General features: G+C 67.8%; 49 protein-coding genes, 4 tRNA genes and 1 riboswitch (2 of these 54 running past the window's edge). Of the genes, 19 read left to right on the top strand and 34 right to left on the bottom strand.

The window, feature by feature from the left end:
* On the bottom strand, positions 1 to 3195 hold the 5' portion of the coding sequence (locus ACUWEX_RS06920; RefSeq protein WP_445997531.1) for an Rne/Rng family ribonuclease. The gene continues 162 nt to the left of window position 1, outside the view; 3195 of the gene's 3357 nt are visible here — the first part of the coding sequence; its start codon is at positions 3193 to 3195; the stop codon falls past the left edge of the window.
* Between the two features lie 472 nt (positions 3196 to 3667).
* Here ACUWEX_RS06920 and ACUWEX_RS06915 point away from each other — a divergent pair, with 472 nt between their 5' ends.
* The gene (locus ACUWEX_RS06915) at positions 3668 to 4246 is read left to right on the top strand and encodes a vitamin K epoxide reductase family protein (RefSeq protein ID WP_268794191.1); all 579 of its coding nucleotides are present in this window, start codon (positions 3668 to 3670) and stop codon (positions 4244 to 4246) included.
* A 64-nt stretch (positions 4247 to 4310) separates the two neighbouring features.
* On the opposite strand, the gene ndk is transcribed toward ACUWEX_RS06915, so the two are convergent.
* The 5 genes from ndk to ACUWEX_RS06890 form a co-directional block, all read right to left on the bottom strand.
* Positions 4311 to 4727, bottom strand: a complete 417-nt coding sequence (gene ndk / locus ACUWEX_RS06910) for a nucleoside-diphosphate kinase (protein WP_079727424.1) — start codon at positions 4725 to 4727, stop codon at positions 4311 to 4313.
* On the bottom strand, positions 4727 to 5131 hold the full coding sequence (locus ACUWEX_RS06905) for a DUF4233 domain-containing protein (protein ID WP_445997530.1): 405 nt from the start codon (positions 5129 to 5131) through the stop codon (positions 4727 to 4729). The genes ndk and ACUWEX_RS06905 overlap by 1 nt, the downstream gene beginning before the upstream one ends.
* Complete coding sequence (locus ACUWEX_RS06900; RefSeq protein ID WP_445997529.1) at positions 5128 to 6510, bottom strand: bifunctional folylpolyglutamate synthase/dihydrofolate synthase; 1383 nt, start codon at positions 6508 to 6510, stop codon at positions 5128 to 5130. Before ACUWEX_RS06900 ends, ACUWEX_RS06905 begins: the two co-directional genes overlap by 4 nt.
* Entirely contained in the window at positions 6503 to 10063 is a 3561-nt protein-coding gene (gene ileS / locus ACUWEX_RS06895) for an isoleucine--tRNA ligase (RefSeq protein WP_445997528.1), read from the bottom strand. The genes ACUWEX_RS06900 and ileS overlap by 8 nt, the downstream gene beginning before the upstream one ends.
* A 216-nt stretch (positions 10064 to 10279) precedes the next feature.
* Complete coding sequence (locus tag ACUWEX_RS06890) at positions 10280 to 10888, bottom strand: TetR/AcrR family transcriptional regulator (protein WP_445997527.1); 609 nt, start codon at positions 10886 to 10888, stop codon at positions 10280 to 10282.
* Positions 10889 to 11039: 151 nt separating this feature from the next.
* On the opposite strand from ACUWEX_RS06890, the gene ACUWEX_RS06885 reads away from it, so the two are divergent.
* The 4 genes from ACUWEX_RS06885 (at position 11040) to ACUWEX_RS06870 (ending at position 15773) form a co-directional block, all read left to right on the top strand.
* The gene (locus ACUWEX_RS06885) at positions 11040 to 12329 is read left to right on the top strand and encodes an MFS transporter (protein ID WP_445997526.1); all 1290 of its coding nucleotides are present in this window, start codon (positions 11040 to 11042) and stop codon (positions 12327 to 12329) included.
* 102 nt (positions 12330 to 12431) lie between these two features.
* On the top strand, positions 12432 to 15008 hold the full coding sequence (gene valS / locus ACUWEX_RS06880) for a valine--tRNA ligase (protein ID WP_445997525.1): 2577 nt from the start codon (positions 12432 to 12434) through the stop codon (positions 15006 to 15008).
* 11 nt (positions 15009 to 15019) lie between these two features.
* Positions 15020 to 15496: an N-acetyltransferase family protein gene (locus tag ACUWEX_RS06875; RefSeq protein WP_445997524.1), complete on the top strand. Its 477-nt coding sequence runs from the start codon at positions 15020 to 15022 to the stop codon at positions 15494 to 15496.
* A 4-nt stretch (positions 15497 to 15500) separates the two neighbouring features.
* The gene (locus tag ACUWEX_RS06870) at positions 15501 to 15773 is read left to right on the top strand and encodes a hypothetical protein (RefSeq protein ID WP_445997523.1); all 273 of its coding nucleotides are present in this window, start codon (positions 15501 to 15503) and stop codon (positions 15771 to 15773) included.
* Between the two features lie 25 nt (positions 15774 to 15798).
* On the opposite strand, the gene ACUWEX_RS06865 is transcribed toward ACUWEX_RS06870, so the two are convergent.
* Positions 15799 to 16605 carry a methyltransferase domain-containing protein gene (locus ACUWEX_RS06865; RefSeq protein ID WP_445997522.1) on the bottom strand — a complete coding sequence of 269 codons (807 nt, stop codon included), beginning with the start codon at positions 16603 to 16605 and terminating at the stop codon, positions 15799 to 15801.
* Positions 16606 to 16668: 63 nt separating this feature from the next.
* On the opposite strand from ACUWEX_RS06865, the gene ACUWEX_RS06860 reads away from it, so the two are divergent.
* Entirely contained in the window at positions 16669 to 18714 is a 2046-nt protein-coding gene (locus ACUWEX_RS06860) for a M3 family metallopeptidase (protein WP_445997521.1), read from the top strand.
* 93 nt (positions 18715 to 18807) lie between these two features.
* Here ACUWEX_RS06860 and clpX read toward each other — a convergent pair whose 3' ends face one another.
* From clpX to ACUWEX_RS06835, 5 genes are all read right to left on the bottom strand, one after another.
* A complete protein-coding gene (clpX, locus tag ACUWEX_RS06855) occupies positions 18808 to 20088 on the bottom strand; it encodes an ATP-dependent Clp protease ATP-binding subunit ClpX (RefSeq protein WP_079727415.1) in 1281 nt (426 codons plus the stop codon).
* A 318-nt stretch (positions 20089 to 20406) separates the two neighbouring features.
* Positions 20407 to 21096, bottom strand: coding sequence for an ATP-dependent Clp protease proteolytic subunit (locus ACUWEX_RS06850; protein ID WP_079727414.1), 690 nt, complete (start codon positions 21094 to 21096; stop codon positions 20407 to 20409).
* A gap of 26 nt (positions 21097 to 21122) precedes the next feature.
* On the bottom strand, positions 21123 to 21710 hold the full coding sequence (locus tag ACUWEX_RS06845; protein ID WP_077053953.1) for an ATP-dependent Clp protease proteolytic subunit: 588 nt from the start codon (positions 21708 to 21710) through the stop codon (positions 21123 to 21125).
* A gap of 265 nt (positions 21711 to 21975) precedes the next feature.
* Entirely contained in the window at positions 21976 to 23448 is a 1473-nt protein-coding gene (gene tig / locus ACUWEX_RS06840) for a trigger factor (RefSeq protein WP_445997520.1), read from the bottom strand.
* Positions 23449 to 23542: 94 nt separating this feature from the next.
* Positions 23543 to 23619 (bottom strand) — tRNA-Pro (locus tag ACUWEX_RS06835).
* Positions 23620 to 23767: 148 nt separating this feature from the next.
* Between ACUWEX_RS06835 and ACUWEX_RS06830 the strand changes: the two genes are divergently transcribed.
* Positions 23768 to 23838, top strand: a tRNA-Gly gene (locus tag ACUWEX_RS06830).
* 149 nt (positions 23839 to 23987) lie between these two features.
* On the opposite strand, the gene ACUWEX_RS06825 is transcribed toward ACUWEX_RS06830, so the two are convergent.
* The gene (locus tag ACUWEX_RS06825) at positions 23988 to 24743 is read right to left on the bottom strand and encodes an SOS response-associated peptidase (protein ID WP_079727412.1); all 756 of its coding nucleotides are present in this window, start codon (positions 24741 to 24743) and stop codon (positions 23988 to 23990) included.
* Positions 24744 to 24836: 93 nt separating this feature from the next.
* Between ACUWEX_RS06825 and ACUWEX_RS06820 the strand changes: the two genes are divergently transcribed.
* Positions 24837 to 25040: a hypothetical protein gene (locus ACUWEX_RS06820; RefSeq protein WP_079727411.1), complete on the top strand. Its 204-nt coding sequence runs from the start codon at positions 24837 to 24839 to the stop codon at positions 25038 to 25040.
* A 156-nt stretch (positions 25041 to 25196) separates the two neighbouring features.
* On the opposite strand, the gene ACUWEX_RS06815 is transcribed toward ACUWEX_RS06820, so the two are convergent.
* Complete coding sequence (locus ACUWEX_RS06815) at positions 25197 to 25847, bottom strand: gamma carbonic anhydrase family protein (RefSeq protein ID WP_445997519.1); 651 nt, start codon at positions 25845 to 25847, stop codon at positions 25197 to 25199.
* A gap of 763 nt (positions 25848 to 26610) precedes the next feature.
* Between ACUWEX_RS06815 and ACUWEX_RS06810 the strand changes: the two genes are divergently transcribed.
* Together ACUWEX_RS06810 and ACUWEX_RS06805 are read left to right on the top strand one after the other, a co-directional pair.
* A complete protein-coding gene (locus ACUWEX_RS06810) occupies positions 26611 to 30459 on the top strand; it encodes an SCO7613 C-terminal domain-containing membrane protein (RefSeq protein ID WP_445997518.1) in 3849 nt (1282 codons plus the stop codon).
* 173 nt (positions 30460 to 30632) lie between these two features.
* Positions 30633 to 31124 (top strand): Dps family protein, encoded by a 492-nt coding sequence (locus tag ACUWEX_RS06805; protein ID WP_445997517.1) that lies wholly within the window; start codon positions 30633 to 30635, stop codon positions 31122 to 31124.
* A gap of 95 nt (positions 31125 to 31219) precedes the next feature.
* On the opposite strand, the gene ACUWEX_RS06800 is transcribed toward ACUWEX_RS06805, so the two are convergent.
* Genes ACUWEX_RS06800 through ACUWEX_RS06780 form a run of 5 tightly spaced genes read right to left on the bottom strand, consistent with a single transcriptional unit; the run spans position 31220 to position 35952 of the window.
* Complete coding sequence (locus ACUWEX_RS06800; RefSeq protein ID WP_445997516.1) at positions 31220 to 32908, bottom strand: amidohydrolase; 1689 nt, start codon at positions 32906 to 32908, stop codon at positions 31220 to 31222.
* Positions 32905 to 33600, bottom strand: a complete 696-nt coding sequence (locus ACUWEX_RS06795; protein ID WP_445997515.1) for an FMN-binding negative transcriptional regulator — start codon at positions 33598 to 33600, stop codon at positions 32905 to 32907. The genes ACUWEX_RS06800 and ACUWEX_RS06795 overlap by 4 nt, the downstream gene beginning before the upstream one ends.
* Before the next feature lie 10 nt (positions 33601 to 33610).
* The gene (locus ACUWEX_RS06790; RefSeq protein WP_445997514.1) at positions 33611 to 34801 is read right to left on the bottom strand and encodes an Fpg/Nei family DNA glycosylase; all 1191 of its coding nucleotides are present in this window, start codon (positions 34799 to 34801) and stop codon (positions 33611 to 33613) included.
* Positions 34801 to 35289, bottom strand: coding sequence for a ribose-5-phosphate isomerase (locus ACUWEX_RS06785; protein WP_445997513.1), 489 nt, complete (start codon positions 35287 to 35289; stop codon positions 34801 to 34803). The genes ACUWEX_RS06790 and ACUWEX_RS06785 overlap by 1 nt, the downstream gene beginning before the upstream one ends.
* 45 nt (positions 35290 to 35334) lie before the next feature.
* Positions 35335 to 35952 (bottom strand): mycothiol-dependent nitroreductase Rv2466c family protein, encoded by a 618-nt coding sequence (locus ACUWEX_RS06780; protein WP_445997512.1) that lies wholly within the window; start codon positions 35950 to 35952, stop codon positions 35335 to 35337.
* 74 nt (positions 35953 to 36026) lie between these two features.
* On the opposite strand from ACUWEX_RS06780, the gene pepN reads away from it, so the two are divergent.
* The 3 genes from pepN to ACUWEX_RS06765 all read left to right on the top strand — a co-directional run bounded on the left by pepN (position 36027) and on the right by ACUWEX_RS06765 (position 40223).
* Entirely contained in the window at positions 36027 to 38570 is a 2544-nt protein-coding gene (gene pepN, locus ACUWEX_RS06775; protein WP_445997511.1) for an aminopeptidase N, read from the top strand.
* 229 nt (positions 38571 to 38799) lie between these two features.
* Complete coding sequence (locus tag ACUWEX_RS06770) at positions 38800 to 39834, top strand: mechanosensitive ion channel family protein (RefSeq protein ID WP_079727401.1); 1035 nt, start codon at positions 38800 to 38802, stop codon at positions 39832 to 39834.
* On the top strand, positions 39831 to 40223 hold the full coding sequence (locus ACUWEX_RS06765) for a globin (RefSeq protein ID WP_407668733.1): 393 nt from the start codon (positions 39831 to 39833) through the stop codon (positions 40221 to 40223). The genes ACUWEX_RS06770 and ACUWEX_RS06765 overlap by 4 nt, the downstream gene beginning before the upstream one ends.
* A gap of 59 nt (positions 40224 to 40282) precedes the next feature.
* Here the strand turns inward: ACUWEX_RS06765 and ACUWEX_RS06760 are convergent, their stop codons facing one another.
* Positions 40283 to 40921, bottom strand: coding sequence for a hypothetical protein (locus ACUWEX_RS06760; RefSeq protein ID WP_445997510.1), 639 nt, complete (start codon positions 40919 to 40921; stop codon positions 40283 to 40285).
* Positions 40922 to 40999: 78 nt separating this feature from the next.
* On the opposite strand from ACUWEX_RS06760, the gene ACUWEX_RS06755 reads away from it, so the two are divergent.
* Positions 41000 to 41887, top strand: coding sequence for an acyl-CoA thioesterase (locus ACUWEX_RS06755; protein WP_445997509.1), 888 nt, complete (start codon positions 41000 to 41002; stop codon positions 41885 to 41887).
* Here ACUWEX_RS06755 and ACUWEX_RS06750 read toward each other — a convergent pair.
* The 5 genes from ACUWEX_RS06750 to msrA all read right to left on the bottom strand — a co-directional run bounded on the left by ACUWEX_RS06750 (position 41874) and on the right by msrA (position 45910).
* On the bottom strand, positions 41874 to 42341 hold the full coding sequence (locus ACUWEX_RS06750) for an acyl-CoA thioesterase (protein ID WP_445997508.1): 468 nt from the start codon (positions 42339 to 42341) through the stop codon (positions 41874 to 41876). The two genes, ACUWEX_RS06755 and ACUWEX_RS06750, sit on opposite strands and share 14 nt — an antisense overlap.
* Complete coding sequence (gene ettA / locus ACUWEX_RS06745; RefSeq protein ID WP_077053377.1) at positions 42341 to 44023, bottom strand: energy-dependent translational throttle protein EttA; 1683 nt, start codon at positions 44021 to 44023, stop codon at positions 42341 to 42343. Before ettA ends, ACUWEX_RS06750 begins: the two co-directional genes overlap by 1 nt.
* Before the next feature lie 5 nt (positions 44024 to 44028).
* The gene (locus tag ACUWEX_RS06740; protein WP_445997507.1) at positions 44029 to 44526 is read right to left on the bottom strand and encodes a DUF6993 domain-containing protein; all 498 of its coding nucleotides are present in this window, start codon (positions 44524 to 44526) and stop codon (positions 44029 to 44031) included.
* Positions 44527 to 44714: 188 nt separating this feature from the next.
* Positions 44715 to 45188 carry a single-stranded DNA-binding protein gene (gene ssb, locus ACUWEX_RS06735; protein ID WP_445997506.1) on the bottom strand — a complete coding sequence of 158 codons (474 nt, stop codon included), beginning with the start codon at positions 45186 to 45188 and terminating at the stop codon, positions 44715 to 44717.
* Between the two features lie 200 nt (positions 45189 to 45388).
* Positions 45389 to 45910: a peptide-methionine (S)-S-oxide reductase MsrA gene (gene msrA, locus ACUWEX_RS06730; protein WP_079727395.1), complete on the bottom strand. Its 522-nt coding sequence runs from the start codon at positions 45908 to 45910 to the stop codon at positions 45389 to 45391.
* Positions 45911 to 46036: 126 nt separating this feature from the next.
* Between msrA and ACUWEX_RS06725 the strand changes: the two genes are divergently transcribed.
* The 3 genes from ACUWEX_RS06725 to ACUWEX_RS06715 all read left to right on the top strand — a co-directional run bounded on the left by ACUWEX_RS06725 (position 46037) and on the right by ACUWEX_RS06715 (position 48751).
* Positions 46037 to 47041, top strand: coding sequence for an aldo/keto reductase (locus ACUWEX_RS06725; RefSeq protein ID WP_079727394.1), 1005 nt, complete (start codon positions 46037 to 46039; stop codon positions 47039 to 47041).
* Positions 47042 to 47257: 216 nt separating this feature from the next.
* Complete coding sequence (locus ACUWEX_RS06720) at positions 47258 to 47629, top strand: hypothetical protein (RefSeq protein WP_445997505.1); 372 nt, start codon at positions 47258 to 47260, stop codon at positions 47627 to 47629.
* Positions 47630 to 47749: 120 nt separating this feature from the next.
* Positions 47750 to 48751: a hypothetical protein gene (locus tag ACUWEX_RS06715; protein WP_445997504.1), complete on the top strand. Its 1002-nt coding sequence runs from the start codon at positions 47750 to 47752 to the stop codon at positions 48749 to 48751.
* Positions 48752 to 48857: 106 nt separating this feature from the next.
* On the opposite strand, the gene nadE is transcribed toward ACUWEX_RS06715, so the two are convergent.
* The 5 genes from nadE to orn form a co-directional block, all read right to left on the bottom strand.
* The gene (nadE, locus tag ACUWEX_RS06710; protein WP_445997503.1) at positions 48858 to 49679 is read right to left on the bottom strand and encodes an ammonia-dependent NAD(+) synthetase; all 822 of its coding nucleotides are present in this window, start codon (positions 49677 to 49679) and stop codon (positions 48858 to 48860) included.
* Between the two features lie 57 nt (positions 49680 to 49736).
* Positions 49737 to 50990 carry a D-alanyl-D-alanine carboxypeptidase family protein gene (locus tag ACUWEX_RS06705; RefSeq protein ID WP_445997502.1) on the bottom strand — a complete coding sequence of 418 codons (1254 nt, stop codon included), beginning with the start codon at positions 50988 to 50990 and terminating at the stop codon, positions 49737 to 49739.
* Positions 50991 to 51025: 35 nt separating this feature from the next.
* Positions 51026 to 51400 carry a metallopeptidase family protein gene (locus ACUWEX_RS06700; protein ID WP_079727389.1) on the bottom strand — a complete coding sequence of 125 codons (375 nt, stop codon included), beginning with the start codon at positions 51398 to 51400 and terminating at the stop codon, positions 51026 to 51028.
* A gap of 101 nt (positions 51401 to 51501) precedes the next feature.
* Positions 51502 to 51577: transfer RNA gene (locus ACUWEX_RS06695), tRNA-His, on the bottom strand.
* A 49-nt stretch (positions 51578 to 51626) separates the two neighbouring features.
* The gene (gene orn, locus ACUWEX_RS06690; protein WP_079727388.1) at positions 51627 to 52247 is read right to left on the bottom strand and encodes an oligoribonuclease; all 621 of its coding nucleotides are present in this window, start codon (positions 52245 to 52247) and stop codon (positions 51627 to 51629) included.
* A gap of 41 nt (positions 52248 to 52288) precedes the next feature.
* On the opposite strand from orn, the gene ACUWEX_RS06685 reads away from it, so the two are divergent.
* Together ACUWEX_RS06685 and ACUWEX_RS06680 are read left to right on the top strand one after the other, a co-directional pair.
* A complete protein-coding gene (locus ACUWEX_RS06685; RefSeq protein ID WP_445997501.1) occupies positions 52289 to 52507 on the top strand; it encodes an SCO4848 family membrane protein in 219 nt (72 codons plus the stop codon).
* Between the two features lie 41 nt (positions 52508 to 52548).
* Positions 52549 to 52624 (top strand) — tRNA-Arg (locus ACUWEX_RS06680).
* 106 nt (positions 52625 to 52730) lie between these two features.
* Here the strand turns inward: ACUWEX_RS06680 and ACUWEX_RS06675 are convergent.
* From ACUWEX_RS06675 to ACUWEX_RS06660, 4 genes are read right to left on the bottom strand one after another with little or no spacing between them, the layout of a single operon-like run.
* Positions 52731 to 53276: an AAA family ATPase gene (locus ACUWEX_RS06675; protein WP_445997500.1), complete on the bottom strand. Its 546-nt coding sequence runs from the start codon at positions 53274 to 53276 to the stop codon at positions 52731 to 52733.
* Positions 53273 to 54076, bottom strand: a complete 804-nt coding sequence (locus ACUWEX_RS06670; RefSeq protein WP_079727385.1) for an energy-coupling factor transporter transmembrane component T family protein — start codon at positions 54074 to 54076, stop codon at positions 53273 to 53275. Before ACUWEX_RS06670 ends, ACUWEX_RS06675 begins: the two co-directional genes overlap by 4 nt.
* Positions 54073 to 55665, bottom strand: a complete 1593-nt coding sequence (locus ACUWEX_RS06665) for an ABC transporter ATP-binding protein (RefSeq protein WP_445997615.1) — start codon at positions 55663 to 55665, stop codon at positions 54073 to 54075. The genes ACUWEX_RS06670 and ACUWEX_RS06665 overlap by 4 nt, the downstream gene beginning before the upstream one ends.
* A gap of 10 nt (positions 55666 to 55675) precedes the next feature.
* The gene (locus tag ACUWEX_RS06660) at positions 55676 to 56308 is read right to left on the bottom strand and encodes an ECF transporter S component (protein WP_445997499.1); all 633 of its coding nucleotides are present in this window, start codon (positions 56306 to 56308) and stop codon (positions 55676 to 55678) included.
* A gap of 37 nt (positions 56309 to 56345) precedes the next feature.
* Positions 56346 to 56450: riboswitch (TPP riboswitch) on the bottom strand (it continues 5 nt past the right edge of the window).

Genomic DNA, 56450 nt, shown 5'->3' with positions numbered 1-56450 from the left:
GGCGTTGCGACGCGCCGGACGCTCGACCTTGTTCGCCACGATCGGCAGGTCGAGGATGCGGGCGGGCTCGGCCTGGCGCTCGGGAGCGGCTTCGCGGGGAGGGTTCGAGGCCTCGGTCGCGGGAGCCTCGACGGGAGCGGCGGAGCGCTCGACAGGGGCGGCGGCAGACTCGGTTTGAGCTGAGGCATCCGGGGTGGATGTCTCGGCCCCGCGCTCGTCACGCGGCGCACGGTCGTTCTGCTGCTTGTCGCGCTTGTTGCGGCTGCGCTTCTTGCGCGGCGACTCGGAGGCCGATTCGCCGGAACCGTTCTGCTGCTGACCGTTCTGCTGACCGTTGCCGGCCTGCTGGCCACCCTGCCGCGCGTCCCGGCGAGACGCGTCGCCATTCGACTCGGTGGATGCCTCGGCCGCGCCGTTCGCGGACGCCTGAGCGTCGTGCTCCGCCTGTGCTGCCTCGTCACCCGAGGGGTGCGCCGCGAGCGTGCTGGCGGCGATCTGGGCGAGAGCGTTCTTGGCGTCGTCGGTGATGGCGTGCGCGGCCTTGGCGGCCTGGCTCAGAGCGTTCTGCCCGTTGCCGTTGCCACCGTTACCGCCGTTGTTGCCGCCGCCGTTGTTGCTGCCGTTGCCGCCGTTGTTGTTGTTCGACGAACCGTTGTTGCCGTTGTTGCCGTTGCCGTTCTGGCCCTTGCCGCCGCGGCGACGCTCCGGCTGGGGCGTCTGCTGCTGCTGGCGGTGCTTGAACACGGGCTCGTGGTGCACGATGACGCCACGGCCGGCGCAGGTCTCGCACGGCTCGGAGAACGACTCGAGCAGGCCGAGGCCCAGCTTCTTGCGCGTCATCTGCACGAGGCCGAGCGAGGTGACCTCGGCGACCTGGTGCTTGGTGCGGTCACGCGAGAGGCACTCGACCATGCGTCGCAGGACGAGATCGCGGTTGTTCTCGAGCACCATGTCGATGAAGTCGACGACGATGATGCCGCCGATGTCGCGCAGACGCAGCTGGCGCACGATCTCTTCGGCCGCTTCGAGGTTGTTCTTGGTGACGGTCTCTTCGAGGTTTCCGCCGGAACCGACGAACTTGCCCGTGTTGACGTCGATGACCGTCATGGCCTCGGTGCGGTCGATGACGAGCGATCCACCGGAGGGCAGCCAGACCTTGCGGTCGAGCGCCTTCTCGATCTGTTCGCTGATGCGATACTCGTCGAAGGAGTCCTTCTGGCCCTCGTAGCGTTCGACACGCTCGAGCAGGTCGGGGGCGACTCCGCGCAGGTAGCTCTCGATGACCTCGCGAGCGTCGTCGCCGTCGATGACCATCTTCTGGAAGTCCTCGTTGAAGACATCCCGGACGATCTTGATCAGCAGGTCGGGCTCGGAGTGCAGCAGGGCGGGTGCCTGCACGGACTCGACCTGACGCGAGATCTCGGCCCACTGGTTGATGAGGCGGTTGACGTCGAGCGTGAGCTGCTCTTCGGTGGCACCCTCGGCGGCGGTGCGCACGATGACACCGTTGTTGTCGGGCAGGACCTCTTTGAGGATCTTCTTGAGGCGCGCGCGCTCGGTGTCGGGCAGCTTGCGGCTGATGCCGTTCATCGAACCGTTGGGCACGTAGACGAGGTAGCGGCCGGGCAGCGAGACCTGGCTCGTGAGACGGGCACCCTTGTGGCCGACGGGGTCCTTGGTGACCTGCACGAGGACGCGGTCGCCGGGCTTGAGGGCCAGCTCGATGCGGCGGGGCTGGTTGCCGGTCTCGGCAGCATCCCAGTCGACCTCGCCGGAGTAGAGGACGGCGTTGCGGCCGCGCCCGATGTCGACGAAGGCGGCTTCCATACTGGGGAGCACGTTCTGCACGCGGCCGAGGTAGACGTTGCCGATGAGCGAGGCGTCCTGGTTGCGGGCCACGTAGTGCTCGACGAGCACGCCATCTTCGAGCACACCGATCTGGATGCGGCTGTGCTTCGAGCGCACGACCATCTTGCGGTCGACCGACTCGCGGCGCGCGAGGAACTCGGCCTCGGTCACGACCGTGCGGCGGCGCCCGGCATCGCGACCGTCGCGGCGGCGCTGCTTCTTGGCCTCGAGGCGGGTCGAGCCCTTGATGCGCTGCGGCTCGGTGATGAGCTCGGGTTCGCGCGGCTGGCGCACCTTGACGACCGTGTTGGCCGGCTCGGCGCCCGATGAACGGTCTTCTTCGCCGGAGCGGCGGCGATTGCGGCGGCGGGCCGAGGATGACTCGGTGTCGTCGTCGCGGTCGCGATCGTCACGGGCACGGTCTTCGCGGGCGCGGTCGTCACGAGAACGATCGTCGCGATCATCGCGGTCACGGTCGCGGTCGTCCCGCGAGTAGCGGTCGGTGCGATCGGAAGCGTTGCGGTCGGAGGCGTTGCGGCCACCCTGGTCGCGTGAGCGGCGGTCGTCACGGTTCGAACCCGAGCGGTCGCGCCATCCGCGGTCGTCGTCACGGTCGTCGGCCACCTGCGGCAGAACCGGGGGTGCCTGGAAGATCAGCACGGTCGAGGGGGCCGACACGAACGGCACGGGGGCCGCCTCGGGCTCTGCAGCCGGTGTGGATGCCGCGGCCGGCGTCTCTGCGCCTGCGACCACTCCTCGCTCCGAGCCGGAAACCGCGGGCTCAGCAGCAGCAGCCGCAGCAGCGGACGACGAAGCGGATGCGGTCGCGTCATCACCGCTGACAGTGTCGGATACAGAAGACCGGGTGTCAGCGGCTTCAGCAACCTCGGAGGTGTCGGCAGGGTTAGCAGCGTCAGCAAGGTCCGCAGCGTCAGCAACCTCGGCAGTATCGGTAGAGGGAGCAGCGTTGGTTGCGTCGACAGCGCTGGTTGCGTCGACAGCGGCGGTTGCGTCGGCAGCGTCAGTGGCCGTGGCAGCGTCAGCGACCTGAGCGGAGCTCGACTGGCTCGCGTCAGACGGCGCCTGGGGGTCGTTAGTCTCGACGCCGGGAGTCTCGGCGGAGGGAGTCTCGGCCGCCGGCGCCTCGTCCGTGGATGGCGCGTCATGCGCGGTTTCAGCCGAACCCGCACGCTCGAAGGTCGCCTCGGCGTCGGCCGTCTCGGTGCCGGGCGCTTCGGTATCAGGCGCTTCGGTGTTGGGCGTCTCGATGCTCGCGTCGCTCAGAGCGTCGTTCGCGGTGGTCTCGCCAGATTCGGACGAGTTGGAATCAATATTCTTTTTCACCATTACTGGTGCACTCCTCATCCGGCGAAGTGGCCGCGCCACCCTGCCGGGAAATCTCTGGTGGAGCAGCGCTGGTGCGCCGGTTCCACTCGTTAACACTCACAGCAACCGGCCACGTGGCTCTGGTCACCCTTCGGCCGATCACCGTGATCGGCACACAACTGCACTCTTCCCCGTATCACCTCGCTCGCGAAACACTCGCGGTGCGATTCGGACGACTCAGGGTCGGTGCAGCAAAGACATCATGCGTTGTCGGAGCGCGGCCCCGACGGTGCGCGTCCATTATCGCACGCACACGCCTCGGGGTGCGCGACATTCGAAGGGTTGGCTCGAACGCGCGTGCCATAATCCGACTGTGTCCCGAGAAACAGCCGCCCGCTCCCCCGAAAACGCCCGCCGCACGCCCGACGTCGGTGACGACATCGACACGGACGACGACACGCGAGACGGTGGCGCCGAGAAGGACGCGGCGCGCATTCATCCCCGTGGCCTCGCGATCTTCTTGATCATCGCGGGTGTCATCGGCTGGATCGCCGCCTTCCAGCTGACGATCGAGAAGTTCCACCTGCTGCAGAACCCGGGCTCGACGGCATCCTGCGACTTCAACATCGTCGTGCAGTGCGGCGCCAACCTGGGGTCGGCTCAGGGCGCCCTCTTCGGTTTTCCCAACCCGTTGATCGGCCTGGGGGCGTGGGTTGCGCCCATCGCGGTCGGCGTGGCGATTCTGGCCGGGGCGCGATTTGCGCGCTGGTTCTGGGTGGCCTTCAACGTGGGGCTGCTCGGCGCCCTCGTCTTCGTCATCTGGCTCATCAGCCAGAGCATCTTCGTGCTGGGCACGCTCTGCCCGTGGTGCATGGTGACGTGGTCGGTCACGATTCCAGCGTTCCTCGCGGTGACGCTCTACAACCTCGGCTCGGGCAACATCCCCGTCGGCGCATCGGTGCGGCGCGTCTCGCGCTCCCTGGCCGGATGGGTGCCGCTCATCACCGTGCTCTGCTACGTGGTGATCGCCATCCTCGCCCAGGTGCGCCTCGACTTCCTGTCGTTCCTGTAGACGCCCCCGCACGCGAAAACGGCCGGCTCCCCCTCAGGGAGACCGGCCGTTTTCGGCGAGAAGGCTACTTGAACCAGAGCGCCAGTTCGCGCGCCGCCGACTCGGGGCTGTCGGAGCCGTGCACCAAGTTCTGCTGCACCTTGAGGCCCCAGTCGCGGCCCAGGTCGCCGCGGATTGTGCCGGGCAGGGCGGTCGTGGGGTCGGTCGTGCCGGCGAGGGCGCGGAAGCCCTCGATCACACGGTCGCCGGCCACGCGGATGGCGACGATCGGGCCCGAGAGCATGAACTCGACGAGCGGCTCGAAGAAGGGCTTGCCCTCGTGCTCGGCGTAGTGCTCAGCGAGCAGCTCGCGCTCGGCCTCGACGAGCTTGATGTCGACGAGCGAGTAGCCCTTGGCCTCGATGCGGCGCAGGACCTCACCGGTCAGGCTGCGGGCGACGCCGTCGGGCTTCACCAGGACGAGTGTTTCTTGAACGGCCATTATTCGGTCTCCAGAGTGTTGTGCGAGTTGTTTCTGCGGTCTATGCGTCCTCCGGCATACATGGCGTACACCCAGATCGCGACGAACAGGATGCCGACCACGAACATGGCGGGCACGAAGATGCCGGTAGCCACGATAGCGGCTTGCAGCACCCAGCCGAGGATGATTCCGGCGCGCGTGTGCAGCAACCCGATCGCCGCGAACAGCGCCAGACAGAACACGGCCCCGCCGATCAGCGCGGGAGCGGGCGGCAGCGCCTTCAGGCCGAAGATCACGAGCGCGGCCAGGAACACCACGACGGTTTCGAAGCCGAGGACGATCGAGGCGACGAGTTCCGTGACGCTGCGCTGACGGCGGGGGCGACCGGCGCGACCACCGCCACGGCCCGAGAAGACTCCGCTCACGGCTTCCACTCCTCGTCGCGCGCCAGATCGATGACCTCGCCGACGACCGTGATCGAACCGGTCACGACGACGAGCCGCTTGGGCGACTCGGCGGCCCATTGGCGGGCGTTCTGCACGGCATCCTCGAGGCGGTCGAGCACGAAGATGTCCTCGAGACCCGTTGCGACGTGGGCGATCTCGGCCAGGGCATCGGCCGGGATGGCGCGCTCCGATTCGGATTCGGTGACGTAGAGGCGCGTGGCGACGGGACCCAGCGCGGTGAGAATGCCCGCGGCATCCTTGTCGTCGAGCACGCCGACGACGATCGCGACCTCGTCGAAGTCGAAATACTCGTCGATGGCGACGCGCAACGAGAGCGCACCGTGCGGGTTGTGCGCGGCATCCACGAGGACCGTCGGTTCGGTGCCGACGAGCTGGAGGCGACCGGGCGACGTGACCTCGGCGAGACCCTCGGTGAGGATCTCGGCCGACAGCGCGTGGCCGCCCGAGCCGATGAAGGTCTCGACGGCCGCGATGGCCACGGCCGCGTTCTGGCCCTGGTGCGAGCCGTAGAGGGGCAGGTAGAGCTCCTCGTAGGTGGACGCGATGCCGCGGACGGCCAGCATCTGGCCACCGACCGCGACGGTGTCACCGGTCAGCTCGAAGTCGCGTCCCTCGACCGCCAGGCTCGCCTCGCTGAGTTCGGCGGCGCGCTGCAGCTCGGCCAGCGCCTCGGGCTTCTGCTCGGCCGTCACGACCTCGGAGGCCGGCTTGATGATCCCCGCTTTGGTGCGCGCGATCTCGGCGATGGTCGAGCCAAGGCGCTGCACGTGGTCGATGTCGATGGGCGTGAAGACCGCCACGCGGGCGTCGGCGACGTTGGTGGAATCCCACTCGCCGCCCATGCCGACCTCGACGACGGCGACATCGATGGGGGCGTCGGCGAAGGCCGCGAACATGAGCACCGTCAGCGCCTCGAAGAACGTGAGCGGGCCCTCGCCACGTTCGGCGAGCCACGCGTCGGTCATGTCGAGGTAGGGCGAGATATCGTCCCAGTTGTCGGCCAGCGCGGCATCCGAGATCGGCTCGCCGTCGATGACGATGCGTTCGTTGAACGACACCAGGTGCGGGCTCGTGAAGAGGCCCGTGCGCAACCCGTAGGCGCGCAGGATGCTCTCGATGATGCGCGACGTGCTCGTCTTGCCGTTGGTGCCCGTGAGATGGATCATCGGGTAGGCGTGGTGCGGGTCACCGAGCAGTTCGACCGCGTGGCGCGTGGCGTCGAGGCGCGGGCGGGGCGAACCCTCACCCGAGCGGGCCATGAGCGCCTGGTAGACGCCGGCGGCGCGATCGGCGTCATCCGAGAACAGGCCGTCACCGGCGGATGAGCGATCAGACATCGATGCTCCTTTCGGTCTTGCGCACGGCCACCACGAAGCGGCCCGCGTTGGCGAACTGAGCCGCCTTCACATCTTGGAAGAAGTCGGGAGCGAAGGGAACCGCGACGGGCAGCCATTCGGCGGGCGAGACGGCGCTCGACGCGTCGAGGTCGAAACCGGTCGACGGCGAGGCGACGTCGAACGAGGTGGCGAGGGTTTCGCCCGGCACGTCGACACTCGCGCGGGCTAGGGCGATGGCCTCGGCATCCCGCTCGTCGAAGAAGACGACGCCCAGCTCGATGCGGTCGCTGACCTCGAAGCCGGCGGCCTTGCGCGTGTCTTGCACGGCCCGGATGAGGTCGCGAGACAGGCCCTCGGCCTCGAGCTCGGGGGTGAGCTGCGTGTCGAGGATGACGAAACCGCCGCCCGGCAGCAACGCCAGCACGTTCTCGGCACCGTCGACCGACTGCGTCTCGAGCACGAGGTCGTATTCGCCCTCGACCAGCTCGATACCGCCGGCCGTGACGACGCCGTCGGTCTCGGACCAGTCGCCCGAGCGAGCGGCCTTGATGACCTGCTGCACGTTTTTGCCGAGACGGGGCCCGGCGGCGCGCGCGTTGACCGTGAGGCGCGACGTGATGCCGTGCTCGGCCGCGCTCTCGCCGGTCTGCTCGGCCACGCTCACGCGCTTGACGTTGAGCTCGTCGCGCAGGATGCCCTCGAACGGCGCCAGCGCCTCGGCGTTTGCCGTGACGATCGTGAGCTCGGCCAGGGGCAGTCGCACGCGGAGGCCCGCCTGCTTGCGCAGGGCCTGGGCGGTGGAGCTGATCTGGCGGATGCGGTCCATGGCCTCGACCAGGCGGTGATCCTCGGGCAGGCGCTCGGGGTTCGGCCAGTCTTCGAGGTGCACGCTGCGCCCGCCGGTCAGGTCCTTCCAGACCCGCTCAGACACCAGCGGGATGAGCGGAGCCGCCACCCGCGCGAGGGTCTCGAGCACCGTGTACAACGTGTCGAAGGCCTCGCGGCCCACGCCGTTCTCGTCGACGCCCTGCCAGAAGCGGTCGCGCGAACGACGCACATACCAGTTGGTCAGCACGTCGGCGAAGTCGCGCAGCTTGGCCGCCGCGATCGTCGCGTCGAGGTTCTCGAGGTTGTCGGTGACGTCGACGACGAGTTCACGCGTCTTAGCCAGGATGTAGCGGTCGAGGACATCCGTGGATGTCGCGTCCCAGCGCGCCTCGTAACCGCCCTCACGAGCGGTGTTGGCGTAGAGCGCAAAGAAGTACCACGTGTTCCAGAACGGCAGCAGCAGCTGGCGCACGCCCTCGCGGATGCCCTCCTCGGTGACGATGAGGTTGCCGCCGCGCAGCACCGAGCTCGACACGAGGAACCAGCGCATGGCGTCCGAGCCGTCGCGGTCGAAGACCTCGGAGACGTCGGGGTAGTTGCGCAGCGACTTCGACATCTTCTGGCCGTCGCTCCCCAGCACGATTCCGTGGCTGATGACGTTGGTGAAGGCCGGGCGGTCGAACAACGCGGTCGAGAGCACGTGCAGGAGGTAGAACCATCCGCGGGTCTGGCCGATGTACTCGACGATGAAGTCCGCCGGGTTGTGCGATTCGAACCACTCGCGGTTCTCGAACGGGTAGTGCACCTGGGCGAACGGCATGGAACCCGAGTCGAACCAGACATCCAGCACGTCGGGAATGCGGCGCATGGTCGACTGGCCCGTGGGGTCGTCGGGGTTCGGGCGCGTCAGTTCGTCGATATAGGGGCGGTGCAGATCAGTGGGGCGCACGCCGAAATCGCGCTCGAGCTCGTCGAGCGAGCCGTAGACGTCGATGCGCGGGTAGTCGGGGTTGTCGCTCTTCCACACGGGGATGGGCGAACCCCAGTACCGGTTGCGGCTGATCGACCAGTCGCGGGCGTTGCCGAGCCACTTGCCGAACTGACCGTCTTTCACATTGGCCGGAACCCAGTTGATCTCCTGGTTCAGGTTCTCCATGCGGTCGCGGAAGTCGGGCACGCGCACGAACCAGCTCGAGACGGCCTTGTAGATGAGCGGGTTGCGGCAGCGCCAGCAGTGCGGGTAGGAGTGCTCGTAGCTGGCCTGACGCATCAGGCGGCCCTCGGCCTTCAGCAGCTGCGTGAGCGGCTTGTTGGCGTCGAACCAGTGCAGCCCGGCCACCTCGGTGATCTCCGAGACGAAACGTCCACCCGCATCGAGCGAGAGGATGACGGGGATGCCCGCCGCCTCGCAGATCTTCTGGTCTTCCTCACCGTAGGCGGGCGCCTGGTGCACGATGCCCGTGCCGTCGGAGGTGGTGACGTAGTCGGCGACGAGCACGCGCCAGGCGTTCTCGGTGCCCCACGTCTCGGTGTCGGCGTAGTAGTCGAAGAGGCGGTCGTAGGAGACGTCTTCGAGTTCGCGGCCGACGACCGTGCGGCGGATCGAGGCCTTCGCCTCGTCGGCCGAGTCGTAGCCGAGCTCTTTGGCGTAGTTGCCGACCAGGTCGATGGCGATAAGGTATTCGCCGCCGAGGACCTCGACGTTCAGTGCGGCGTCGGCAGCCCCGTCGGATTCCTCACGCTGCACGGTGGCGTCGGGTGTGCCGTTCGGGCCGGCGGGCACGACGGCGTAGACGATGTCCGGGCCGACCGCGAGGGCCATGTTCGTCGGCAGCGTCCACGGGGTCGTCGTCCACGCCAGGGCGCGCACGCCGGTGAGGCCGAGCGTCTCGGCCTTCGGGCCGACGAGCGGGAACGTGACCGTGACGGTCTGGTCTTGACGCATCTTGTACACGTCGTCGTCCATGCGCAGCTCGTGGTTGCTGAGCGGCGTCTCGTCGCGCCAGCAGTACGGCAGCACGCGGTAGCCCTCGTAGGCGAGGCCCTTGTCGTGCAGGCGCTTGAACGCCCAGATCACCGACTCCATGTAGGTGATGTCGAGCGTCTTGTAGTCGTTGTCGAAGTCCACCCAGCGCGCCTGGCGCGTGACGTACTCCTGCCACTGGTCGGTGTACTTCAGCACCGAGGAGCGTGCGGCGTCGTTGAACGCGGCGAGGCCCATCTCCTCGATCTGGCTCTTGTCGGTGATGCCCAGCTGCCGCTCGGCCTCGAGCTCGGCGGGCAGACCGTGGGTGTCCCAGCCGAAGCGGCGGTGCACCTGCTTGCCGCGCATGGTCTGGAAGCGCGGGAAGACGTCCTTGGCATAGCCGGTGAGCAGGTGGCCGTAGTGCGGCAGGCCGTTGGCGAAGGGCGGGCCGTCGTAGAAGACCCACTCGTCGTCGCCGGCGCGCTGGTCGACCGACGCCTGGAAGGTGCCGTCTTCCTTCCAGAACGAGAGGATGTCGGTCTCGATGTCCGGGAAGCGCGGCGAGGGCGTGACGCCGAAGGCGGCTCCGGGCACGCTGGGCTTGGTGTCGCTCGGCGCGGCGGCGTCGTTTGCAGCGCTTGCACCGTTAGCGGATGCGGCAGCGCTGGCGTCAGCAGCGGCGGCGGATGCGGCGGCGTCCGAGTTCGCGGGAACGGAATTCGTGGGGGCATCGCCCGATTGGGCACGGCGCGGGTACATGTCTCTCCTGGCAGGTCATCTCCTGCGAGGACGTCGCTCACGCAACGCGGTACCACCTCGCTTGCCCCCGCGACGGATGCTGTCGCGAGAACCGCTCATTCGGCTGTGACGGGCCCACCCGTTCGGTTCTACCGGCGCCCCGGCGAACCGGTGCGTTTTCTTCCGAAGGCTTCCCGGTGATGGCCGGATCGACGCCTGTGCCTCAAGTCTACGACGTCAGGCGCCGAAACCCGAGCACACCGGGCGGATGGCTCGCTCGATGTCGTCGGAGAGCTCGCCGCGTGCCACGCCGGCGCTCGCCCAGTGCATGGCTCCCGCGGCGGCCGCGGCGACGACGGCGGCCGCGAAGGAGCGCACGACGAGCGGGTCAGTGCCCGAGGGAACCGTGGGGGTGCCGATCGAGCGCTCGATCAGGGACATGGCTCGCGACATCCGGATGAGGCCCGATGCCTGCAACTCGGCAGACGTGCCCATGATCTCGCGCTGCGTGAAGCCCAGGGGAACGCGGCTGTGCGGGTGCTGGTGAGCGACGGCGGCGAGGGCCGCGCAGACCGTGTCGATGCGAGCGGCGAAGGTGGCGGCGGAGGCGGCAGTTGCGGTGGAGGCCGCCGACGCGAGGGCCGTGTCGAGCGCATCGAGGGCGGTGTCGACATCCACCCAGAGGAGGTCGGATTTCGAGCCGAAGTAGTTGAAGAAGGTGTTGCGGCTGACGCCGGCCCGGCGCGCCACCTGGTCGATCGTGGTGCCCGTGTAGGTCTGCTCGAGGAAGAGCTCGGCGGCGGCGTCTTCGAGGATCTGTTTCGACGACAGTTTGGGTCTTCCCACGGATGCGGAATATTTCGACCCCATCGAATGCTCACCAATCCTGTATATGTATTGAGTACAAATTTTCTAGCTAAGGATGCTCGTGTCGACTACACACTCTTCGCCCACCGCTGTGCGGGCATCGAACCCTCGAACCGCCAGGCGCGTCGCCGTGGCATCCCTCGTGGGGACCGCGCTCGAATCGTACGACTTCTACATCTACGCCTACTTTGCCGCATTCTTCGCGGGACCGCTCTTCTTCGACCCGTTGGGGCCGTTCGGGGCGACTCTCGCCGCCTTCCTGACGATCGCCGTGAGCTTCGTGGTGCGGCCTATCGGCGCCATCATCTTCGGGCACCTGGGCGACCGCATCGGCCGGCGCAAGACCCTGCTCATCACCATCCTGATCATGGGCGTGGCGACGGGTCTCATCGGCCTGCTGCCGACCTACGCCATGGCCGGCTGGACGGGCGCCGTCATCCTCGTGCTGCTGCGTCTGGCGCAGGGCGTGTCGCTGGGCGGCGAGTGGGGTGGCAGCATCCTGTTGGCTTCTGAGCATTCCTCGCGCAAGAGCCGCGCGTTCTGGGCCGCACTCCCCCAGCTGGGTTCACCCATCGGCTCGATCCTGTCGGCCGCATTCTTCCTCGTGCTGACATCGGCCCTGCCCGCCGAAGAGATCGTGGCCTGGGCGTGGCGCATCCCGTTCCTCACCGCCATCCCGCTCGTCGCCATCTCGCTCTACCTGCGCTGGTCGATCGACGAGACGCCCGTGTTCGCCAACCTCGTCAAGAACGACAAGCGTGAGCGGATGCCGGTGCTGCGCGTCTTCCGTGAGCAGCCCGCCGCGCTCGCCCTCGCCATCGGCACGGCGCTCCTCGGCATCGGGTCGTACTCGCTCATGAACACCTACACGATCAACTACGGCGTCGCGGTGCTGGGCTTCACCTACGAGAACCTGCTCGTCGCGACCACCATCGGCGGCCTCCTCCAGCTCGTCACGATCCCGCTCTTCGGATGGTGGGCCACACGCATCGGCTCGGCCCGGGTGGTCGCCTATGGCGCGCTCGGCACGCTGCTGATCGCGTTCCCGATGTATTTCGTCTTGCAGCAGGCCACGTTCGGCATCCTCGTCGGCACCATGATCATCGGCGGCATTCTGCCCACCATGAGCTGGGCGGCGCTCGGTGGCACCATGGCCGACCTGTTCGGCGACCGACACCGCTACTCGGCGCTCTCCATCGCCTACAGCATCGCCGCCGTCGTCTCGGGCTTCGTGCCCGCCCTGACCCTGGCGTTCGGTCAGGCCACGGGCCAGGCGTGGTGGCACCCGGGTGTCGTGCTCGCCGTCATGTCGGCTATCACCCTCGTGTCAGCGTGGGCGGTGCGCCGCTCGAGCGTCACGGCTCGGGATGCCGTAACCGACGACTCCGAGGTCGCGGAGCCCGCGCTGCACGCCTCGTAAAGGGCGGATGTGCTCGGTGGGGCACGAATCGGTACGCTGGTGGGAGAGAACACACTCAGGCACGTACACACGGTGCCGCCCATAGCGATCAGGAGTCACAGCATGCCCGCGAGCGTTCCCGACAAACCGGCCCTCGAGGGCCTCGAAACTTCCTGGGGCACCCGCTGGGAAGAGTCGGGCGTCTACCGCTTCGACCGCACGGGCGTCACGCACGACGACATCTACTCGATCGACACGCCTCCGCCCACGGCATCCGGTTCTCTGCACATCGGTCACGTGTTCAGTTACACGCACACCGACGTCGTGGCGCGCTACCAGCGCATGACGGGCAAGCGCGTCTTCTACCCCATGGGGTGGGACGACAACGGCCTGCCCACCGAGCGCCGTGTGCAGAACTACTACGGCGTGCGCTGCGACCCGTCGCTGCCCTACGACGCCGACTTCGTGCCGCCGTTCGAGGGTGGCGACAACAAGTCCACCAAGGCCGCCGACCAGAAGCCCGTGTCGCGCCGCAACTTCATCGAGCTGTGCGAGCGCCTCACGGTCGAGGACGAGAAGCAGTTCGAGGCCGTCTGGCGGGCCCTCGGCCTGTCGGTCGACTGGACGCAGACCTACCGCACCATCGGTAACGAGGCCCTCTTCACCTCGCAGCTCGCGTTCCTGCGCAACGTCGAGCGCGGCGAGGCCTACCAGGCGATGGCCCCGACACTGTGGGACGTGACGTTCCGCACCGCCGTGGCCCAGGCCGAGCTCGAAGACAAAGAGCAGCCGGGCGCCTACCACCGCCTCGCCTTCCAGAAGGCCGACGGCGGTTCGGTCGAGATCGAGACCACGCGTCCCGAACTCCTCGCCGCCTGTGTGGCCCTCGTGGCCCACCCCGACGACGAGCGTTACAAGCACCTCTTCGGCACGACGGTGACGACGCCCGTCTTCGGCGTCGAGGTGCCCATCGTGGCGCACCACCTCGCGCAGCCCGACAAGGGCGCCGGCATCGCCATGATCTGCACCTTCGGCGACCTGACCGACGTCATCTGGTGGCGTGAGCTCGACCTGCCCAACCGCGCGATCATGGGCTTCGACGGCCGCATCATCGCCGAGGCACCCGATGTCATCACGAGCGAGCAAGGCCTCGCCGCCTACGCGCAGCTGGCCGGCAAGACCGTCTTCAGCGCCAAGCAAACCATCGTCGAGCTGCTGCGCGAAGAGGGCAGCCTCATCGGCGACCCGAAGCCCATCGTGCACCCCGTCAAATTCTTCGAGAAGGGCGACAAGCCGCTCGAGATCGTCTCCACGCGTCAGTGGTACATCCGCAACGGCGCACGCGACGAAGAGCTGCGCGCCAAACTGCTCGCCTTCGGCCAGGAGCTCGACTGGCACCCCGACTTCATGCGCGTGCGCTACGAGAACTGGGTCGGCGGCCTCTCGGGCGACTGGCTCATCTCGCGCCAGCGCTTCTTCGGCGTGCCGATCCCGGTGTGGTACCCGCTCGATAGCGACGGCAACCCCGTCTTCGACGAGCCCATCGTGGCCACGCGCGAGATGCTGCCCGTCGACCCGTCCTCCGAGCCCGCACCCGGCTATGACGCGTCGCAGCGCGGCCAGGCCGGTGGCTTCATCGGCGAGGTCGATGTGATGGACACGTGGGCCACGTCATCCCTCACCCCGCAGCTCGCGGGCGGCTGGGAGCGCGACGAAGAACTCTGGAACCTCGTCTTCCCCTTCTCGCTGCGCCCGCAGGGCCAGGACATCATCCGCACCTGGCTGTTCAGCACCATGCTGCGCTCGACGCTCGAATACGGTGAGAAGCCGTGGACGAACACCACGCTGTCCGGCTTCATCGTCGACCCCGACCGCAAGAAGATGTCGAAGTCGAAGGGCAATGTGGTCACGCCCGCCGACATCCTCGAGAAGCACGGCTCCGACGCGGTGCGCTACTGGGCCGCCTCGTCGCGTCTCGGCACCGACGCCGCGTTCGACCCGCAGAACCCGACGCAGATCAAGATCGGTCGCCGCCTGGCCATCAAGGTGCTCAACGCCTCGAAGTTCATCCTCGGTTTCGAGGTGCCCGCGGGTGCCCAGATCACCGAGCCGATCGACGCCAGCATGCTCGCGCAGCTCGAGCGTGTCGTGGCGGATGCCTCGGCCGCCCTCGCCGCCTACGACCACGCCCGTGCGCTCGAGATCACCGAGAGCTTCTTCTGGGCGTTCTGCGACGACTACCTCGAGCTCGTGAAGGAACGCGCCTACGACGAGGATCACGAGGGTCAGGCATCCGCCGCCCTCGCTCTGCGCACAGCGCTCGGCGTGCTGCTGCGACTGTTCGCGCCCGTCATCCCCTTCGCCACCGAAGAGGCCTGGTCGTGGTTCAACGACGGCTCCGTGCACGTGGCCGCGTGGCCGACCGTGGCCGAGTTCGACGGGCTGCCCGACGGCGATGCGTCGCTGCTCACGCTCGCGTCAGAAGCGTTGACGAGCATCCGCCGCGCCAAGACCGACGCGAAAGCCTCGCAGAAGACCCCGGTGGCGCAGGCCACCATCGCCGGAACGGCCGAGCAGACCGAATCGCTCGCGCGCGCCGCCTCCGACCTCAAGGCCGTCGGACGCATCGACACCCTCACCTTCATCACCGCCGCCGAACTGGCCGTCACGGACATCGTGCTCGCGCCGGCCGACAGCTAAGGAGCACCACCATGTCCGAGAGCACCAGCGCTTCCCCCACCGCAGCCGTCACGATCCGCCCCATGCGCGATCGCGACTTCTTCTCGTGGCTGCCGCTCTTCGTCGAATACGGCGATTTCTACAACTCCCCCGTGACCGATCAGAAGGCCCTGCTCGTGTGGAGCTGGATCTCCGAGGGCAAGCACGATGTGCACGGCCTCGTGGCCGAGAACGCCGACGGCACGCTCGTCGGATTCGCGCACTACCGCGGTTTCGCCCGGCCGCTCGCCGGCGAGGTGGGCGTCTACCTCGACGACCTGTTCGTGCAGCCCGACGCTCGCCGCAACGGCATCGCCACGCAGCTCATCGAAGCCGTCGGCGAGGCCGCCCGTGCCCGCGGAGCCCGCATCGTGCGCTGGGTCACCGCCGAAGACAACGCCGACGCGCAGAAGCTCTACGACCAGGTCGCCGCCCGCACCACCTGGCTGACCTACGACATGGGGCTCTAGCCTCATGCAGCTCGGCACACGCTGGACCTTCGGGCAGGAGGCTCCGGCCAGCCTGCCTTCGGTCGTCACCGAGGCGGTGCGCTCGGTCGAGGCCGAGGTCACGGCCGGCGGCTCAGACGCAACCGGCTGGCGCTGGACGCTGACCTGGCTCGAGGGCAAACCTGTCGTCGAGCTAAATGACGGCACCACCGTCACCTACCAGCCCGCGTCGGCACTGGGGCCCGAGTCGGCGACCATCCGCAGCGCCGATGATCAGGACGACGAGGGCGCTTTCTAGAGGTGCCCTTGCCGGCCGGTCCCCCCTACTTCGTGGCGAGGATCTCGCCGTGAGGCATCGCGAACCAGCCGGTCTTGTCGGCGACCCACGCTTTCCAGGCCTCGGAGACCTCCTGTAGGTCCTCGAGCGTGGCCGCACCGCCCTCGATGGACTGCGGCGCGAAGCTCGACTCGAGGGCGCGCACGGCCCAGTTGCCGCCCCACCACTCGCGATCGGCGTCATCCGCGAAGCACCAGATGGACGCGCCCGTCGAGATGTCCTCGAAACCGGCCTCCATCGCCCACGCCTTCAGGCTCGACCCGCCATCGGGGTCACCGCCGTTGAAGCGGGCGACGGCCTGGTAGACATCCATCCATTTGCGCAGGCCCGGCAGGAGCGGGTGCCACACAGCGCCGCCGTAGATGACGTCACGGGCCGCGACCACGCCGCCGGGCTTCGTCACACGGCGCATCTCGCGCAGAACGGCGACCGGATCGGCGACGTGCTGCAGCACCTGGTGGGCGTGCACCACATCGAACGTGTCGTCGGGGAAGTCGAGGTGATAGGCATCCCCCACCTGGAATTCGACATTCGTCAGACCGTTGTCGTCGGCGAGGGCCTGAGCCTGGTCACGGACGTCTTCGGCGGAATCGATGCCGACCACGCGACCACCGGCCACCCGGCGGCCGATGTCGACCGTGATCGTTCCGGGGCCCGATCCCACATCGAGAACCGACGCGCCCGGCACCAGGTGCGGCACCAGAAAGGCGGCCGAGTTCTCGACCGTGCGCCAGCTGTGGGTGCGCAGAACGCTGTCGTGGTGTCCGTGGGTATACCGTTCGATCGTTGCCATACTCCGACACTAACTCCCCCGCCCGACGGCCTCGATGATGTGACGGCGGCGTAGGCTGGCGGGATGGCCGATACGACGAATCCCCTGATCGCACCCAGTCCGCTTCCTTACTATCTGCCGCCGTTCGCCGATATCGCCGACGAACATTACGAACCGGCATTCGACGCGGGCATGCGGGCGCACCTCGACGAGATCCGTGCTATTACGAGCAACGCCGACGAGCCGACGTTCGAGAACACGATGATCCCTCTTGAGCGAGCCGGGCAGATCCTGCACCGCGTCGCCACGGTCTTCTTCAACAAGAGCTCCTCCGACTCCTCCGAGACCACCAACGCTCTCGAGGAAGAGATCGCGCCCCGTCTCGCGGCCCACGACGACGCCATCATGCTGGATGCCGCGCTCTACGCCCGGGTGCGCGCCGTCGCCCAGTCGGCCGACGCCCTCGACGACGAGTCGCGTTATCTCGTCGAGCGCTACCTCGCCGAGTTCGAACACGCGGGCGCCAACCTCGACGACGACGGCAAAGAGCGTTTGCGGGCATTCAACCAGACGCTGTCGACACTCACGACGCGCTTCGAGAAGAACCTGCTCGCCGACACGAACGACTTGGCCGTCCTCGTCACCGATGTGGAAGAGCTCGACGGCCTGAGCGAGGGTGAGATCGCCTCGCTGGCCGCGGCCGCCCGTGAACGCGGCATCGACGACGCCTACCTCATCACGCTCGTGCTGCCCACCGGACATCCCGTGCTCGCCTCCCTCACATCGCGCACGCTGCGCCACCGCATCATGGAAGCATCCCGCGCCCGCGGCCGACGCGGCGGGCCCTACGACAACCGCGAACTCGTGCTGGAGATCACGCGGCTGCGGGCCCAACGCGCCCGACTGCTCGGCTTCAACAGTCACGCCGAATACGTCACGGCCGAGCAGACCGCCAAGAGCCCCGAGGCGGTCTCGCGCATGCTGGGCCAGCTCGCACCGCCGGCTGCCCGTAACGCCCGCGCCGAGCAGGCCGCACTCCAGGAGATCGTGGACGAGCACGAGGGCGAGCCCTTCGCCATCGAAGCCCACGACTGGGCGTTCTACAGCGAGCGGGTGCGACAGGCCACGTACGACGTGGACACGCAGGCCATGCGGCCCTATTTCGAGGCCGAACGCGTGCTGCGCGACGGTGTGTTCTTCGCGGCCACGAAGCTCTATGGCGTGACCTTCACCGAGCGCCACGACCTGATGGCCTACCATCCCGATGCCCGCGTTTTCGAGGTGCACAACGAAGACGGCACCGAGCTGGGCCTCTATATCCTCGACCTCTACACACGTGACTCGAAGCGCGGCGGCGCGTGGATGAACCCGCTGGTGTCGCAGTCGACGCTGCTCGGACTGCCGCCCGTCGTCGTCAACAACCTCAACGTGCCGAAACCGCCGGCCGGTTCTCCCACGCTCCTCAGCTTCGACGAGGTCAACACGTTCTTCCACGAGTTCGGGCACGCCCTGCACGGCCTCTTCGCGCACGTCACCTACCCCAAGTTCTCGGGCACCAATGTGTTCCGAGACTTCGTCGAGTTCCCCAGCCAAGTCAACGAGATGTGGATGCTGTGGCCCGAGGTGCTCGAGAACTACGCCGTCCACCACCGCACGGGTGAACCATTGCCCGCCGACCTCGTCGAGAAGATCCAAGCCTCCTCGGCCTTCGACGAGGGCCACTCGACCAGCGAGTACCTTGCCGCCGCGCTGCTCGACCAAGCCTGGCACCGCATCACGGCCGACGACGCCGTGGGGGACGTCGAGAGCTTCGAGGCGGATGCCCTCGCCGACGTGGGCCTCGACAACCCCGCCGTGCCGACCCGCTACTCGAGCACGTACTTCGCGCACACGTTCTCCGGCGGTTACGACGCCGGCTACTACTCCTACATCTGGAGCGAGGTGCTGGATGCTGACACGGTCGAGTGGTTCGAGGAGAACGGCGGGCTGACGCGTGAGAACGGCGACCGGTTCCGCCGCCTCCTCCTGGGCGTCGGCGGCAGTACCGACCCGCTCGAGGCGTACCGCGCGTTCCGCGGCCGGGACGCCGTCATCGAGCCGCTGCTCTCCCGCCGCGGCCTCGAGCACTGACGCTGTGCGTCGTCTCGTTCGCTGAGCGCAGCGAGAAGGCCGGGAGATGATCTCCCGGCCTTCTTCGCGCGGCACTCATTCGAACGGTGAGGTTTACGCAGACTTGTCTTGGCGCTGCTTCTGGCGCGGCACGAGCGTCGGCGCCGCATTCTCGAGCACCGTCTCGCGCGTGACGATGACCTCGGCCACCTCGTCGGTCGAGGGAACCTCGAACATGATGGGCCCGAGCACCTCTTCCATGATGGCGCGCAGTCCGCGGGCGCCGGTCTTGCGCAGCACGGCGAGGTCGGCGATGGCTTCGAGGGCGTCGTTGTCGAAGTTCAGCTCGACGCCATCCAGCTCGAACATGCGCTGGTACTGCCGCACGAGCGCGTTCTTCGGCACCGTCAGAATCTCCATCAGCGCCTCTTGGTCGAGCTGCGTGACGGTGGTGACGACGGGAAGACGGCCGATGAACTCGGGGATGAGGCCGAACTTGTGCAGGTCTTCGGGCAGCACCTCGCCGAACAGGTTGACGTCGTCGCCCTTGGAGTGGAGCGGAGCCCCGAAGCCGATGCCCTTCTTGCCGGCCCGCGACGAGATGATCTCTTCGAGTCCGGCGAAGGCGCCCGCCACGATGAACAACACGTTGGTCGTATCGATCTGGATGAATTCCTGGTGCGGGTGCTTGCGGCCGCCCTGCGGGGGAACCGACGCGACCGTGCCCTCGAGAATCTTGAGCAACGCCTGCTGCACACCCTCGCCCGATACATCGCGCGTGATGGACGGGTTCTCGGCCTTGCGGGCGATCTTGTCGACCTCGTCGATGTAGATGATGCCGGTTTCGGCGCGCTTGACGTCGTAGTCGGCGGCCTGGATGAGCTTCAGCAGGATGTTCTCGACGTCCTCGCCCACGTAGCCCGCTTCGGTGAGAGCCGTGGCATCGGCGACCGCGAAGGGCACATTGAGCCGCTTGGCGAGCGTCTGCGCGAGGTAGGTCTTGCCGCAACCCGTCGGTCCGATGAGCAGGATGTTGCTCTTCGCGATCTCGACGTCGTCGCCGAGCTGGTCGGCCGCCGTGAGCGTGTTGCGGGCGCGCACGCGCTTGTAGTGGTTGTAGACGGCGACCGAGAGGGCACGCTTGGCGGCCATCTGGCCGATTACGTACTCGTCGAGGAAGCCGAAGATCTCTTTGGGCTTGGGCAGTTCGAAGTCACCGGCGGGGGCGTCTTCGCCCGCTTCGGCCATGCGCTCTTCGATGATCTCGTTGCACAGCTCGACGCATTCGTCGCAGATGTACACGCCAGGGCCAGCGATCAGCTGCTGAACCTGCTTCTGGCTTTTGCCGCAGAATGAACATTTGAGCAGATCGGCGCTCTCACCTATCCGAGCCATCCCGTCACGCTCCCTTTTCGCAGTTAGATCGTGGTTGTGCGTACTGTCGAGCCTAACCCGATTCGGCGTGTTTGCCCCGAACCTGGCCGGTCGGTCGCGGCGCGGCGGATGCGTTCCGCCTGAGCGGTTTCGCGGCCCGGGGTGCGCCTGTCGTGTGTGGTCAAAGTCTGCGCCATGCCGGGCCGCCGACCAAATCGGTTCGCCCTCAGCGTGTGCCCCCGTCAGGCGACGCTGCGCGGCAGAGACAGAGGGCCGGATGCCGCGGCGTGCGCGTCATCCGGCCCTCTCCGTGCTGGGTGCCAGCTCGGGTGTTTCGTCTTACTGAGCGATCGCCGCGGGAAGCGACTTGCGGCTCGTGAGCACCTGGTCGATCAGACCGTACTCGAGTGCCTCGCTGGCGCCGAGGATCTTGTCGCGGTCGATGTCCTTGTTGACCTGCTCCTGCGAGCGGTTTGAGTGCTTCGACAGCGTGGCCTCGAGCCAGGTGCGCATGCGCATGATCTCGGCGGCCTGGATCTCGATGTCCGATGCCTGACCCCGACCGGCCTCGCCGACGGCGGGCTGGTGAATGAGGATGCGGGCGTTGGGCAGCGCGAGACGCTTGCCGGGGCTGCCGGCGGCGGTGAGCACGGCGGCCGCGGAGGCGGCCTGGCCCAGGACGACGGTCTGGATCTGCGGGCGGATGTACTGCATCGTGTCGTAGATCGCCGTCATCGCGGTGAATGAGCCACCGGGCGAGTTGATGTACATGACGATGTCGCGGTCGGGGTCCATGCTCTCGAGCACCAGCAGCTGCGCCATGATGTCGTCAGCGGACGCGTCGTCGACCTGGACACCCAGGAAGATGATGCGGTCTTCGAACAGCTTGGCGTAGGGGTCTTGGCGCTTGTAGCCGTAGGCGGTGCGCTCTTCGAAGCTCGGCAGGATGTAACGGCTGCCGGGCATCTGGACGCCGGATGCCTGACCCATCGAGCTCGTGGCGTTTCCACCGAATGTGGGGATGTTCATCTGTTTTCCTTCGTCGAGTTCGTGAGTCAGTTCGTTTCGGTTCCGCCGCCACCGGCGACGTCGGTGGCCGACTCGCGGATGTGGTCGACGAAGCCGTACTCGAGGGCCTCTTGCGCGCTGAACCAACGGTCGCGGTCACCGTCGAGGTTGATCTGCTCGACCGTCTTACCGGTCTGGGCGGCGGTGATCTCGGCGAGGCGGCGCTTCATGTCGAGGATGAGCTGAGCCTGCGTCTGGATGTCGCTCGCCGTTCCGCCGAAGCCACCGTGCGGCTGGTGCAGCAGCACGCGGGCGTTGGGCGTGATGTAGCGCTTGCCTTTGGTGCCGGCGGTCAGCAGCAGCTGACCCATCGAGGCGGCCATACCGATTCCGACGGTGACGATGTCGTTCGGCACGAACTGCATCGTGTCGTAGATGGCCATACCCGCGGTGATGGAACCGCCGGGCGAGTTGATGTAGAGGTAGATGTCTCGGGTGGAGTCTTCAGCCGCCAACAGAAGAAGCTTTGCGGCGATCTCGTTGGCGTTGTCGTCGCGCACCTCTGACCCGAGCCAGATGATGCGGTCTTTCAGCAGTCGGTCAAAAACACTGGGTGACAGTGCTGGTTCGGCCATGTCGCGCTCCATTTCAGTTATCGCTTGGAATCGAATCTATAGGAGCTAACGTCGGCAAACAGGCGTGTTCGCCGTGGGCAGACGTTGCCGTGTCCCTGCCGGGTCTTCCGGCCGGGTGCGGCGTGTCGCGCCCGCATCGAGTGCATGTCGGATGCTCGAGCGTCACGTCTCGGCCGCCGCGCCGTTCGACCGGCCGAACGCACGAATGCCCCCGGCGTGAACCGGGGGCATTCGTGGTGTTCAGGCCGTGAGGCCGAACGTGGTCTTACTTGGCGTCTGCGTCGTCCGCAGCAGCAGCCTTCTTGGCGGCCGGCTTCTTGGCGGCAGGCTTCTTGGCCGGTGCCTTCTTCGCGGGCTTCTCGTCGGCAGCCTCGTCGGCCGGCGCGGCGTCGCTCTCGGCGGCGTCGGTGCTGGTCTCGTCGGTGGCGGCGTCGGTGCTGACCTCGTCGGTGCTGGCGTCGTCGGCCTCGGGCACGAAGCCCGTGAGGTCGATGGCCTTGCCGGTGGTGTCGACGACCGTCGCCTTGCCCAGGACGACGGCGATGGCCTTGTTACGGGCTACTTCGCCGACCATCGCGGGGATCTGACCGTTCTGGTCGAGAACCTGGATGAATTCGCCGGGCTCCATGCCGTACTGCGAGGCACCCTGGATGAGGTACTGGGTGAGCTCTTCCTGGCTGACCTGGACCTTCTCAGCCTCGGCGATCGCGTCGAACAGCATCTGCTGACGGAACGTCTCGGTGGAGGAGATGCGAACCTCTTCGCGGTGGGCGTCGTCTTCGAGGCGGCCTTCGCCCTCGAGGTGACGGTGCACCTCATCTTCGACGAGCTGCTCGGGAACGGGGATCTCGACGGACTCGACGAGCTGTTCGACGAGCTTGGTGCGAGCCTCGGCGCCCTGGCCGAAGGCCTTCTGGCGCTCGACCTGGCCCTTGAGGCTCTCGCGCAGCTCGTCGATGGTGTCGAACTCGCTGGCGATCTGAGCGAAGTCGTCGTTCGCCTCGGGCATCTCGCGCTCTTTCACGGCGGTGACGGTGACGGCGATCTCGGCCTGCTCACCCTCGTGCTCGCCACCCAGCAGCGGGGCGCTGAACGTGGTGCTCTCACCGGCGGTGAGGGAGTCGAGGGCCTCGTCGATGCCCTCGATCAGCTCACCCGAGCCGAGCTCGTAGCTGATGGCGTCGGCGCGGTCGACTTCTTCACCGTTGATGGTGGCGACGAGGTCGATCTGAGCGAAGTCACCGGTCTTGGCGGGGCGGTCGACGCTGATGAGCGTGCCGAAGCGCGTGCGCAGGCGGTCGAGCTCTTCCTGAACGTCTTCGTCGGTGATCTCGGCGGGCTCGACCTCGACGGTCAGGCCGGAGTAGTCGGGCAGTTCGATCTCGGGGCGGACGTCGACCTCGACGTTGACCAGGAGGTCACCCGAGTAGTCCTTGTCGCTCGGCCACTCGATGATGTCGGCCTGGGGGCGACCGAGCGAGCGGAGGCTGTGCTCTTCGACGGCGGCGCGGTAGAAACCGTCGAGGCCTTCGTTGACGGCGTGCTCGAGGACCGCACCCTTGCCGACGCGCTGGTCGATGATCGCGGGCGGAACCTTGCCCTTGCGGAAGCCAGGAATGTTGACCTGCTCGGCGATGTGACCGTAGGCGTGCGTGATGCTGGGCTTCAAGTCGTCGGGCGTCACCGTGATGGCGAGCTTGACGCGCGTGGGGCTCAGCTGTTCGACCGTGGACTTCACGTGTTCAATCTCCTGTGTTCGAAACTCTTGTACTCGAACCCGGAACGACGCGGCAGTTGTCGCGTGGGGCGTTTCGGGCCGAGGATGACATGTGTGGTCGGGGCGACAGGATTCGAACCTGCGACTTCTCGCTCCCAAAGCGAGCGCTCTACCAAGCTGAGCTACGCCCCGAATGTCACACACTCGGTGAGGCAACCGCCGGGCGCGAACGCAGGCTGATTGACCTCGAAAGTCTAGTCTAGGGGGATGCCGCAGCGGTTGTGGCACGCAGCACGCCCGCGGCTGTAATAGTATGTTCAGGCACCGGTTCGCCGGGCACGGGGATGTAGCTCAATGGTAGAGCCTCAGTCTTCCAAACTGATGGTGCGGGTTCGATTCCCGTCATCCCCTCCGAATACGCTGACAGGCCGCCGATCGTCGAGATCGGCGGCCTGTTGTGTTTCTGGGACCTCCAGTGTTTCTGAGACCTCCAGCGTTTTTGGGGACGTTCACTGTTTCTGGGGACGTTCACTGTTTCTGACGCGTGCGATCCTCGGGCGTTAGAGCGGATTGACGAGGTCGGGCGAGTCGCCCGTGACGGGGCCGACGATGTGGAAGTCGAGCGCTTCGGCGACGGGTGTGGCCGCCTCGACGGCGGCGTCGACGAGCCCCTGGTCCCCCACGATGGTCGGGTCGAGCCACGTGTCGACGAAGTGCCGGGGCAGCGTGACGGGCGTGCGGTCGTGGATGTCGCGCAAACCGCCGACCGCCTCGCGCGTGAGGATGGTGGCCGTCAGGATCCACTCGTCCGAGCTCGGCGCACGCCACCATGAATAGAGCCCCGCGAAGGACAGCGGCTCGTCGGTGTCGTGGATGTAATAGGGCGTCTTGGTCTTGCCGACCGTCTTCCACTCGTAATAGCCGGATGCCGGGAGGATCGCGCGCTTCGACCGCACCGAGTTCTTGAACGAGGCCTTCTCGGCGGCCGTCTCCGACCGCGCGTTGAAGGTGGGGAACTTCGTCTTCAGCTCTTTCGACCACGAGGGGACGAGGGACCAGCGACCGGCCATGAGGCGGCGCACCACGGCATCCGGGTCGTCGCGTTCGGTGGCGTGGGCGTCGAACGCGGCTGCGGCGGCTGCCTCTGCCGAAGCCGTTCGCTCGTCGGTGTGGCGCGGCGACTCGAAGATGACGGGCACCGGATCGGTGGGGCGGATGTTCCAAGCCGGAGCGTTGGCGTAGTCGTCGAGCTCAGAGACGTCGAAGTAGGCGCCGAGCTCTTCGCCCGTGAGGGAGTTCGTGAATCGTCCGCACATGCGCTTAGCCTATTGAGTGCCGACGACACTGCACAGGGCGAGCGGGCGGATGCGACATCCGTGAGATGCCCCTGAGCGAGAAACCGAGAGAACGTGCTGAAAGTTCCTGCGACCTTCTGGTCGGGTCTGTGGACGATCGCGGGCGCGCTCATCTTCGTGGGAGCCGTGTTCGCCTTCGCGACGGCGCGATTCGGGTTGGGCATCGCCCTCGTCGTGGCCACCCTCGTGTGCCTGAGCGGCAGCTGGCGCGCGCAGCACCTCGCGAAGAAACGGGCTCGAGGCGCGCGGAGAAGCTGACGCTGGCACAACGCGCTCGGTCCGCGGGTCCCTGGCAACGCCCTGATCAACCCTCGCAACGCCCTCAGCAGCGTGCCTCGCCACGCCCCTAGCAACGCCCCCGCAACGCCCATCGCCACGCGGAACGTGGCTGTACCCCTTCGGGCATCAGCGTGATCAGCGGCGGGCGTGGAGCTCGGCGTTACCGACGTAGCGGGCGGCGTTCTGGCGGATGCCGTCGACCTCCTCATCCGTGAGAGTGCGTCGCACTTTGCCGGGCACACCGGCGACGAGGGAGCGCGGCGGGATGTGGGTGCCCTCGAGGACGACGGCTCCGGCCGCGATGAGGGATTCGTCACCGATGACGGCTCCGCTGAGGACGACCGAGCCCATGCCGATGAGCACCGTGTCGCCGATGATGCAGCCGTGCACGACGGCGTTGTGCCCGATGGACACGTCGCGACCGATGACGACGGGCCACGCGGCATCCACGTGCACGGCCACACCGTCTTGGACGTTGCTGCCCTCCCCCACCGTGATCGAGTTGTAATCGCCGCGCAGGACCGCGTTGTACCAGACGCTCGACGAGTCGGCGAGCGCCACATGTCCGACGATGCGTGCGCCGTCTGCGACGAAAGCGGTGGCCGCGAGGTGCGGGCCGTCGATGCCTGCGAGCGGAACGAGGGCGCCGGGGGCCACGTGCGTGCGCAGACCCCTCTCGCCCTCAGGCGTTGCCCTCGCGTCGGCCGACGGCGCGGTTGTCGAGGCTGCAGAGGTGGCGGTCTGTGCGGCAGCGGATGCGGCGGCGAGGGAGGCGGCGTCGGTCATGCGGCCACGCTACCGGAGGGGCGGCGGGCAGTGGGGGCTGGTTTCTGCCACAGTGGTCCCACGATCGTTTCGAGGGGGAACCTCTGTGAATACCGAACCGTCGATGTGGCCGCCCCGGCGGGATGCACTGACCGACACCTCGCTGTGCCCATCCTGCTTCGCGGTTCTGCGCGGCCCGGTCTGCGAGCGCTGCGGCTTCGATGCGAGCGTGCCTCGAGGCTCCGAGCTGTTCGTGGCGTCGAAGCGGGTTCGGGATGCGGCGATCGAACGGTCTCAGCTCATCGGCCTCATGCGCGTCGAGCAGCAGGCGGCCGTTCAAGAGGCGTCGGCTTCGCGGGGCTCCGCCGAGACGGTGTTGCCGGTGCCGATCGCGACCGCCCACGCATCCGACGCTCGGGCCGCGCAATCGCACCCAGCGCCCGGGGCTGGGACCGAGGCATCCGAGCTCTCGTCCATTCCCGCTCGTCCTCCCCTGCCGGGGACGGCCGACGGCCTGAATGCTGCGTCGGCTTCGGCATCTTCTGACACCAGCACCCCCGTGAGCCCCGTCACCCCTAACGCGACGCAGCCTCCCGCGTCACCCGACTGGTGGTCCCCCTCCGCGCCAGCCCAGCAGCCCTCTGCACAGCAGCCCTCCCCGCAGCAGTCCTCGCCTGCTCAACCCCCTGTCCCGCCCCGTCCTACGGCTTCGTGGTCACAGCAGGGCCCACAGCAAGGCCCCTCGGCGCCGGGCCAGCAGCCATACGCTGCGGCGAGCGCCGGTATGCCTCCGTTCCAGCCGGGCCCGTTCCAGCCCGGGCAGCCCACACCTCCCGCGCGGCCCCGTCGCTCGGGCGTGCAGATTCTGCTGCTCGTCGCCGGTGTCACCCTGGTGGGCATCGCGGCTCTCTTCTTCGCGGTCATCGCCTATGTGCTGACGTCGCCCGAGGTTCGGGTGGTCTTGCTGCTCCTGGCGGCCGCCGCCGTCGCCGGTCTCGGCTTCGCGCTCCGCCGCCGGCTCCCCGGCACGGCCGAGGCGCTCGTCACCCTCGGCATCGTCTTCGTTCTCGTCGACGGCCTGCTGATCCGCTCGCAGGGCCTCTTCGGTTCGTCGGATGTCGAGGGCGCTACGTTCACGGGCATCTACAGTCTCGTCGCATCCGCCGTCTTCCTCGGTCTGGCGAGACCCACCCGCATGCGTGCTCCCTCTGTGGCCGCTGCCATCCTGATCCCCTTCAGCGGTTTCTTCCTCCTCGGAGGTCTGGTCGATGCGTTCTCTTCGACGGCCTCGTGGTGGGCCGCGGGTGTGGGCGGCGGCGCGATCAGCGTTGCGGCAGCGTTCCTGTGGCCGCGTGTCGTCGGGCCTTTCCGCGCCGACGGTCTCTGGTTGCGCGGCGCCGGCGTCACCCTCGCGTCGCTCGCCACGCTCACCGCGGTGTTCGCCTTCCCCGAGCTGCGCTGGACGACCCTTCTCACGTTCGGGGTCGCTGCGGCACTCTGGGTCGCCCTGGCGGCGCTTCCCCCCGCCCCGGCCCCACGACCTCGCGCACAGGGACCGGCACCGTCGCAGTATCAATCACCTCGTATCGAAGCCGGACAGGCCCCCGACGCGGCGCCGCGCCACCCTGGGTCTCAGACATTCGCCGCCGTGGGCGCCGGCCTGTCGGTCGTCGCGGCCCTGTCGACGCCGATCTACCGCGTCGACGCCGGATGGTGGACGATCGTCCTGTTGACTCTCACGGCGGGCGTGGGGTTCATCGCACTCGCCGCGATCGCCCGGGCCCTGACCCGCACGAGCTGGCGCCATCGCTCCCGCGCCGCCGTATGGGCCGGCGGTGTCGCCTTCGCGGGCGCCAGCTTCCCGCCCCTCGTCATCGGCGGCCTCTTACCCTTCGGGTATGTCGCCATCCTCGGTTTCTCCCCCGCGTTCTCGTTGTCGGGGGCCGAAGGCTTCCTCAGGGAATCGCTCTTCGGCATGGGCGAGTACTACTGGCGGTTCGAGCCCGGTCTGGCGCTCTTCGTGGCGGCGGCCGCACTCGCCGTCGGTCTCGCGCTCCTCGGCCGACTGCGGCGCGAAGCCTGGGCCCCGGCCGTTCTCGCGAGCATGGGTCTTCTCACGGCCGCGGCTCTCCTGCCAGGGACCACAGGGGCCGCCACCGGACTTTCGGTGGTCGCCGTGATCTTCACGGCGCTGTGCGCGCCCGTCTTGCGTCGCCCCCGTGGAGTCACGGCGGTCTTGGTGATCTTCGCGGTCATCACGCTCGGGCCGCTGGTTGTTGCCGGTCGTCAGTCCGAACCCCTCTGGCCGGTCGCAGCCATCCTCGCCGTTGCCGTGCCGCTCGCCCTCCGGTTCTTCCTGCGATCCGCCGGTCGGCGTAGCGTCGGCACAGTCGGCACGGTCGACACCGCTGGTACCACTGGCACTGCTGGCACCACTGGCATCAATAGCACCGTCGCACCGGTGAAATCACGCAGCGCAGGCGCAGGTTCTGGGTGGGATGCCGCGCGCATCGCCCTGCTGGGCCTTGCCGTCTTCGGCGTCATCGGCGCCTTCTTCACGGCGCCCGACTGGCTGGGGATCGACGGCGAAGCCGTGCCCACCCCCGCTTTCTGGGCGACGCTGGCGTCCCTCGCGATCCTCTGCGTCGCAGCCGCCGTGTCGCGCCGCCCGGTGCCACACAGTGTTCGCTCGTCTGACGCGTCTCATGCCTCCACCGAAGCCGCCCCTCGTGGTCGCGGGCTGTTGGCGGCACCGGATCGGATGGTCATCACCTCCGTCTCCGGCATCCTCGCGGCTCTTCTCGGCTTCATCGTCTTCGCCAGCTGGGTGACATCCCACGGGCCCCTCGGCGGGTTCAGCGCGACCGAGAGCGCCGCGCGCGGCGATGCCACCTCGGCGCCCCTGATCGCCGTCCTCGTGTTGGCTGCCGTCGCCTCCGTGCTGTGGCAGGTGCTGCCCGCCGTCGCCGATACGGCAGAGCGCCTCGTCTTCGCGGCCGCAGGCCCACTGGTGATCGCCGGCGCAGTGAGCGTCATCGTGCTCGATGCCCAAGGGGATGTGGCACCCGCGCTCTCCCTGACGACCGTCGTGCTCGCCGCATCCGCCCTCGTGCTTTTCGCGCGGCGTTCCCCGCTGGGTCGGCGCGCTCGCCTCGTCTGGGATGCGTCGACGGCGCTCGTCGGCTTCCTCGGTCTGTTCGCCGCGGTCGGCGCCCCCGCAGACGTCCGCTGGTTGAGCCTCTTGGTGCTCGCTGTCGCCGCCCTCGTGCTGGCCTCCGGCGAGGGCGAGATCCTGCAGGGCGATCGCGCTCGTCACCACATCGCGTGGGTCGCCATCCCCCTCGGCCTCGCCGCGCTCTGGACGCTGCTCGCCGACGGCGGTGTCACCACCGTCGAGGCGTACACGGCGCCCGTTGCCGGCCTGCTCGCCGCCCTCGCGGCACTCTTCGTGTGGCGTCGCCCCGTGCCCACCGGGCGCGCGGACGGTCGCACCGTGTTGGCCGCGGCAGCCCTCGCCGTTCTCGTGCTGCCGAGCGTCGTCATGTCCGGCGCCGATGTCTCGGGGCCCAACCTGCTGCGACCGGCGGCCCTGCTCCTCGGTGGGCTCGCGGTCGGGGCCCTCGCCGCGGCCTGGCCCACCGTGATCAGGGGGCTGTCCCTGCGCCGCATCCTCGTTGCAACCTCGCTCGTGGCCGTCGCCGGAACAGGTCTCGTGCGGGGTCTCGGCGAGTTGCTCAGAGCCGGAAGCTACGGCATCCCGGACATGCCCTCGGGCCTGGGTAACGGCGACGACGGCCCACCGCCCTGGCTGCTGGTGCTGCTCGGCCGCGAGCCGTGGCCGGCCTTCGGTCCGCTGATCGAGCCCTGGACGGGCCTGGCTGCCGCCGCGCTGGTGGTGCTCGCCATCGTGTGGATGCGCGAACGCGACGACAGGATGCCGCGGGCCGCCGACCTCGCGATCGTGCTCGCTGTGATCGTCTTCGCGCTCCCCGCTCTCGTCATCACGCTGCGCCAAGACCTCCCGACTCTCGCCCCGTTCGTCGCGGTGATCCTGCTGTCGATCGTGTCGGTTCTCGCGGCGGCTCACAACGCCCCACCGCTCGGTCGCCTCGTGCGCTGGACGGCCGTGGGCGCGGCCCTCGTGATCACGGCCGCGGTGTTCGTCTCAGCTGCCCGCCTCAGCAGCGGTGCACCCTATGACGCCGATATTTTCGCCGCCATCGTCGGAGCGGCGCTCGTGGTGGGCGGGCTCATCGACCTCGGCCGCCGGCCCGCCCTGCGCAGTTGGCCCGCGCTCGGCCCCGGGCTCCTCGTCGCGCTCGTGCCGTCCCTGCTGGCGGACTACGGGCAGACCACCATCCCGCGCATCGTCCTGCTGGGCGTCGCGGCCATCGCCGTGCTGCTCTTCGGCGTGCTGCGCAAACTGCAGGCGCCCGTGATCATCGGTGCCGTCGTGCTGCTGCTGCACGGGCTCGCGCAACTGTGGCCGTGGATCTCGGACCTGTACTCGGCCATCCCGTGGTGGCTGTGGGTGGGGGTCGGCGGCCTCCTGCTGATCGTCGTGGCCGCGACGTACGAGAAACGCATTCGGGATGCTCGGGCGGTGGCTCGCAGCATCCGCTCGCTGCGGTGACCCCGGGCGAGCGACACCGGCGATGCTGCAACTGCGAGGTGAGGGTAGCCTCAGCTCAAAACACGCGCCCACCAGCGAATTAGCAGAGCCTAAACTTGCTTGCGGAATGTCTGAGCGTGAGTAGCGTTGGGGTCAACGTAGAGATCGAAGAGATCGAGAGAAGGGCACACACCATGACGAATGTCACCACCACCCACATCCCCCAGGCCGTCACCACCCCCGACACCGCCGCGGGAGTCGCCCAGTTCCTCAGCCCCGTGGTCGTCGACCTCACGGCCCTCGTCGTCAACGGCAAGCAGGCGCACTGGCACGTGCGCGGCGCCAACTTCATCGGCGTGCACGAGCTGCTCGACACGGTCGTCGCTCACGCGCAGGAGTGGGCCGACCTGGCCGCCGAGCGCATCGTCGCCCTGGGCCTGCCCGTCGACGCGCGCCTCGAGACCGTCGCCGCGAAGAGCACCGCCGGCTCGCTGACCCCCGGGTTCCAGCAGTCGCAGGTCACGATCGCCGAGATCATCACCCACATCGACGCCGCCCTCGTCAACGTGAAGACCGCGATCGATGAACTCGACGCCATCGACTTCACCAGCCAGGACGTGGCCATCGAGATCGCCCGCGGCCTCGAGAAGGACCGCTGGTTCCTCTTCGCGCACATCGCCGCGTAGTCACTGCCTGAGCGGCGGCTTACCCGTCATCAGAACTGAGCCGGGGTCACCTTATGGTGACCCCGGCTTTTCTGTGCGCGTGTCGCACGGTCGAGTCAGAGCGCGTCGTGCGTGAAGCGGCCGTTGACGAGGGTGGCGTCCACGCGGATGTTTCGTAACGCGTCGGCGTTGAGCGAGCGCGGGTCCTCGCCGAGAACCGCGAGGTCGGCCGGCTGCCCCTCGGCCACTCGCGTTCGGGTGGACGCCCGCAGCGCCTCCTCGAGGGTGATCGCCTGTTCGGGATGCCACGGCTCCCGTCCGGCGCGCGACCGATGCACGGCCGCCGATACGGCAACCCACGGGTCGAGCGGGGCCACCGGCGCATCCGACCCCAGCGCGAGCGTCGCACCGGCATCGAGCAGGTCGCGCAGCGGAAAGGTGCGCTCGGTGTGCCCGGCCCAGTGGTGCTCGGCGACATCCCGGTCGTCCATGGCGTGCTCGGGCTGCACGCTCGCCACCACGCCCAGCTCGGCGAAGCGGCGGATATCGGACTGCTGCAACAGCTGGGCATGCTCGATCGAGCCCGCCGCGCCCGTGTGTTCGAAGGCATCCAACGCGAGCGCGTTCGCCTGGTCGCCGATCGCGTGCACGGCCGAGCGGATGCCCGCGCGATGCGCCGTGGTCATGAGCGGTTCGAGCTGCTCGGGCGGAATCGTCAGCGCGCCGTGGCCCCCCTCCCCCTCCATGGGTTCGGGATAGGGCGCGAAACAGTAGGCGGTGCGGGTGTTGAGCGAACCATCCGTGATCACCTTGTAGGGGCCCATGCGCAGCAGGCCGTGCGTGTGCGGGATGGTCTGGCCCGAGTGCAAGCCTTCGTCGATGGCGCGGTCGAGGAATTGCGTGTAGACGCCGAACTCGACGCGCAGCTGCGTGTTGCCGCCCGCGATGCGGCGCTGCCAGACATCCACGTTCCAGGCCATCTCCATGTCGACGATGCCGACGACACCCCGCGCGGAGGCGGCCCGGGCGGCGTCGTGGGCCCAGGCATCCGCCACCTCGTCGGGCACGTCGTCGAGGCGTCTCAGCACCGTGAAGGCGTCTTCCTCGCGCAGCAGACCCGTCTCGTGGTGGGCCAAGCCGTGTTCGACGAGCGCCAACCGGTTGAGCCAGGCCGCGTGCAGGTCGCCCGAGATGAGGATGACCGGGCGCCCGGGTGCGGCGGCGTCGAGGAGTGCGGCATCCGGCTCGTCGTCCCAGAGGGCGTCGCGAAAACCGTAGCCGATGAGGGGCGCGTGGCCGAGCACGGTCTCGGCGGCCGTCGAGGCCCGCTCGGCGACCAGACGCGCGGCGTCGGCGGCGGATGCGGCGACCCCGACATCGAGGCGGCTCGCCGTGTGCGCCCACTGCGTGAAGTGCACGTGGGCGTCCCAGAGGCCGGGCACGACGAAACGCCCGGCGAGGTCGCGGCGTTCGGCGTGGTCGGACTCGGGAATGGTCGAGGCGGCGCCGGCCGGAAGCACGGCGGCGATCACGCCGTCGCGGAGAACGATGTCACTCAGCGGAACATCGTCCAGCGGAACGTCTCTGAGCAGACCGTCATCGAGCCGGATATCGCGGAGCGGAACGTCGTTGGGCGGAACGTCCCTCGGGAGTCCATCTCTCGACGGAGCACCGCGCGGCGGAACATCCGAGCTCGTCGTCTCGGTGCCCTCCCGCGCGTTCTCGCCGAGCGGCAGCACGCGCGCGTTCGCGAGGACCGTGAGGACGCCTGACCCGGGGTTTGCCGCACTCAACCTCAGCTTCATGCCTCGGGCACCTCGGGCACGTCGGCCACGTCGGCCACGTCGCGGACCTCGCCGATCTCGCGCGCCTCGTGCACCTTGCGCACGCGGCGCATCTCGGCGGCCAGCGCGGGGTTGGGGTATTCGCTGCCGTTCTCGAGCTCGAAGATGATGGTCTCGATCGTGTCGTCGGGGCGGTTCTGGCTCAGCTTGCGCTTACCCGTGACGCGCGTCGGGGTCAGGCGGAAACCGACGGTGCCCGCAGAAATGCGCTCGGCGTAGGCCGCGTTCTCGGGCGTGCCCTCCATGAGCCGGGGCTCGGGCATCCGCTTCTCGAAGTGTTCGACCAGGGCGCCCAGCACACGGTAGTTCTCTTCGTCCGAGAGAATTTCGGGCACGCCGCTCAGGTGCGCGACGACGTAGTTCCAGGTGGGCACGGCCGGTTTGGCGTCGTACCATCCGGGCGAAATGTAGCCGTGCGGGCCCTGCACGATCACGAGCAGTTCGCCCTGACCGAGCTCGAGGATCGCCTCATCCGGCCGGCCGACATGCCCCAAAATCGTGAGGTCGTCTCGCTCGGGGTCGAGAACGACGGCATAGTGCGACGCCGCCAGGCCGTTCTCCGTGTTCGCCACGAGGGTGACCCACGGGTTCTCGGCGATGAGACGGCGGATGTCGGCCACATCGCCCAGCACGAAACTCGGGTTCTGACGCATCCGGTCCTCCTCAGGCCTGGCAGACGGGGCACCAGTACAACTTGCGCGCCCCCATCTCTTCGAGCGAAATGTGGGTGCCGCACACCCGGCACGGCAGCCCCTCGCGTTTGTACACCCAATGGCGGTCGGCGCGGCTGGCCATGGCCAGGCGGTAGGCCTCGTCGTCGAGATCGTCCATGGTCATCATCTGACCCGTCTCGATGCCGATGGCGAGCAGTCGCACCCAGTCCCGCCAGATGCCGCGCACGGTCTCTTGGGGCACGAGCTTGCCGGGCGTGTGCGGGTTGACCTTCGCGCGGAACAGCAGCTCGGCGCGATAGACGTTGCCGATACCCGAGACGACCTTCTGGTCCATGAGCAGCAGCCCGATGGGCGTCGGCTTCTTGTGCACCGTAGCCGTGAAGCGGTCCTCGGCGGCCTTCGTGTCGTCGTGCTGCGGGTCGGGCCCGAGCGAGTCGATGACGCGCTGCACGTCGGCGCCCGTGACGACCTCGCAGGCCGTGGGGCCGCGCAGGTCGGCGACCGTCGTGTCGGTCAGCAGGCGCACGCGCACCGCTCCGACGGGTTCGGGTGGGAACGTCTCGTCGTTCTCGGGCAGCCCTTTGGTCTGCTCGGCCATGCGCACGCGGGCTCGGCGGGGTGCGCCGATGCTCGAGACCGAATCCTCGCCATCGGCGTCGCGCAGCTCGCCCAGGAGCACGTCGTCGCGCTTGTTGCCCGCGGCCGCCACGCGTCGCTTACCCGTGCGCGGGGCGTCGGATGCCGGAGCGGCGGTGTCGGGGTCGGCGCCCGTCGTGTCGGCATCAGCGTCGGCATCGGCGTCGGCGTCGGCGTCAGCGTCAGCGTCAGCGTCAGCGTCAGCGTCAGCGTCAGCATCGGCGTCAGCGTCGGCGAGAACCGTCCCGCGCTGATTCGTCTGCCCCATGCGCCCGGCCGCGGACTCGATGGTCGGGTCGGTCGTGATCTGGCCCGCGAAATCCCACGCGCCGTACATGCCGAGGTGCACGCGCAGCCACACGTCGTCGCCGAAGTGCATGAACATCTGCTTGCCGACGGCATCGACATCCGTGATCGTGCGCCCGTCGAGCACGGAAGCTCCTTCGGCAAAGCGGCCCTGCGGCGAGGAAGCGCGCACAGTCTTGCCCTGGAAGTTATGCCGGAACTGCCGCGCGATGCGGTGAACGGAGTGACCCTCGGGCACTACTGGTCGACGCCCTTCCCGGCGATGTCACCGGAGGCCTCGTATTCGGCGAGCTGCGCGATGCGGCGCACGTGCCGCTCCTCGAAGCTGAACGGCTCGGCGATGAACGCGTCGATGAACGAGATCGCTTCGGCGACCTCGTGCTGGCGCGCACCGATCGAGATCACGTTGGCGTCGTTGTGCTGACGCGCAAGCTGAGCGGTGCTCAAGTTCCAGACGAGTGCCGCGCGCACACCCTTGACCTTGTTCGCGGCGATCTGCTCGCCGTTGCCCGAACCGCCGAAGACGACGCCGAGAGCCTCGATGCCGGCATCCTGATCGCGCACGACGGCCTTCGCCGCGTTGATGCAGAACGACGGGTAGTCGTCGAGCGCGTCATAGGCTGCGGGGCCGTGGTCGGTGACCTCGTGGCCCTGTTCGCGCAGGTGCGTCTGCAGCTGCTGGCTCAGCTCGAGGCCAGCGTGGTCTGTGGCGATATGGATGCGCATGAGAAATCAGCCTAGCGTTCGGGAGGGGTCGAATCGGGGTGCGGGTCAGTCGAAGATGGGGCCGACCGTGCGGCTGCGCTTGAGCTCGAAGAAGCCGGGGTAGGCGGCCACCTGCACCACGCCATCCCAGAGCTTCGCGGCCTCTTCGCCCTTGGGCGCGGGCGAGATCACGGGGCCGAAGAAGGCGACACCGTTGACGGCGATGACGGGCGTGCCGACATCCTGACCGACGCGGTTGATGCCCTCGAAGTGCGAGGCGCGCATCTGCGGGTCGAACTCGTCGCTGTCGGCGTAGCGCGCGAAGTCGGCGTCGAGACCCACCTCGGCGAGCGCCTGCGGGATGACCTCGTCGGGGTTCGTCGACCCACCGGGGTGGATGCGGGTGCCGAGCGCGTCATAGAGCGGTTTGACGATCTGCTGCCCGTGCAGCTCCTTGACCGCGGCGACGAGGCGCGTGTACTTGAGGGCGCGCGGGAAGAAGGCGCGGTACTCGTCGGAGACGTCCCGGTCTTCGTTGAGCACGGCGAGGCTCATGATGTTGAACGTGACGTCGAGGTCGCGCACCTTCGCCACCTCGTCGACCCAGCGTGAGGTCATCCAGGCCCAGGGGCAGGAGGGATCGAACCAGAATTCGACGGATGTGGGGGCAGCGGTTTCGGTCATGGTTCTAGCAAATCACGAAAGCCCCGGCACTAGGCTTTCCTCGGACACAATCCGCGAAAATGCTAGGAGCACACGTGCCAGGAGAAAACCTCACTCGCCTCGAGGCTGAGGAACGTCAATCGATCGTCCAGACCCACGCTTACGAGGTGTCGCTCGATCTCACTCAGGGGCCGGAAACCTTCCGGAGCACCACGACGGTGCACTTCGACGCGAAGCCGGGCTCCTCCACCTTCATCGACGCGATCACGAAGACCGTGCACTCCGTCACCCTCAACGGCCAGAGCCTCGACCCCGCCCAGGTGTCCGACGGCGTGCGCATCCAGCTCGACGACCTCGCCGAGAAGAACGTGCTGGTCGTCGACGCCGACGCCCTCTACACGAACTCGGGCGAGGGCCTGCACCGCTTCGTCGACCCCGTCGATGACGAGGTCTACCTCTACAGCCAGTTCGAGGTGCCCGACTCGCGCCGCGTGTTCGCGGTCTTCGAGCAGCCCGACCTGAAGGCCACGTTCCAGTTCACGGTGACGGCGCCCGACTACTGGGAGGTCGTGTCGAACTCCCCCACGCCCGAGCCCACCCCGGCCGGCGACAGCAACTCCACCTGGGCGTTCGAGCCGACCCCCGTCATCTCGAGCTACATCACGGCCATCGTCGCGGGCCCCTATGTGGTCGAGCGCAGCGAGCTGACGAGCGCCTCGGGCCGCGTCATCCCCCTCGGTGTCTTCGCCCGGGCGTCGCTCGCGCAGTACCTCGATGCCGACTACATCTTCGAGAAGACGCGCGAAGGTTTCGCGTACTACGAAGAGAAGTTCGACTTCCCCTACCCGTTCGCGAAGTACGACCAGATGTTCGTGCCCGAGTTCAACGCGGGGGCCATGGAGAACGCCGGCGCCGTCACGTTCACCGAGACCTACGTGTTCCGCAGCAAGGTGACAGATGCGATCAAGGAACGCCGCGTCGTCACGATTCTGCACGAACTCGCCCACATGTGGTTCGGCGACCTCGTCACCATGAAGTGGTGGAACGACCTGTGGCTGAACGAGTCGTTCGCCGAGTGGGCGTCGACCATCGCGACGGCTGAGGCCACCGAGTGGACCGAGGCGTGGACCACGTTCCAGGCCATGGAGAAAAGCTGGGCCTACAAGCAGGATCAGCTGCCCTCGACGCACCCCGTCGTCGCCACCATCAACGACCTCGAAGACGTGCAGGTCAACTTCGACGGCATCACCTACGCCAAGGGCGGGTCGGTGCTGAAGCAGCTCGTCGCGTGGGTCGGCATCGACGCGTTCTTCGCCGGTGTCGCCGCGTACTTCAAGAAGCACCAGTTCGGCAACACGACGCTGGGCGACCTGCTGTCCGAGCTCGAGACCACGAGCGGCCGCGACCTCAGCGGCTGGTCGAAGCTGTGGCTCGAGACCGCGGGCGTCAACACGTTGCGTCCCGAGATCGAGACGGATGACGCGGGCACGATCACGTCGTTCCGCGTGCTTCAGTCGGCCGCCGCCGACTACCCCACCATCCGCCCGCACCGTCTCGCCATCGGTTTCTACAACCTGGTCGATGGCCAGCTCGTGCGCGAGCACCGCGTCGAGCTCGACGTCGACGGCGAATCGACCGACGTGCCCGAGCTCGTCGGCCAGACGCGCCCGGCGCTCGTACTCCTGAACGACGACGACCTGGCCTACGCGAAGATCCGACTCGACGAGGCATCGCTCGCCACGGCCATCGAGCACCTGTCGAAGATCGAGAACCCGCTCGCTCGGGCCCTCGTCTGGGGTGCCGCCTGGGATGCCACGCGCGACGCCGAGACGCCCGCGAGCGACTACGTGTCGCTCGTGCTCGGCAACATCGCCTCCGAGACCGAGTCGACGACCATCCGCACGACGCTCAACCAGCTGTTGCTGGCCGCGTCGAGCTATGTGGCGCCCGAGAAGCAGAAGGCTACTTCCGAGCGGGTCGGCGACGCCCTGTGGACCCTCGCGTCCGACGCCGAGGCCGGCAGCGACGCGCAGTTCCAGTTCGTGAAGTTCTTCGCGGCCATCGCGTCGACGCCCGCGCAGCTCGACAAGATCGAGGGCCTGCGCCGCGGCGACATCCGCCTCGACGGCCTGTCGGTCGACACCGACCTCGCCTGGGAGCTGCTCATCGCCCTCGTCGCGGGCGGCCGTGCCGGTACGACCGAGATCGATGCCGAGCTGCTCGTCGACAACACGGCCTCGGGCCAGCAGTCGGCGGCCCACGCACGTGCGGCCATCCCCACGGCCGAGGGCAAGGCTGCGGCCTGGTCCAGCGTGCTCGATTCGGATGACCTGCCGAACACGATCGTGCGCACGACGGGCCTCGGCTTCCAGCGCGCGGCCGACGACGCTCTCCTCGAGCCCTACATCGACCGCTACTTCGAGAGCCTGCAGGGCATCTGGAAGGACCGCACCTACAAGATCGCCGAATACGTGGCCGTGCTGTTCTACCCGGGCGGTCTCGCCTCCGACGAGCTGCGCCGCAAGACGGCGGCCTGGCTCGACGCCAACCCCGAGCCGGCGGCCCTCCGTCGACTCGTGGTGGAGAACCTGGCGGGCACCGAGCGTGCCCTGAAGGCTCAGGAGCGCGACGCGCAGTAACTCGGCTTCTCGCGGTATCGCGGCATCTCGCGGCAACGACACGTCTGCGCAGGCAGCACGTCGTTCGACAGGGCGTTGGTCATCATGACCGGCGCCCTGTCGCGGTTCGAGCGGCATTCGGCGCGGGGTGACGCGGGTTTGATGTCCACGGAGGACGCGAGACGCGTTCGGGGCGCTCAGTCATCCTCATTCAGTGGCTTCTCACGCCGCGCCCCGTAAACTCGTCCGAATGGACTGGAACGGTTTTTGGCAAGATTTCGACGGCTTCCTGCAAGGAACATTCCTGGGCTTGCTCATTCGCATCGCCCTGATCGTCGTCTTCGCCGTCGTCGTGACCTGGCTCATGCACTTCGTCATTCGTCGCGTCGTCAATCAGATCGTGACGGGCGTGAAGAAGGCCCAGAACGCTGACGACACACAGGCACTCGCTGCATCCCCCCTGGCGGCCGTGCGCGTCGTGCAACGAACGCGCACCCTCGGCTCGGTGCTGACCAATATCGTCAATGTGACCGTCGTCGTAATCACGATCATCGCGATCGTCAACAACATCGACCAATCGCTCATCGGCTCGCTCGCACTGCTGTCGGCCGCGATCGGTGCCGGTCTCGGTTTCGGCGCGCAGAACATCGTCAAAGACGTGCTGAACGGTCTCTTCATGGTCATCGAGGACCAGTTGGGCGTCGGTGACGTCGTGGATGTCGGGCCCGCCACGGGTGTCGTCGAGAAGGTCGGTGTGCGCATCACCCAGATCCGCGACGTCAACGGCACGCTGTGGTTCGTGCGCAACGGCGAGATCCTGCGCGTCGGCAATATGTCCCAGGGCTGGGCGCGCGTCATCGTCGACCTCGCCATCCCCTACGACACCGACATCGACGAGATGCAGGACAAGCTGCTCGAGACCGCGACGACGCTCGCGAAGGAGCCCAAGTGGCGGCCGCGCGTTCTCGAACGCCCGGAACTCTGGGGCCTCGAGTCGATCTCAGAGGACGCCCTCGTCATCCGCCTCGTCATGAAGACGCGCACCTCGGCGAAGGACGACGTGGCCCGTGAGCTGCGCCTGCGCCTGAAGAAAACCGTCGACGGAATGGGCGTCAAGCTGCCCGCGTTGAATACCCTTGTGTTGACCGGTTTCGACGGCGCCGCGAGTGTCGGTGGGGCCAAGCCTCCCCGCACCAAACCCGTCGAGGTCGTCAACCAGGCGCCCCGGCGCGGCAAGATCAAGCGCCAGCCGAAGCCTCCCATCGATCCGAAGGACACCCCGTGACGAACCTGCTGTCGAGCAACTTCTACGACGAGGTCGGCGGACGACCCGTCTTTCAGAAGCTCGTGCACGAGTTCTACCGGGGCGTCGCCGGCGATCCCGTGCTGAAGCCCATGTACCCCGAAGAGGACTTGGGCCCGGCCGAAGAGCGCCTGCTCCTGTTCCTCGAGCAATACTGGGGCGGCCCGGGCACCTACAGCGAACAGCGCGGCCACCCCCGCCTCCGCATGCGGCACATGCCTTTCAAGGTCAATCCGGATGCGCGCGACCGCTGGCTCTTGCACATGCGGGCAGCGCTCGACACCCTCGAGCTGTCGCCCATGCACGAGGCCGCCCTCTGGGACTATCTGGAGCGCGCCGCCCACGCCATGGTCAATACGTTCGACGAGTAGCGGCCTGAGCCGCACGCCCACAGGCGATGGGGCCTCAGCGCCGATCGCCGACTCGGCGCCTAAAGCTTGACGAGTAGATGCCCGCGCTGCGAGCTCAACCGCAGCCAGTTTGCGGTGCGGTAGAGCGGAATCTCTTCGGGCTGCCCCAAGAATCCGAGGCCGACCGCGCCGAACGCGGCCCCGCCCGGCAGGGGGCTCTCCCCCACGGGTCTCGACCACACGGCCGAGCGCACGTTGTGCACGATGTGGTCCCCCGCGTTGGTGGGCAAGGCCTCGGCAATCTCGGCAGCCCCCTCGCGGGCGATGTGTTCGAGCAGCACCGAGTCGATCAGCGCGATCTTCTCCCAGCCATCCCGCGGTGCTGACACGCCCGACCACGGCGCCTGCTCGTCTTTCTCGGTGAGACGGATGTCGGTGCGCTCGCCCCCGTCGAGTGCGGCGATACGCTCCACCATGCTCTGCGGCGTCACGGTGCGGTCGAAGACGTCGATGGGGGCGGCGCGGAATGTGCGGAGCCCCAGGATGGTCGGGCTCTGGTCGAGCAGCCCTCGGCGGTATAGCACGGGCGCGTAGGCGGCGAGGGTGCCACCGCCGGCGATGAGGCGCACGGCTTTGTCGTCGATGCGGGCGGCGCGTTGCAGGTAGACGCGGAGGTCGGCCAGGGTGCGGGTGTCGTCGAGGTGGAGGGTGTCTGTCATGTCCCCTCTAAACTACCTAACGGGCCGGTGCGTCACTGCCGACGGCCGCCCGGCAGTGTTGTGGTGTGAGGAGTATGTATGCCGAATCCGTTGGAGTCTCTGCTCGAGGCGTTGACCCTGTCCGACACGGGCGCCCGAACGAGCGAGGACATCTTCACGGGCCCGTCGCAGTGGATGCCCATGGGCCGCGTCTTCGGTGGTCAGGTGCTGGCTCAGTCGCTTATGGCGGCCATGCGCACGGTTGCTCCCGACCGCATCGTGCACTCGATGCACGGCTACTTCCTGCGCCCGGGTGATGTGAACCTGCCGATCACGTTTTCGGTCGACCGCATCCACGATGGGCGTTCGTTCGGCACCCGTCGCACGCAGGCTTACCAGAACGGCCAGCCGATCCTGTCGATGATCGCGTCGTTCCAGGACGGCGGGCCGGGCCTCGAACATCAGGTCGAGATGCCGTCCGACCTCCCCGATCCCGAGTCGCTACCGTCTGCGGCCGAGCTGCTGGCGTCGGTCAAGCATCCGGTGGCTCGCTCGTGGGCGTCGGAGCGCCCGTTCGATATGCGGCACATCCCGTCGCCCATCTATCTCGGCGTCGAGGGCGAGCACGTCGCGCACCAGGCCGTGTGGTTGAAGGCGATCGGGCAGCTGCCCGACGACGAGAACTTGCACCGGGCGGCGTTGGCCTATGCGAGCGACTATTCGATTCTCGAGCCGATTCTGCGGCGCCACGGTGTTCCGTGGGCGACGCCGGGCATCAAGGTGGCGTCGCTCGACCACGCCATGTGGTGGCACCGCTTCAGCCGCGTGGATGAATGGCTGCTCTACGTTCAGGAGTCGCCGAGCGCCTCGGGCGGCCGCGGTCTCTCGCAGGGCCGCATCTTCAACCGCGACGGCATGCTGGTTGCTTCGGTGGCCCAGGAGGGCATGGTCCGCGTTCCGGACCCCTCGAGGGCTAGCCGCGGCTGAAGATGATCGCTTCGCCGAGGTAGGGCTCCCAGACCTGGCGTTCGGCGGGCGTGATGCGCCGTGGCTTGCCGGTTTCGGCGGACGCCATGACGACGGCCGTGCGCGCCCGGGCGACGAGCACGGGGCCGCCTGATGCGGGCGAGTAGACCTCGTAGCAGACTTCCATGCTGGCGCCGCCGATCTTGGACAGCCACATTTGCACGTCGAGCGGGTCGCGCTGGTAGGGCACCGGCGCGAGGTATTCGATCTCGTGGTGCGCGACGAGCGTGAGCGTGTCGGTGTCGAGACCCGCGTCGATCACCGCTGTCGATGGGATGTCTTCGACGGCGCTTTCGGCCTGCCAGAACGCGCGTACGCGCGCTTCTTCCAGCAGTTTCAGCATCGACACGTTGTTCACGTGGTTGAAGGCGTCGAGGTCACCCCACCGCAGCGGGATCGGCACGTGCAGGCGCATTAGTCTCTCGTGAGCTTGCGGTAGGCGCTGCGGTGAGGCTTGGCGGCGTCGGGGCCGAGGCGCTCGATCTTGTTCTCCTCGTAGGCCTGGAAGTTGCCTTCGTACCAGTACCAGTTGGCCGGGTTCTCGTCGGTGCCTTCGTAGGAGAGGATGTGCGTCGCGATGCGGTCGAGGAACCACCGGTCGTGCGTGATGACCACGGCGCAACCGGGGAATTCGAGCAACGCGTTCTCGAGGCTGCCGAGCGTTTCGACGTCGAGGTCGTTGGTCGGTTCGTCGAGGAGCAGCAGGTTGCCGCCCTGTTTGAGCGTGAGCGCGAGGTTGAGGCGGTTGCGCTCTCCACCCGAGAGGATGCCGGCCCGCTTCTGCTGGTCGGGGCCCTTGAAGCCGAACGTGGAGACGTAGGCCCGCGACGGGATCTCGGTGTTGCCGACCTGGATGTAGTCCTGGCCGTCGGAGACGACCTCCCACAGGGTCTTGTTGGGGTCGATGCCGCCACGCGTCTGGTCGACGTAGCTGATCTTGACGGTCTCACCGATCTTCAGCTCACCGCCGTCGAGGGGCTCGAGCCCGACGATGCTCTTGAAGAGCGTCGTCTTTCCGACACCGTTGGGGCCGATGACGCCCACGATGCCGTTGCGCGGCAGGGTGAAGGACAGGCCGTCGATGAGCTTGCGACCGTCGAAGCCCTTTTCGAGCTTCTTGGCATCGATGACCTGTGAGCCCAGACGCGGACCGGCCGGGATCGTGATCTCTTCGAAGTCGAGCTTGCGCGTGCGCTCGGCCTCGGCTGCCATCTCTTCGTAGCGGGCGAGACGGGCCTTCGACTTGGCCTGACGGCCCTTGGCGTTGCTGCGCACCCACTCGAGTTCTTCGGTGAGTCGTTTGGCGAGCTTCTGGTCTTTCTTGCCCTGCACCTGGAGACGCTCTTGCTTCTTCTCGAGGTAGGTGGAGTAGTTGCCCTCGTAGGGGTAGAGGTGACCGCGGTCGACTTCGGCGATCCACTCGGCGACGTGGTCGAGGAAGTACCGGTCGTGCGTGACGGCGAGCACGGCGCCGGGGTACTTGGCGAGGTGCTGCTCGAGCCACAGGACGCTTTCGGCGTCGAGGTGGTTCGTCGGTTCGTCGAGGAGCAGCAGGTCGGGCTTCTGCAGCAGGAGCTTGCAGAGAGCGACGCGGCGCTTCTCACCACCGGAGAGGTTGGCGATGGAGGCATCAGCCGGCGGGCAGCGGAGGGCGTCCATGGCCTGTTCGAGCTGCGAGTCGAGGTCCCACGCGTCGGCCGCGTCGATCTCTTCCTGCAGTCCACCCATTTCGCCGAGCAGCGCGTCGAAGTCGGCGTCGGGCTCGGCCATGGCGAGGGAGATGGCGTTGAAGCGGTCGACCTTGTCCTTGATCGGACCGACACCCTCTTGCACGTTCTCGAGAACGGTCTTCGACTCGTCGAGCTCGGGCTCCTGCATGAGGATGCCCACGCTGTAACCGGGGGTGAGCTTCGCTTCGCCGTTGCTGGGGGTGTCGAGCCCGGCCATGATCTTGAGGATCGTGGACTTACCGGCACCGTTCGGGCCGACGACACCGATTTTGGCTCCCGGAAGGAATGCCATCGTGACGTCGTCGAGGATGAGTTTGTCGCCTACCGCCTTGCGGGCGCGGACCATGGAGTAAATGTATTCGGCCATATCGTTTACCAGTCTATGGCGCGCGTGTTGCCCACGAGACATTTGCCCGTGCCGAGCGCAGTCGCGACCGTGGAGTGGTAGCCGCCGACGCTCGGACCGTTCTGCCCGATGAGGCAGTTGTCCCCCATCTTCACGGAGAACTGGATCGAGTCGGCCTTGTTGCCGATGGTGGTCGTATCGTTGGTGACTTCCATGGCCGCCTTGTCGAAACCGGCCGTCACGAGTCCATCGATGAACGCGCGCCCGTCGGCCTCGGCGTTGGCGCCCAGGGTCTGCGTGTTGACCTGGTTGAAGTAGTCGAGGTTGCCCTCGGCTCCCGCCTCGGGCTGGTACGTGAGCGGCGCCGCGGGGGTCTCGGAGCTCGCGGATGCGGACGGGGTCGGCGTGGCCGTGGGCTCGACGGGCGCCGTGCACCCCGCCACGAAGACCGCGACGGCCAGCGCTCCGCCTGCCAGCAGCGTCGACGCGGTCGACCGCCGCACTCTCTCCGAAACTTTGTTCACAGCGCACTACCCTTCGATGACCGTCTGCCCCGCCGCCTGCCCCACCGTGTGCCCCACGATGACGTCCAGCCGGAGATGTCGTCTGGCGAAAGTCTAGGGCGAGGGGGTAGCGGCGTTCCTCCGAAACCGCCGAGCGCGCGGCTCCCACGGTGGGACCGTCAGGGAGCCGGAGCAGGGCACACACGCGTTCAGGCCGCGGACGCCGAGGCCACCGCATCCGCCATGTGTTCGGCCGGCGCCGCGACGTGCCACTCGGCCTGCGGGATGCCGAGATCGGGCGTCGGCCGCGCGGCGTCGGGTCGCGGGCCGAGACTCTTAGTGAAGATCGTGCGCCCCCAGAGCAGGTCGTGCCCGACGGCCTCGGCGTCGACCTCGACGGCGAGACCCGATTTCTCGCCGGTCTGCCACTGCCGCACCTTCAGCCGACCCGTCACGATGACGCGATCGCCCTTCGTCAGCGATTCGGCGAGGTTTTCGGCGAGTTGCCGATAGGCGGACACGGTGTACCAATTCGTCTCGCCGTCGACCCAGGCGGCCGCCGCCCGGTCGTAACGCCGCTGCGTGGAGGCGAGCCGGAAGCTGGCGATGGCCAGCCCCTCGGTGGTGTGGAGGAAGCGCGGGATGGTGCCGACGATTCCGGTGGCCGTGATCATGTCGTTCATGGTGTGTCTCCCAGGTGGCGGGCCGGTGAGCGAGGTGCGCTCAGACATCCGATGTGCCCGTGGATCGAGTGTGCAGGGGGCGAGGAGGCCCGCGACGGGAGAACCAACAACTGTGGAGAAAAGGCGAACGCCCGGCTCTGTGGAGAACCGGGCGTTGCCGTGAGAGAGGCTCGTGAACCGAACCCCGCGCTGGTCGAAACCTAGAGCGCGTACTCCTGGAACTTCTTGCGCACCTTCAGAACCTTCGGGCGGGCGACGGCCATGCAATAGCCCTGACCCGGGTTCTTCGCGAAGAAGTCCTGGTGGTAGTCCTCGGCCGGGTACCACGTGCCGAGCGGAGAGATCTCGGTGACGAGGCCACCGTCCCACCAATCGGACGCGCGGTCGCGAGCGGCCTCGAAGACCTGCTTCTGCTCGTCGGAGGTGTAGAACATCGCCGAACGGTACTGGGTGCCGACGTCGGCGCCCTGACGGTTCAGCTGCGTGGGGTCGTGAAGCGTGAAGAACGCATCGAGGATGACCTCACCCGGGATGACGGTCTCGTCGAACGTGACCGCGACCGCTTCGGCGTGACCCGTGCGACCCGTACACACCAATTCGTAGTTCGGGTTGGCCGTGTCGCCGCCCGTGTAACCGGACTCGACCTCGTGGACACCCTTGAGGTTGCGGTAGACCGCGTCGAGACACCAGAAGCATCCGCCGGCCAAGACATAGGTCTGCATAGAGATCCCCTTTCATCGAGCGCGGCGGGGACCGCGCACCTTTCTCCACAACCTACCGTTGCCGTGATTTGTTCCCTGTTATGGGTTGCGCCGCCGGCCGACTTCTGCACTCAGTAACATGAGCGCATGACCTTCCTCGCTGACGAGAACCGTTACGAATCCATGCACTATGCCCGCACCGGCCGGAGCGGCCTCATCCTCCCCCGGGTGTCGCTCGGCCTGTGGCACAACTTCGGAGACGAACGCTCCTACGACACCCAGCGCGCGATCGTGCGGCGCGCCTTCGACCTCGGCATCACCCACTTCGACCTGGCCAACAACTACGGTCCGCCTCCCGGCTCGGCCGAGATCAACTTCGGGCGCATCCTGAAAGACGATCTGCTGCCCTACCGCGACGAGATCATCGTGTCGTCGAAGGCCGGCTACGAGATGTGGGCGGGCCCTTACGGCGAGTGGGGTTCGCGCAAGACCATGCTGTCGTCGCTCGAGCAGAGCCTCGGCCGCCTCGGGCTTGACTACGTCGACATCTTCTACTCGCACCGTCCCGACCCCGACACACCGATCGAAGAGACCATGGGCGCGCTCGCAACGGCCGTGCACCAGGGCAAGGCGCTCTACGCGGGCATCTCGAACTACTCCCCCGAGCAGACCGTCAAGGCTGCCGCGGCGCTCGCCGAGCACAAGGTTCCCTTGCTCATCCACCAGCCGCGCTACTCGATGTTCGACCGTCACATCGAGGATGGCCTCTTCGAGGTGCTCGATCAGGTGGGCGCCGGTTCGATCGTCTTCTCGCCTCTGGCCCAGGGCCTTCTGACCGACCGTTACCTCGACGGCCAGGTTCCCGGCGACTCGCGAGCCGCGACGAGCCGCTTCCTCTCGGCCGAGAAGATCTCGGAGACCTACCTCGAGCGCGCGCGTGCGCTCAATGAGATCGCATCGGGTCGCGGGCAGACGCTTGCTCAGCTGGCGCTCCGTTGGGTGCTGCGTCAGCCGCAGGTCACCAGTGCGCTCATCGGTGCCAGCTCGGTGAAGCAGCTCGAGCAGAACGTCGCCGCTCTCGACGCGCCCGATCTGACCGCCGACGAGATCGCTGCCATCGAACCCCACGCGGTTCACGGCACGGGGCTCTAGGCGTCGATCACCTTTCCCGTCCCGCGCCTGGCGTGGATGTCGCGGCCGGTCCTGTTCTGGGGCCGGCCGCTTCGTCGTCCGAGTGTCGGCAGTCGTCCGAATGTCAGTGGTCGCCCGGGTTTCGGTGGCCGCCCGGGTTTCGGTGGTCGTCCGAATGTCAGTGGTCGCCCGTAACGTCGGTCTCATCAGCAGATCGATCGACGACGGGAGAACACGATGGCAACCACGCAGGCCGCACAGGCGGCTCGATCCGCCCACGCCACACGGGCGGGCCGAGTCGGCGCATCGAGCTCCTCGTCTGCCGTCCGTCACCCGGTCTCGAGCGATGCCTGGGCGCAGTCGATCGAGCGTGTTGCGCAGGGGCGTCGTCCGGCCGTTGTCAGCGGGCTCGATCTGAAGCCGGTCAACGCGTCCCTGTGGCGCGCGACGGCGCCCGATGGGCACGTCGTCGGGCACATCGAGCAGACGTTCTCGGCCGAGGGCGAGCGGTTCGTGGCCAAGCGCTATGCCCCGCATCGCTCGGCTTTCGTTCCCCTCGGCGAGTTCTGGCAGCTCGCCGATGCCGCCGAGTGCCTCCGCAATTCCTGAGCCATCCTCGGGTGAGCGGGCGCGACGCGTCACGGATGGCTGAGACCCGCCGTTACGGGGATCGGCGACACGGCGGCGCGCATCCCGGCTCGGGCCCGTCCGAGAAAGTAGTCTGCCGCCATGCAGTGGTGGAATGAATTCGTTGCCTGGCTGACCGCGTCAGAGACCAGGCCTGTCCTTTTCAGCGCGGCGGTCATCGCCGTCGCCATCATCGTCGCGGCGCTTCTCGCGTCCGGCATCACCAAGGCCGCCGTGCGACGCCTCGTCGCCCAGCGGGATCGCGAGATGAAAGCAGCGGCCATCGCGGCACTCGTCGACGCCTCCACCGAAGCCTCGGTGTGGTATTCGCTGACGCCCGGCGAGCAGGTTCTCGCCGACCGCGCCGTGGGTCAGGCCGACATCCACATCCGCCTCCTTCCGATCAAGGGTGCGCCGCTCGCCGCCAACTGGGCCGCTCACCAGCTCGCCGAGATGAAGCGCAACTCGTCGACCTTCGGCTATGAGCTCGAGCCCGTCGTCACCGAATTCCGCGACCGTCTCGTCGAATGGCAGAACAAGCCCGGCCGCGCCAAGAAGATCTTCGAGGCCGACCTCGAGCGCTGGCGTTTCGAGAACACCGAGAACGAGCGTGCGCTCATCTCCGAGCAGGACAAGTGGTCGGCCAAGCGTCACCGCGACGAGCACACCGATGACACCTCCGCCACGAAGGCGTCGACGAAGTCCTCGTCCACGGCCGACGATGTCGTGTACCGCGACGACGAGCGTGTCGTCGCCGTGCCCGCGGCGGCTTCGACGGCGGCCGTGTCGGCGCCCGAGTCCGACAACGATTCCACCAACACTCACGCATCCACGTCCCCGGCCGGTGACACGAGCACCCACCGTGAGACGACCGACTCCTCCGCAACACCGGCATCGACTGCGGCCGACACCACGGCCACCGAGTCATCCGCATCGGCCACGCCTGCATCCGCAACGGCGTTGCCCGCGACCCCCGCGGCAACCGATCTGCAGACGCAGAAGCTGATGGACGACGTTGCCGCTCTCGACGCGCAGCTCGCCGCCGTCCGCAAGGACGACGAGCACGACGGCCAGGTCGGCGACGCCGGCCAGCGCACCGCCTAGGCACGCGCCCACCGCCACACCAGACGCACGAAGAAGGCGCCCATCCCCACTCGGGACGGGCGCCTTCTTCTGTGTCTCGTTCGGTGTGTCTCGTTCGGTGCGACGCTCAGCGCCACCACTCATCGGCCGGCGACACGGGAACCGTGCGCTTGTGCCGCGTCGCCGCATAGCGGGCCTCGATGACCTCCGCCACGGCGGGCTCGACGTCGCGACCCTCGAGGAAGTCGTCCAGGTCGGCGTAGACCAACCCGAGGTTGTCCTCATCGGTCTGACCCGGGTTCTCGTCGAGCAGATCGGCCGTGGGTGCCTTCTCGTAGAGGCGAGCCGGAGCGCCCAAGTGTCGCAACACCGCCGCGCCCTGACGCTTCGTGAGACCGCTGAGGGGCAGGATGTCGGCTCCCCCGTCACCGAACTTCGTGAAGAAGCCCGTCACCGCCTCGGCGGCGTGATCCGTGCCGACCACCAGGTATCCGTACTGGCCCGCGAGAGCGTACTGAGCGATCATGCGCGAGCGCGCCTTCACGTTGCCCTTATTGAAATCCGTGATGTTCTCGCCGGTGGCGTCGCGGAACTCGTCCGCGAAACCCTCGACCGCGCGATGGATGTTGAAGACGACCTGACGGTCGGGCTGGATGAACGACAGCGCGAGCTGAGCATCCTCCTCGTCGGCCTGCACCTGATAGGGCAGGCGGACGGCGATGAACGACGCCTCCGCTCCGGCCTCGCGGCGACGTTCGACCGCGAGCTGGCAGAGACGCCCGGCGAGCGACGAATCTTGGCCGCCGCTGATGCCGAGCACCAACCCACCGGCCCCCGTCGTCTCGAGGTAGTCGGTCAGGAAGCGCACCCGGCGCTCGACCTCCGCGGCCGGATCGATCTCGGAGCGGACATCCAATTCGGCAATGATCTCAGCTTGACGTTCACGCATGCCACCAATCTACTCCGCGAGACGGCTGCGGAGACCCCGCACCAGGCGGAGCCTGCCTCACTTCCAGGAGGCGATCAGCTCCGAGATCACGGGCACGGGGTGCGACAGACGCCACAGCGGCCCGGGGTCGGGCAGCGACGCCTCGAGGAGCGCCGGAGCATCCCGTTCGGCGCCCGCAGCGGTCACGGTGGCCGTGCCGATGCGCTGACCCTTCGTCGCAATGCGCACCTCGTCGAGAGTGACGACGGGTTTCGCCGTGTCGGTCTTCCACACCATGCGCGGGGCGAGCCGCCCGGCCACGACCTCGGCCTCGCGACCCCACGCCGACGTCATCGATCCGAGAACGGTGCCCTCGGGCAGCGGTGGCGCGATCTGCACCCCGGCCTGCGCCGAGTCCATGAGAGCCCGCACACTCGCCTCGAGACTGTCGTAGTCGGGCTGTCCGACGAAGGCGCCGTAGAAGGTGAGGTTCTGACCCTCTTTGGAGACCGTGGCGGCGTAGAGGAAACTGACGCCTGCGGCATCCGTGTAACTGCGTGAGAGGCCCGTGACACCGAGGTCGGCGAGATAAGCGGTCGTGTTGTCGACGCCACGCCGCGACGCGAGTGCCGTGGACGGGTTCGAGAGGATCGCCGAGATGGCCTCACTGTCGTCGGCCAGCTGCGCGATGCGGGCGAGATCGGATGCCGTCGCCACCGACTGCTCGCTCAGCCCGGTCGCGTCGGCCAGCGTCGTGTTCTGCATGCCGTTCTCGCGCAGCCACGCGTTCGCCTGTGTGACGAACTCCTCGGTGCTGCCGAAGGCCCAGCGCGCTAACGAGTCGGCGTGGTTGTTCGACGAGCCGAGGAGGAGCGCCTGCAGCATCTCGAGCTGCGTCCAGTTCTCACCGAGGAAGACGGGAACCGTGCGCGCGCCGTTCTTGGCATAGTCGGTGTAGGAATCGAAGTCGGCGCGCCCGATCGGGAGCGTGGCGCCCTGCTCGCCGGCACCCAGCGGATGCTTGTCCAGGACGACGAGGGCCGTGATGACCTTGACGGTGCCGGCGGCCGGCAACGGGTCGGACGTGCCGGCGGTCGCGATGGGCTCGTCGACGTCGGCCAGGGTCACGGCCGAGGATCCCGTTTCGGGGAGGGCGACGGGAGTGCCGGCGACGTCGCTGGTCGCGGCGGCCGCGGGTGTGAACGTGGCGGCCGGCAGCGGACCGATGAGCGTGGCCGGGCCATAGAGGCCGACGGCCAGGATGACGAGGGTTCCGAGCGGGATTCCGATGATGCGGCCCCACCGCGCACGGGGTCGGTGAGAGGCACTCATGTGGTCAGAGTAACCGGATGATCGGGCGTCGGCGCTTAGCCCCACCCGAGTTCGTGCAACTTGTCGTCGTCGATGCCGTAGAAGTGGGCGATCTCGTGCACCAGGGTGACGTGGATCTGGTCGCGCAGCTCGTCGAGGTCGCGCGAGATCGCGAGCAGGGGTTCGCGGTAGAGGACGATGCGGTCGGGCATTTCGCCGAAGCCGTATTGGCCGCGCTCGGTGAGAGCGACGCCGTCATAGAGGCCAAGGAGGTCGAGCGAGCCGTCTTCGGGGCGGTCCTCGACGACGAACACGATGTTGTCGAGGCCGTCGACCATGTCGTCGGGCAGTTCGTCGAGTTCGTCGACGACGAGCTGTTCGAAAGGCTCGGCCGCGATGTCGAGGGGTTCGAAACCGGGGTGCGTCGACATGGGAGCCTCCGGTCACATGCGTGCGGATGGGGATCGATCACCCGGCCGAGACGCGAACGCGACCCGCCGGAACCAGATTGCCTCTGGCATCGAATTCAACTTGGGGTGAGTAACGGGGCTTGAACCCGCGACCTCCTGAACCACAATCAGGCGCTCTACCAACTGAGCTATACCCACCATGCGCGTCTCAATCCCTCTCGGGCTCGAACGCAACTAGAAAAGTGTATTACATATCCAGGGCGAACTTGTCCACACTCGCCTGCGCGGCGATTTTGGCCTCGTCGCTGGAGGGGCCGGGGTCAGCCACGAACACCGCGTGGCGGTAGTAGTCGAGCTCGCGAATGGACTCGAGGATGTCGGCCAGGGCGCGGTGGCCGCCATTCTTCGAGGGGGCGTTGAAGTACACGCGCGGGAACCAGCGCTTGGCCAGCTCTTTGATCGACGACACGTCGACGTTGCGGTAGTGCAGGTGCGCATCGACGCGCGGCATGAACTTGGCGAGGAACGCCCGGTCGGTGCCGATGCTATTGCCGGCCAGCGGAGCCTTCAGCTGATCGGGCACATGCTTGAGGATGTATTCGAGCGTCTCGTATTCGGCCTCGGCCAGGCTCACGCCGTTGGGGATCTCTTCGAGAAGGCCCGACGTCTGGTGCATATTCGTGACGAACTCGCCCATATTCGCCAGCGCCGAGGCATCTGGCTTGATGACGATGCTGATGCCCTCGTCGACAGGCTTGAGGTCGAAGTCGGTGATGACCACGGCGATCTCTACCAATTCGTCGACGGCGAGGTCGAGCCCGGTCATTTCACAATCGATCCACACGAGGCGGTCTGTAACGCTACCCATGCCTCGATCCTAGTGCGGGCGCCCGACATAGGATTGAGCGCGTGACCGTGACCCTCGCCATCCTGCTTCTCGTCAACGCCGTCTGGAACGCCATCGTGTGGCCCCAGTTCTATAAGCGCGTCAGCAAAGACGCGCGCGCTCGGGATGCTGCAGGCAAGCCCACGACGTTCCTCATCGTGCACGCCGTGTTGATCGGCATCTCGCTCGTCATCGCCCTCGTGTCGGCCATCTTCGGCGTGATCGGCCTCGTTCAGGCCTGAGAGGGCCCGGCGGCTGCGATATCCTGGTGGGGCAACCCTTCGCCTCCGTAGCTCAGGGGATAGAGCAGGAGCCTTCTAATCTCTTGGTCGCAGGTTCGAATCCTGCCGGGGGCACCATCTTTCAGCATGCGGATCGATCGCCGCGAGCTGTGACTCACGCGACCGACTCGGTGCGCGGGCGGCCGGTGTCATGCTGGCCTGCGTGGCCAATCGGTTCAGCGAATCAGTCGGTGCGGATGACGGCGTCGGCGCGGGCTCGATAGTCGGCTCGCGCGAGGTAATGACGCCACTGCGCGTCCCACATCTCCCAGTGGGCGTCGAAGGTGCCCGCATCCCGGGCGAGAGCGCGTCGCTTGCGCGTGTCGTCGGATGCCTCCACCCACACGAGCACGGTGGCGGGATCGCTTGTCCAGCCGCTGGCCGCGCCGCATCCCTCGACGAGGAGCGGATGTCCGGCGGGTATCTCGCGCCATCCCGACTGCCTGTCGGCGGCCCAGTCCCAGAGCGCGTGACCCGAAGGCTCGCCGCGACGCCACGGTGACAGCACGTCACGCGCGAGGATCGTCCTCGACTCGTCGAGGCCGACCCATCCCGGGTAGATCTCATCCATGCGAATGAGGATGGCACCGGTGTCGGAGAGCGACGCCTGCAGCTCGTCCGCGAGCGTCGATTTGCCCGAACCGCTGGGGCCGTCGATGAGGAGGACCCCGGGGCCCGGCGCCGCCCAGGCGCGACGCACGAGATCCGTGAGCGAAGCGAGGTCGGTCATGAGCCGCCCAGGATGAAGTTCCAGGTGCCCGCCGTGACGCTGACCACGACGGCCGCGGCGGCGATGCCGGTTCCGATCAGGATGAGTACGGCATCCGCTCGGTGGAAGCGGGAGGCGCGGGCCCACGTGCGCGGGAGGGAGGAGCCGAAGCCGCGGGCCTCCATGGCGGTGGCGAGCTTCGATCCGCGGCGGATGGCGAGCACGAGCAGCGCGATGCTCTGGCCCGCGAAACGGCGCAGGCGGCCGGAGTCTGCGACGCCGCGTGCCCGACGCGCGAGGGCCAGGGAACGCCAGTCGTCGATGAAGAGGCCGACCATGCGCAGGCCGGCGAGGGCCCCGAGGACGAAACGCGCCGGGAGCCTCACGATCTGGGCGAGTCCGTCGGCGAGGTCGGTGGGGTCGATCGTGACGAAGAGCACGACCGCGGGCAGGGCGATGGCCACGATACGCAGGGCCGTTGCCACACCGATCGCGATCGAGCCATCCGTGACGTGCAGGATGCCGAACTGAACGTAGGTGGCACCGGATGCTTGCCCGTAGAGCACCATGCTGAGCCCGGCGAGCGGCGCGGCCAGCCAGATGGGCAGCGTGCGGCGCCAGAACTGGCGCCAACCGAGGCCGGCCCAGCCGAGCAACGCGAGTTCGAGGAGGAGGGCGACCGTGGCCGAGAGCCAGTCGAGCGTGAGCACGAGGGCGAGGCTGAGCGGGATGGTCGCGGCGAGCTTGGCGACCGGGTTGACGCGGTAGATGACGGGGCCGGGTCGCGAGCGTTCGGCGGGTGCTGCTGACGGGGCGGTCATGCGATCACTCCCCCGAAGCGCTCGTCAGATCGGTCTGCTGCGGTCGCCGCCTGCAGCTCGAGGCGCCGGTCGGCCAGCACGCGCACGAAATCGGCGTCGTGGCTGACGGCGACGATCGAAGTGCCGTCGTCGCGGAGTTCGGCGAGCAGGGCCACGAGTTCGCGCCAGGTGCGGGCGTCCTGGCCGAACGTGGGTTCGTCGAGCACGAGCACGCGCGGCTCGGTGACGAGCGCCGTGGCCACCGAGAGGCGTCGTTTCTCGCCGCCCGACAGCGTGTAGGGGTTGGCCTCGGCGAGGTGGGCGAGTCGCAGGCGCTCGAGCACCTCGTCGACGCGGTCGAGGATGTCGGAGGGCAGCACCCGGCGCGAACGCCCGCCAGCCGCGGCACGCGGGCCCACCAGCAGGTCCTCGCGCACGGTCGGCTTGAGGATCTGGTGCTCGGGGTCTTGGAAAACCATGCCGATGCGGGTGAGGAGCTCTCGCGACCGCCAGCGGTGGGGTGAGGCATCCAGGCGGTTGTCGCCCCGGAGCAGGTCACTCGCCACGACCGAGCCGGACTGGGGAGCGAGCAGACCCGCCAGCGTGAGCGCGAGCGTGGATTTGCCGGCGCCGTTGGGGCCCTCGATGGCGAGGAGTTCGCGGTCGCGCAGCTCGAACGCGAGATCGGTCTGCACGGGATGCTGGCCGGGGCGCCCGACGGAGAGACCCGTGGCGCTGAGCAACACGCCGGCACCGGCACCAGCGGGAGGGGCTGTACCGATGGCGCCGCCAGAGGCAGAACTCGCACCCGCACCCGTTCCCGGCTGCGTGCGCCGCGCCGGCGCCTCGGGGCGCCACCCGGGCACCCATACACCCGCATCGCGCAGGCGTTCGGCGGTCGAGGCATCCCCCAACACCCGCTCGACCGAGCCATCAGCGCTGACGCCACCGTTCGGTTCGAGCACGACGACACGGTCGACGACCGAGGCCCACGTGTCGACCCGGTGCTCGATCACGACGAGCGTCGCACCCGTGCGTTCGAGCACACGCCCCACGGCATCCTGCACCTCGGCCACGCCCGCGGGATCGAGATTGGCCGTGGGCTCGTCGAGCAGCAACAAGCCCGGATGCATCGCCAGCACACCGGCCAGTGCGAGCCGCTGCTTCTGCCCACCCGACAACTGCGACGTGGGATAGTCGAGCGCCACGTGCAGGCCCACCGCATCGAGCGCCCAGGCCACCCGGCGCCAGATCTCGTCGCGATCGACGCCGAGGTTCTCGCAGCCGAACGCCACGTCGTCGCCCACGCGCGCCAGGATCACCTGCGAGTCGGGGTCTTGCAGCACGAGGCCCGCACGACCGCGGACGGCGGCGGGCAGCATCCCGTCGATGAGAAGAGAGCCCCGCGATTCGCCTTCGTCTGCGCTGTCGCCGAGAACGCCCGCCAGAGCCTGGATGAGCGTCGATTTGCCGGCGCCCGACGGCCCGAGGAGCAGCACGCGCTCCCCCGGGGCGATCGACAGGTCGAGCCCGTCGACCGCCCACGCGAGCCGACTGGCGTGCCGGAACGCCCAGCCGCGGGCCTCGACCCCGGCCGGGCGCGCCGACATCGCCTTGTCGTCAGACACGTCGAGCGGAGGCCCGTCCCGAGGCGAAGCGATCGAGCGCACCCGTGCGTGCGAGCCCCGTGGCCGCGAGCCACGGCAGCACGCCCGCGACAATGGCACCCCCGACGAGGGCCGAGATCGTGTAGACCGCGACGAAGCCGAATGCCGAGCCCGGGTACCAGAGCACCAGGTCGTTGATGGCCATGGCGAGACCGGCGCCCGCGCCCGCGAGCATGGCGACGGGCAGGTTCCAGACCCGGTAGAAGAACAGCAGGAAGATGATCTCGGCGCCGAGGCCCTGCACGATGCCGGCCTCGATGGTGAGGAATCCTCCCCATTGGGTGCCGACGAGGGCCGAGACGGCCGCCGCGACGGTCTCGACGAAGATGGCCGCGCCGGGCTTGCGGATGACGAGGGCGCCGAGCACTCCGGCGGCCACCCACAGGGTGGCGAGCGACGCCTGCAGGCCGGGGAGGAACTGGAACGGGGCGCTGATGGCGCTCCATCCGAGGCCCCAGGCCCAGAAGACGATGCCGGCGGCCACGCCGAGCACGCTGGCCACGACGATGTCGACGACCCGCCAACGGAACCGGCTGGGGGCGGCCGGGGCCTGCGGTTGGGTGAGTGTTTCGGTGCGCGTTGACACGATTCGTGCCCCTTCTATTCGGTGAATGAGGGCACGGGTAAGGAGATGAATGCCTCCCTGCGCTGGCATGATCCAGATCAGGTTCGACGGTCGAAGGTTGAGAACCTTCCTCTCAGCCCGGCTCACCGGACTCCCGTGTTGA

It is taken from the genome of Okibacterium fritillariae, from assembly GCF_052783725.1.
The sequence above is the reverse complement of the archived record's forward strand: the minus strand, read 5'-3'. Positions and strand labels throughout refer to the sequence as shown.

Bases quoted from the DNA above. Each gene is read 5' to 3' on its own strand.
- ndk (WP_079727424.1), bottom strand. From the start codon at position 4,727: ATGGCCGTTCAAGAAACACTCGTCCTGGTGAAGCCCGACGGCGTCGCC.
- ACUWEX_RS06900 (WP_445997529.1), bottom strand. From the start codon at position 6,510: ATGTCTGATCGCTCATCCGCCGGTGACGGCCTGTTCTCGGATGACGCC.
- ileS (WP_445997528.1), bottom strand. From the start codon at position 10,063: ATGTACCCGCGCCGTGCCCAATCGGGCGATGCCCCCACGAATTCCGTT.
- valS (WP_445997525.1), top strand. From the start codon at position 12,432: ATGCCCGCGAGCGTTCCCGACAAACCGGCCCTCGAGGGCCTCGAAACT.
- ACUWEX_RS06875 (WP_445997524.1), top strand. From the start codon at position 15,020: ATGTCCGAGAGCACCAGCGCTTCCCCCACCGCAGCCGTCACGATCCGC.
- ACUWEX_RS06870 (WP_445997523.1), top strand. From the start codon at position 15,501: ATGCAGCTCGGCACACGCTGGACCTTCGGGCAGGAGGCTCCGGCCAGC.
- ACUWEX_RS06865 (WP_445997522.1), bottom strand. From the start codon at position 16,605: ATGGCAACGATCGAACGGTATACCCACGGACACCACGACAGCGTTCTG.
- ACUWEX_RS06860 (WP_445997521.1), top strand. From the start codon at position 16,669: ATGGCCGATACGACGAATCCCCTGATCGCACCCAGTCCGCTTCCTTAC.
- clpX (WP_079727415.1), bottom strand. From the start codon at position 20,088: ATGGCTCGGATAGGTGAGAGCGCCGATCTGCTCAAATGTTCATTCTGC.
- ACUWEX_RS06850 (WP_079727414.1), bottom strand. From the start codon at position 21,096: ATGAACATCCCCACATTCGGTGGAAACGCCACGAGCTCGATGGGTCAG.
- ACUWEX_RS06845 (WP_077053953.1), bottom strand. From the start codon at position 21,710: ATGGCCGAACCAGCACTGTCACCCAGTGTTTTTGACCGACTGCTGAAA.
- ACUWEX_RS06825 (WP_079727412.1), bottom strand. From the start codon at position 24,743: ATGTGCGGACGATTCACGAACTCCCTCACGGGCGAAGAGCTCGGCGCC.
- ACUWEX_RS06815 (WP_445997519.1), bottom strand. From the start codon at position 25,847: ATGACCGACGCCGCCTCCCTCGCCGCCGCATCCGCTGCCGCACAGACC.
- ACUWEX_RS06810 (WP_445997518.1), top strand. From the start codon at position 26,611: ATGCCTCCGTTCCAGCCGGGCCCGTTCCAGCCCGGGCAGCCCACACCT.
- ACUWEX_RS06805 (WP_445997517.1), top strand. From the start codon at position 30,633: ATGACGAATGTCACCACCACCCACATCCCCCAGGCCGTCACCACCCCC.
- ACUWEX_RS06800 (WP_445997516.1), bottom strand. From the start codon at position 32,908: ATGAAGCTGAGGTTGAGTGCGGCAAACCCCGGGTCAGGCGTCCTCACG.
- ACUWEX_RS06795 (WP_445997515.1), bottom strand. From the start codon at position 33,600: ATGCGTCAGAACCCGAGTTTCGTGCTGGGCGATGTGGCCGACATCCGC.
- ACUWEX_RS06785 (WP_445997513.1), bottom strand. From the start codon at position 35,289: ATGCGCATCCATATCGCCACAGACCACGCTGGCCTCGAGCTGAGCCAG.
- ACUWEX_RS06780 (WP_445997512.1), bottom strand. From the start codon at position 35,952: ATGACCGAAACCGCTGCCCCCACATCCGTCGAATTCTGGTTCGATCCC.
- ACUWEX_RS06770 (WP_079727401.1), top strand. From the start codon at position 38,800: ATGGACTGGAACGGTTTTTGGCAAGATTTCGACGGCTTCCTGCAAGGA.
- ACUWEX_RS06760 (WP_445997510.1), bottom strand. From the start codon at position 40,921: ATGACAGACACCCTCCACCTCGACGACACCCGCACCCTGGCCGACCTC.
- ACUWEX_RS06755 (WP_445997509.1), top strand. From the start codon at position 41,000: ATGCCGAATCCGTTGGAGTCTCTGCTCGAGGCGTTGACCCTGTCCGAC.
- ACUWEX_RS06750 (WP_445997508.1), bottom strand. From the start codon at position 42,341: ATGCGCCTGCACGTGCCGATCCCGCTGCGGTGGGGTGACCTCGACGCC.
- ettA (WP_077053377.1), bottom strand. From the start codon at position 44,023: ATGGCCGAATACATTTACTCCATGGTCCGCGCCCGCAAGGCGGTAGGC.
- ssb (WP_445997506.1), bottom strand. From the start codon at position 45,188: ATGAACGACATGATCACGGCCACCGGAATCGTCGGCACCATCCCGCGC.
- msrA (WP_079727395.1), bottom strand. From the start codon at position 45,910: ATGCAGACCTATGTCTTGGCCGGCGGATGCTTCTGGTGTCTCGACGCG.
- ACUWEX_RS06725 (WP_079727394.1), top strand. From the start codon at position 46,037: ATGACCTTCCTCGCTGACGAGAACCGTTACGAATCCATGCACTATGCC.
- ACUWEX_RS06720 (WP_445997505.1), top strand. From the start codon at position 47,258: ATGGCAACCACGCAGGCCGCACAGGCGGCTCGATCCGCCCACGCCACA.
- ACUWEX_RS06715 (WP_445997504.1), top strand. From the start codon at position 47,750: ATGCAGTGGTGGAATGAATTCGTTGCCTGGCTGACCGCGTCAGAGACC.
- nadE (WP_445997503.1), bottom strand. From the start codon at position 49,679: ATGCGTGAACGTCAAGCTGAGATCATTGCCGAATTGGATGTCCGCTCC.
- ACUWEX_RS06705 (WP_445997502.1), bottom strand. From the start codon at position 50,990: ATGAGTGCCTCTCACCGACCCCGTGCGCGGTGGGGCCGCATCATCGGA.
- ACUWEX_RS06700 (WP_079727389.1), bottom strand. From the start codon at position 51,400: ATGTCGACGCACCCCGGTTTCGAACCCCTCGACATCGCGGCCGAGCCT.
- orn (WP_079727388.1), bottom strand. From the start codon at position 52,247: ATGGGTAGCGTTACAGACCGCCTCGTGTGGATCGATTGTGAAATGACC.
- ACUWEX_RS06675 (WP_445997500.1), bottom strand. From the start codon at position 53,276: ATGACCGACCTCGCTTCGCTCACGGATCTCGTGCGTCGCGCCTGGGCG.
- ACUWEX_RS06670 (WP_079727385.1), bottom strand. From the start codon at position 54,076: ATGACCGCCCCGTCAGCAGCACCCGCCGAACGCTCGCGACCCGGCCCC.
- ACUWEX_RS06665 (WP_445997615.1), bottom strand. From the start codon at position 55,665: ATGTCGGCGCGCCCGGCCGGGGTCGAGGCCCGCGGCTGGGCGTTCCGG.